This is a genomic window from Pseudomonas sp. Colony2, assembly GCF_019382755.1.
Taxonomy (GTDB): domain Bacteria; phylum Pseudomonadota; class Gammaproteobacteria; order Pseudomonadales; family Pseudomonadaceae; genus Aquipseudomonas.
Map to the genome: position 1 here is coordinate 2735616 of NZ_CP080030.1, position 57671 is coordinate 2793286.

General features: G+C 62.6%; 46 protein-coding genes. 23 read left to right on the forward strand and 23 right to left on the reverse strand.

Going from position 1 to position 57671, the window contains the following annotated elements:
- Positions 1-456: 456 nt before the first annotated feature.
- The gene (locus JV201_RS10960) at positions 457-1809 is read right to left on the reverse strand and encodes a tetratricopeptide repeat protein (RefSeq protein ID WP_219406889.1); all 1353 of its coding nucleotides are present in this window, start codon (positions 1807-1809) and stop codon (positions 457-459) included.
- A gap of 339 nt (positions 1810-2148) precedes the next feature.
- Between JV201_RS10960 and JV201_RS10965 the strand changes: the two genes are divergently transcribed.
- From JV201_RS10965 to JV201_RS10985, 5 genes are all read left to right on the forward strand, one after another.
- Positions 2149-3732 (forward strand): ABC transporter substrate-binding protein, encoded by a 1584-nt coding sequence (locus tag JV201_RS10965; protein ID WP_008431399.1) that lies wholly within the window; start codon positions 2149-2151, stop codon positions 3730-3732.
- Positions 3729-4706, forward strand: coding sequence for an ABC transporter permease (locus JV201_RS10970; RefSeq protein WP_087693384.1), 978 nt, complete (start codon positions 3729-3731; stop codon positions 4704-4706). Before JV201_RS10965 ends, JV201_RS10970 begins: the two co-directional genes overlap by 4 nt.
- Complete coding sequence (locus JV201_RS10975) at positions 4706-5533, forward strand: ABC transporter permease (protein WP_003210288.1); 828 nt, start codon at positions 4706-4708, stop codon at positions 5531-5533. Before JV201_RS10970 ends, JV201_RS10975 begins: the two co-directional genes overlap by 1 nt.
- On the forward strand, positions 5530-7110 hold the full coding sequence (locus tag JV201_RS10980) for an ABC transporter ATP-binding protein (protein ID WP_219406890.1): 1581 nt from the start codon (positions 5530-5532) through the stop codon (positions 7108-7110). Before JV201_RS10975 ends, JV201_RS10980 begins: the two co-directional genes overlap by 4 nt.
- A 305-nt stretch (positions 7111-7415) precedes the next feature.
- Complete coding sequence (locus JV201_RS10985; RefSeq protein WP_003210284.1) at positions 7416-8276, forward strand: alpha/beta fold hydrolase; 861 nt, start codon at positions 7416-7418, stop codon at positions 8274-8276.
- Here JV201_RS10985 and JV201_RS10990 read toward each other — a convergent pair.
- From JV201_RS10990 to JV201_RS11010, 5 genes are all read right to left on the reverse strand, one after another.
- Positions 8243-8965, reverse strand: coding sequence for a L,D-transpeptidase (locus JV201_RS10990; protein ID WP_003210282.1), 723 nt, complete (start codon positions 8963-8965; stop codon positions 8243-8245). The genes JV201_RS10985 and JV201_RS10990 overlap by 34 nt on opposite strands.
- A gap of 83 nt (positions 8966-9048) precedes the next feature.
- A complete protein-coding gene (locus tag JV201_RS10995; protein ID WP_219406891.1) occupies positions 9049-9810 on the reverse strand; it encodes a M15 family metallopeptidase in 762 nt (253 codons plus the stop codon).
- A gap of 67 nt (positions 9811-9877) precedes the next feature.
- The gene (locus JV201_RS11000) at positions 9878-11398 is read right to left on the reverse strand and encodes a glycosyltransferase family 39 protein (RefSeq protein WP_219406892.1); all 1521 of its coding nucleotides are present in this window, start codon (positions 11396-11398) and stop codon (positions 9878-9880) included.
- Between the two features lie 60 nt (positions 11399-11458).
- A complete protein-coding gene (gene arnT, locus JV201_RS11005; protein WP_219406893.1) occupies positions 11459-13114 on the reverse strand; it encodes a lipid IV(A) 4-amino-4-deoxy-L-arabinosyltransferase in 1656 nt (551 codons plus the stop codon).
- A 349-nt stretch (positions 13115-13463) separates the two neighbouring features.
- Positions 13464-14147, reverse strand: a complete 684-nt coding sequence (locus tag JV201_RS11010) for a histidine phosphatase family protein (protein WP_003210274.1) — start codon at positions 14145-14147, stop codon at positions 13464-13466.
- A 346-nt stretch (positions 14148-14493) separates the two neighbouring features.
- Between JV201_RS11010 and JV201_RS11015 the strand changes: the two genes are divergently transcribed.
- The 5 genes from JV201_RS11015 to JV201_RS11035 all read left to right on the forward strand — a co-directional run bounded on the left by JV201_RS11015 (position 14494) and on the right by JV201_RS11035 (position 20184).
- A complete protein-coding gene (locus JV201_RS11015) occupies positions 14494-15162 on the forward strand; it encodes an ABC transporter ATP-binding protein (protein ID WP_219406894.1) in 669 nt (222 codons plus the stop codon).
- 1 nt (position 15163) lies between these two features.
- Entirely contained in the window at positions 15164-17638 is a 2475-nt protein-coding gene (locus JV201_RS11020; protein WP_219406895.1) for an FtsX-like permease family protein, read from the forward strand.
- Entirely contained in the window at positions 17628-18692 is a 1065-nt protein-coding gene (locus JV201_RS11025) for a lipocalin-like domain-containing protein (RefSeq protein ID WP_102606242.1), read from the forward strand. Before JV201_RS11020 ends, JV201_RS11025 begins: the two co-directional genes overlap by 11 nt.
- 143 nt (positions 18693-18835) lie before the next feature.
- Entirely contained in the window at positions 18836-19819 is a 984-nt protein-coding gene (locus JV201_RS11030) for a hypothetical protein (protein WP_219406896.1), read from the forward strand.
- Positions 19820-19821: 2 nt separating this feature from the next.
- Positions 19822-20184, forward strand: a complete 363-nt coding sequence (locus JV201_RS11035) for a hypothetical protein (protein WP_134326226.1) — start codon at positions 19822-19824, stop codon at positions 20182-20184.
- Between the two features lie 18 nt (positions 20185-20202).
- Here JV201_RS11035 and JV201_RS11040 read toward each other — a convergent pair whose 3' ends face one another.
- Together JV201_RS11040 and JV201_RS11045 are read right to left on the reverse strand one after the other, a co-directional pair.
- Positions 20203-21300, reverse strand: a complete 1098-nt coding sequence (locus tag JV201_RS11040; protein ID WP_219406897.1) for an SMP-30/gluconolactonase/LRE family protein — start codon at positions 21298-21300, stop codon at positions 20203-20205.
- The gene (locus JV201_RS11045; RefSeq protein WP_219406898.1) at positions 21297-21974 is read right to left on the reverse strand and encodes a sterol desaturase family protein; all 678 of its coding nucleotides are present in this window, start codon (positions 21972-21974) and stop codon (positions 21297-21299) included. The genes JV201_RS11040 and JV201_RS11045 overlap by 4 nt, the downstream gene beginning before the upstream one ends.
- A 173-nt stretch (positions 21975-22147) precedes the next feature.
- Between JV201_RS11045 and JV201_RS11050 the strand changes: the two genes are divergently transcribed.
- On the forward strand, positions 22148-23614 hold the full coding sequence (locus tag JV201_RS11050; RefSeq protein ID WP_003210259.1) for a hypothetical protein: 1467 nt from the start codon (positions 22148-22150) through the stop codon (positions 23612-23614).
- Here JV201_RS11050 and JV201_RS11055 read toward each other — a convergent pair whose 3' ends face one another.
- Positions 23615-25057: a PLP-dependent aminotransferase family protein gene (locus JV201_RS11055; RefSeq protein WP_008431368.1), complete on the reverse strand. Its 1443-nt coding sequence runs from the start codon at positions 25055-25057 to the stop codon at positions 23615-23617.
- 130 nt (positions 25058-25187) lie between these two features.
- On the opposite strand from JV201_RS11055, the gene JV201_RS11060 reads away from it, so the two are divergent.
- From JV201_RS11060 to JV201_RS11070, 3 genes are all read left to right on the forward strand, one after another.
- A complete protein-coding gene (locus tag JV201_RS11060) occupies positions 25188-25823 on the forward strand; it encodes a LysE family translocator (RefSeq protein ID WP_003210255.1) in 636 nt (211 codons plus the stop codon).
- A 78-nt stretch (positions 25824-25901) separates the two neighbouring features.
- A complete protein-coding gene (locus tag JV201_RS11065; protein WP_219406899.1) occupies positions 25902-26960 on the forward strand; it encodes a diguanylate cyclase in 1059 nt (352 codons plus the stop codon).
- A gap of 68 nt (positions 26961-27028) precedes the next feature.
- Positions 27029-28258, forward strand: coding sequence for a M20/M25/M40 family metallo-hydrolase (locus JV201_RS11070; RefSeq protein WP_177021181.1), 1230 nt, complete (start codon positions 27029-27031; stop codon positions 28256-28258).
- A gap of 150 nt (positions 28259-28408) precedes the next feature.
- Here JV201_RS11070 and JV201_RS11075 read toward each other — a convergent pair whose 3' ends face one another.
- Both JV201_RS11075 and JV201_RS11080 read right to left on the reverse strand, forming a co-directional pair.
- Positions 28409-31480 carry an efflux RND transporter permease subunit gene (locus JV201_RS11075; RefSeq protein WP_219406900.1) on the reverse strand — a complete coding sequence of 1024 codons (3072 nt, stop codon included), beginning with the start codon at positions 31478-31480 and terminating at the stop codon, positions 28409-28411.
- Between the two features lie 2 nt (positions 31481-31482).
- Positions 31483-32589 carry an efflux RND transporter periplasmic adaptor subunit gene (locus JV201_RS11080; RefSeq protein ID WP_219406901.1) on the reverse strand — a complete coding sequence of 369 codons (1107 nt, stop codon included), beginning with the start codon at positions 32587-32589 and terminating at the stop codon, positions 31483-31485.
- 186 nt (positions 32590-32775) lie between these two features.
- On the opposite strand from JV201_RS11080, the gene JV201_RS11085 reads away from it, so the two are divergent.
- From JV201_RS11085 to JV201_RS11120, 8 genes are all read left to right on the forward strand, one after another.
- Positions 32776-33642: a pirin family protein gene (locus JV201_RS11085; protein ID WP_177067173.1), complete on the forward strand. Its 867-nt coding sequence runs from the start codon at positions 32776-32778 to the stop codon at positions 33640-33642.
- Between the two features lie 63 nt (positions 33643-33705).
- Positions 33706-35148, forward strand: a complete 1443-nt coding sequence (locus JV201_RS11090; protein WP_219406902.1) for a mechanosensitive ion channel domain-containing protein — start codon at positions 33706-33708, stop codon at positions 35146-35148.
- 789 nt (positions 35149-35937) lie between these two features.
- Positions 35938-36864 carry a substrate-binding domain-containing protein gene (locus JV201_RS11095; protein WP_219406903.1) on the forward strand — a complete coding sequence of 309 codons (927 nt, stop codon included), beginning with the start codon at positions 35938-35940 and terminating at the stop codon, positions 36862-36864.
- A gap of 63 nt (positions 36865-36927) precedes the next feature.
- Positions 36928-38436 (forward strand): sugar ABC transporter ATP-binding protein, encoded by a 1509-nt coding sequence (locus JV201_RS11100; protein ID WP_008430598.1) that lies wholly within the window; start codon positions 36928-36930, stop codon positions 38434-38436.
- Positions 38402-39394: an ABC transporter permease gene (locus tag JV201_RS11105; protein WP_003215773.1), complete on the forward strand. Its 993-nt coding sequence runs from the start codon at positions 38402-38404 to the stop codon at positions 39392-39394. The genes JV201_RS11100 and JV201_RS11105 overlap by 35 nt, the downstream gene beginning before the upstream one ends.
- A 69-nt stretch (positions 39395-39463) precedes the next feature.
- A complete protein-coding gene (locus tag JV201_RS11110) occupies positions 39464-40543 on the forward strand; it encodes an alcohol dehydrogenase catalytic domain-containing protein (protein WP_032898587.1) in 1080 nt (359 codons plus the stop codon).
- Position 40544: 1 nt separating this feature from the next.
- On the forward strand, positions 40545-42077 hold the full coding sequence (locus JV201_RS11115) for an FGGY-family carbohydrate kinase (protein WP_219406904.1): 1533 nt from the start codon (positions 40545-40547) through the stop codon (positions 42075-42077).
- A gap of 138 nt (positions 42078-42215) precedes the next feature.
- Positions 42216-42941, forward strand: coding sequence for an SDR family oxidoreductase (locus JV201_RS11120; protein WP_003215767.1), 726 nt, complete (start codon positions 42216-42218; stop codon positions 42939-42941).
- Here JV201_RS11120 and JV201_RS11125 read toward each other — a convergent pair.
- The 10 genes from JV201_RS11125 to JV201_RS11170 all read right to left on the reverse strand — a co-directional run bounded on the left by JV201_RS11125 (position 42938) and on the right by JV201_RS11170 (position 53157).
- The gene (locus JV201_RS11125; RefSeq protein ID WP_003215765.1) at positions 42938-43942 is read right to left on the reverse strand and encodes a LacI family DNA-binding transcriptional regulator; all 1005 of its coding nucleotides are present in this window, start codon (positions 43940-43942) and stop codon (positions 42938-42940) included. The genes JV201_RS11120 and JV201_RS11125 overlap by 4 nt on opposite strands.
- A 51-nt stretch (positions 43943-43993) precedes the next feature.
- Positions 43994-44857: a LysR family transcriptional regulator gene (locus JV201_RS11130; RefSeq protein WP_008430591.1), complete on the reverse strand. Its 864-nt coding sequence runs from the start codon at positions 44855-44857 to the stop codon at positions 43994-43996.
- A 164-nt stretch (positions 44858-45021) separates the two neighbouring features.
- Positions 45022-46425, reverse strand: coding sequence for an amidase (locus JV201_RS11135; RefSeq protein WP_177055882.1), 1404 nt, complete (start codon positions 46423-46425; stop codon positions 45022-45024).
- Positions 46422-47693 carry a Zn-dependent hydrolase gene (locus JV201_RS11140; protein WP_219406905.1) on the reverse strand — a complete coding sequence of 424 codons (1272 nt, stop codon included), beginning with the start codon at positions 47691-47693 and terminating at the stop codon, positions 46422-46424. Before JV201_RS11140 ends, JV201_RS11135 begins: the two co-directional genes overlap by 4 nt.
- A 13-nt stretch (positions 47694-47706) precedes the next feature.
- Positions 47707-48402, reverse strand: coding sequence for an ABC transporter ATP-binding protein (locus JV201_RS11145; RefSeq protein ID WP_008430585.1), 696 nt, complete (start codon positions 48400-48402; stop codon positions 47707-47709).
- Positions 48402-49151 (reverse strand): ABC transporter ATP-binding protein, encoded by a 750-nt coding sequence (locus JV201_RS11150; protein ID WP_003215756.1) that lies wholly within the window; start codon positions 49149-49151, stop codon positions 48402-48404. The genes JV201_RS11145 and JV201_RS11150 overlap by 1 nt, the downstream gene beginning before the upstream one ends.
- Complete coding sequence (locus JV201_RS11155) at positions 49148-50158, reverse strand: branched-chain amino acid ABC transporter permease (protein WP_087694650.1); 1011 nt, start codon at positions 50156-50158, stop codon at positions 49148-49150. Before JV201_RS11155 ends, JV201_RS11150 begins: the two co-directional genes overlap by 4 nt.
- A 1-nt stretch (position 50159) precedes the next feature.
- On the reverse strand, positions 50160-51020 hold the full coding sequence (locus tag JV201_RS11160; protein ID WP_003215751.1) for a branched-chain amino acid ABC transporter permease: 861 nt from the start codon (positions 51018-51020) through the stop codon (positions 50160-50162).
- A 67-nt stretch (positions 51021-51087) separates the two neighbouring features.
- Positions 51088-52290, reverse strand: coding sequence for an ABC transporter substrate-binding protein (locus JV201_RS11165; protein ID WP_219406906.1), 1203 nt, complete (start codon positions 52288-52290; stop codon positions 51088-51090).
- A 96-nt stretch (positions 52291-52386) separates the two neighbouring features.
- A complete protein-coding gene (locus tag JV201_RS11170; protein ID WP_008430577.1) occupies positions 52387-53157 on the reverse strand; it encodes a FadR/GntR family transcriptional regulator in 771 nt (256 codons plus the stop codon).
- Positions 53158-53873: 716 nt separating this feature from the next.
- Here JV201_RS11170 and JV201_RS11175 point away from each other — a divergent pair.
- Entirely contained in the window at positions 53874-54776 is a 903-nt protein-coding gene (locus JV201_RS11175) for a LysR family transcriptional regulator (RefSeq protein WP_003208975.1), read from the forward strand.
- Between the two features lie 9 nt (positions 54777-54785).
- Here the strand turns inward: JV201_RS11175 and JV201_RS11180 are convergent, their stop codons facing one another.
- Together JV201_RS11180 and JV201_RS11185 are read right to left on the reverse strand one after the other, a co-directional pair.
- Entirely contained in the window at positions 54786-56132 is a 1347-nt protein-coding gene (locus JV201_RS11180; protein ID WP_219406907.1) for an OprD family outer membrane porin, read from the reverse strand.
- A 101-nt stretch (positions 56133-56233) separates the two neighbouring features.
- A complete protein-coding gene (locus JV201_RS11185; protein ID WP_257903311.1) occupies positions 56234-57586 on the reverse strand; it encodes a citrate-proton symporter in 1353 nt (450 codons plus the stop codon).
- Positions 57587-57671 lie beyond the last annotated feature (85 nt).

Genomic DNA, 57671 nt, shown 5'->3' on the forward strand with positions numbered 1-57671 from the left:
CGACGGGCCATCCATGGCCCGGCGCGGCTAAACCGGCGTCCTGCCGGTTTACCCGCTGCGCAATACCTGCGTTCGGCCTCGGGCTTATTGGGGCAGTCAGAGCAAGATCAAAAGCAAGAGCACAGCGGCCTCCCGGCCGGCTTGAGTGTTAAAAGCAAAGAACAGAGCGAAAGCAGAGCTGCTTTTCTGTGGGAGCGGGCTTGCTCGCGAAAAACCTGAGAGCGCCGCGTTCATCCAGAATGCCCGCGTCATCGTTAACGACCTTCGCGAGCAAGCCCGCTCCCACATTTGGACCGTGCCCGCTTTAGCTTTTGATTTACAACACTCAAGCCGGCCGGGAGGCCGCTGTGCTGTTGATCTGCTTTTGATCTTGATCTTAGGCGCCCCGTTAAACCACGCTGGCCGAAGCGAGGTGCCGAGTGGTGGGGCAAAAGCGGAACCAATACAAGCCATCACCTAAATAACGGATATCCCCCCAATCCGCGCCCGCGCCCGCAGCGCCTCCCCAGGCAACCCCAAAGCCTCATACACCACCACCAAAGCTCGGTTCGTCGGCACATCCAGCCCGTCATATCGCCGGCGCAATTCCAGCGTCTGCTGCGCCCCAAGCCAATCCCCAATCCGCAACCGTGCGTCCAGCTCCACCTGCGCAAACAAATCCCGCTGCGCATGACTCCCGCCAATCTCATTCAGCCGCGGCAACGCTATCCCCAGCTGTTCCAACGCCCGCCGGGCATCCCCCCGGGCRTGCGCCAACAACCCCTCAGCCAACGGCAACGTCACTTCCCGCCAAACCGGCCGCGCTTCCACACTGTGCCTGCGCAAAGCCGCCAACAACTGATCCGCCTCAGGCTTGCCCGCCCGGGCCAACCCATACAAATACTGCACACTCAAAAACGGCTGCACCGCATCCCCAACCCGACGCTGCAGGTAGGGCGCCAACGCCTGCCACCGCTCACCCACATCAATCCCGGCCAGCTCCAGCCGCGCCAGCAATGACACCGCGCCCACCTGATCCTGGGAGTACTCCGGCAAGATCCCCCACACATGCCGGTCATAAATCTCCAGCACCCGCTGATCCTCCCCGCGCCCCAGATAAAACAACGCGAGATGCCACCAGTTATGGGTGTACATGAACGAGTTAAGCCCGTCCCAGTGCTGCTTCACGCCCTCCAGAAACCCGATGCCTTCCTCGATACGCCCCTGGGTCAGCATCACATGGGCCAATGCGTGATGGGCCCATGGCTCGGACGCCTGCAACCGCAACGCCTCAAGCGCACTGGCCTCGGCTTCCTCCAGCAAATGACACTGCTCATACGCAAACGCCAGTAGCCCGTGACTGTGGGCGATATCCGGCGCGCCGGCGGTGGCTTTCAAACCGATCCGCAGCAGCGCCGGCCAGTTGCCCCGGTTGAATTCCAGGTACTGGTTGAGCTTGGCCGCAAGCAGGTCCCGCGGATAAAGATCCAGCAGATGCTCGCTGAGGCGCAGCACTTCATCCAGCTCGTCGTTGATCCAGGCTTGCAGCACTTGCAGATACACGAGCGCCCGGGGATGCCGGGAATTCACCGCCGCCGCCCGCTGACGGTACTTCTCGGCCAGCACAGGGCCCTCGGGCGACTCGATAAACATCAGCAGCAGGCCGGCAAATCCGTTGGCCAATGCTGAGTCGGGGTCGGCATCGGCGACCGCGAGGATGCCCTCGGCACGGGGCTGATAGCCGAGAAAACCGCCGACGAAATCATCCAGGCCCTGACGGGTGGCGGGGTTGCGGGTGTCGATGGGGTTGCCCAGGTAATCCAGTGACATGCGCTTCAAACTCATGGGTTCAGATAGCGGTTAGAAGGGCAAACCTTGTGCCAGTGATGGGGCCCTCAAACTTCAAACCTTACCGTAGCAGCTGCCGAGCCTTGGCGAGGCTGCGTTGGCGGCATACCTGACACACCGCAGCCGCAGCCTCGCCAAGGCCCGGCAGCTGCTACGCACAACCATTCCTCAAGAGGGCGGGCTGTTGCTTTTTCCACACTCGTCCCGGCCACTGTGGTTTTTTCATCACTGCCAAGGCCTGTGATGCCCGCAAACGCGGCCCGTCGCCCCATGGCACAGCCCTTGCTAAATCCCTGACAAAACCTTAGTCAAGGAGTCTCCATGCGCCCTTTATCTTTTCGCCGTGTCCTTTCATACCTGGGACTTGGCGCCGTGCTGCTGGCCGGCACCGCTCAGGCGCAACCCCATGACGGCGGGGTGCTGAACCTGGTGGCCCAACCCGAACCGCCGTCGCTGATGCACGGCGTGGTCAGCCACGTGTCCACCCAGTACGTCAGCGGCAAGATCCTCCAGGGCCTGCTGACCTTCGACACCGACCTGAAACCCAAACCGGTATTGGCCAAGGCCTGGACCGTTTCCCCCGATGGCCTGACCTACACCTTCGATTTGCAGGACAACGTGCGCTGGCATGACGGCCACGCGTTCACCGCCGATGACGTGGTGTTCAGCTTCCAGACCTTCTACCCCGAAGTGGACAAGCGCCTGGGCGGGGTCTTCACCGAGTACGTCGACAGCATCACCGCGAAGGGCCCGCTGCAGGTGGTGTTCCAGCTCAAGAAACCCTTCGCGCCGTTGCTCTCGGCCCTGGGCAGCGGGCTGCGGCCTGTGGTGCCCAAGCACCTCTACGAGAACACTGACTTTCGCAACAACCCGTATAACCTCAAGCCTGTCGGCACCGGCCCGTTTGTGTTTGTGGAGTGGAAACGCGGCGCCTATATCAAGCTGGCAAAGAACCCCGACTACTGGAAAAAGGGCCTGCCACACCTGGATGCGATCATCTTCCACGTGATCCCGGACGGCTCGTCCCGCGCTGCGGCGTTCGAGCGCAACGACGTGCAGGTGCTGCGCAGCGGTGATGCCGACTATTCCGACCTCAAGCGCCTGACCGCCTTGCCGGACGTGCAGTCGTCGGAAAAAGGCTGGGAGCTGTATTCCGGCCTGGCCTTCCTGCAGATCAATACGCGCAAGCCGCCGCTGAACAACCCCAAGGTGCGCCAGGCGATCCTGTATGCGCTGAACCGCCAGTTCATCGTCGACAACATCTTCTTCGGTTCGGGCAAAGTTGCCCCCGGCCAGTTCGTGTCCACCTCGCCGTACCACGACCCGCAATTGCCGCAGTACACCTATGACGTGAAAAAAGCCAAGGCGCTGATTGCCGAGTCCGGCGTGGACGTGGGCGCCGTGCGGATTCGCCTGCTCAACGGCGAGAAGGGCGGTGCCTGGGAGCGCCTGGCCGAATACACCAAGCAAGCCCTGCAGCCGCTGGGCTTCAAGGTACAAGTGGTGACGTCCGACGCCGCCACCTGGTTCCAGCGCGTCAGCGACTGGGACTTCGACCTGACCTACAACTTCATCTTCCAGATCGGCGACCCGTACCTGACCAACGCCTACCTGTACCGCTCCGACTACATCCTCAAGACTTCGCCATTTGCCAACGTCAGCGGCTACAACAGCCCCGAGGCCGATGCCCTGTGGACCCAGGTCGCCAACACCCCGGAAGGCCCGGAACGCACCAGGCTCTATAGCCAGTTGGAAAACGTGCTGAACACCGACCTGCCGATCGCGCCGATCTTCGAAATGCGCTACCCGACACTGTTCCACAAAGAGGTGAAGAACCTGCTGCAAACCGCCACCAGCCTTAACGAAGACTACGAAAGCGTCTACCTCGACGCGCCTGCACCATGAACGGGTTGCTGTATTTCAGCGGTCGCCTGCTCAAGGCACTGTTGATGATTGTGGCGGTGCTGGTGCTGGGCTTTTTACTGATCCGCCTGGCGCCGGGTGACCCGGCGCTGCTGTTGGCCGGCGAGGCGGGGGTGGATGATGTGCAGTTCATCGAACACCTGCGCCAGACCATGGGCCTGGACAAGCCGTTGCTCACGCAGTTGCTGATCTACCTGGGCAATATCGCCCATCTGGACCTGGGTTATTCCTACCGCAACCAGACCTCGGTGTGGTCGCTGATTGCCGAGCGCTTGCCGGCAACACTGGCCCTGATGGGCTCGGCATTTTTGCTCTCGTCGGTGCTTGGCGTCACCCTGGGGACGTTGGCCGCCCGGGCCCGACAGAAGCGCCACTGGCTGGATGGCGTGATCTCCCACGGCGCTTTGCTGCTGTATGCGATGCCGCCATTCTGGCTGGCAATGCTGCTGATCCTGTTGTTCTCCGTCAGCCTCGATTGGTTGCCGGCGTTTGGCATGGAAACGGTGGCACAGGACTTTTCCCTGCTCGACCGGCTCAAGCACCTGCTGCTGCCGTGCGTGTCGTTGAGCGTGCTGTTCCTCGCCTTGTATATCCACCTGACCCGCGCCGCCGTGCTCGACGCCCTTGGCCAGGAATACGTGCGCACCGCCCACGCCAAGGGCCTGCACCCGCGGCGGATTTTGTACGTGCATGTGTTGCGCAATGCGCTGTTGCCGGTGGTGACCTTTGCCGGTTTGCAACTGGGCCAGTTGGCCAGCGGCGCGTTGCTGGTGGAGGTGGTGTATTCCTGGCCGGGGATTGGTCGCTTGATGTACGACTCGCTGGCCCAGCGTGACTACGGCGTGTTGATGGGCGGTTTCCTGGTGATCTCGATTCTGGTGGTGGGCTTTAACGTGTTGACCGATGTGATCTGTCGTTTTCTCGACCCGCGTATCGGTGCAGGAGTGCAAGGCTGATGCTGGTTTTCCGACGTTTTGTGCGCCAGCCTGCGGCGTTGATCGGTGCGCTGTTTTTGCTGCTGCTGACGCTGTTGGCGATCGCCGCCCCCTGGCTGACCAGCAGCTCGCCATGGGAGATGAACAGCCAGCCGATGCTCGCGCCATTCCACGACCCGGCCCATTGGCTGGGCAGTGACCTGCTCGGTCGCGACCTCGCCAGTGGCCTGCTGTACGGCGCGCGGGTGTCCCTGGCCGTGGGGGCGCTGGCCAGCCTGGCGACCCTGGTGGTGGGCCTGCTGGTCGGCGCGGTCGCCGGCTATTTCGGTGGCTGGCTCGATGGTGTGCTGATGCGCATTGCCGAGTTCTTCCAGATCATTCCGCAACTGGTACTGGCGGTGATCCTGGTGGCGATCCTTGAGCCGTCCCTGTTCTCCATCGTGCTGGCCATCGCACTCGTAGCGTGGCCGGCGGTGGCGCGGTTGGTGCGCAGTGAGTTCCTGACCCTGCGCCAGCGCGAATTCGTGCAGGCCGCGCGGGTGCTGGGGCAGTCGCCGCTGGGGATCATCGCCCAGCAGATCCTGCCCAACGCCCTGGCGCCGCTGCTGGTGACCATGACCTTTGTCATGGCCACGGCGATCCTCACCGAAGCGGCCTTGGCGTTTCTCGGCTTGAGCGACCCGGAAGCCATGAGCTGGGGCTACATGATCAATGCCTCCCGTGGCTTGCTGCGGGACGCCTGGTGGATGAGCTTTCTGCCGGGGTTGGCGATTGTGCTGTGCGTGCTGGCGGTCAATCGAGTCGGCGAAGGTTTGCGTGTGGCCTTTGAGCCCGGGAGGTCGCTATGACGTTGTTGAGTGTTGAACATTTGCGTATCGCCTTGCCGGCCGGTGCGGATCGCAGCCATGCGCTGTATGACCTGTCGCTGCAACTGAGCAGTGGCGAATGCTTGTGTGTGGTGGGTGAATCCGGTTCCGGCAAGTCAATGCTGGCCAAGGCTTTGCTGCGCCAGTTGCCGGACCCGCTGAAGGTGGAAAGCGGGCGCCTGGTGTTTCGCGACGAAGACCTGGCCGACCGCAGCGAAGAGGCCATGCGCCAACTGCGCGGGCGGGATATCAGCATGGTATTCCAGGAGCCCATGAGCGCCCTCAACCCACTGTTGCGGGTGGGCCAACAGATCGATGAAACCCTGCGCGCCCATGGCGTGGCGGCGGCACGGGTGCGGCGTCAGCGGGTGGTGGATTTGCTCGGTTATGTCGGCTTGCCTGACCCTGAGCGCTTGCGTCTGGCGTATCCGTTTGAACTGTCTGGCGGGCAGCGTCAGCGGGTGGTGATCGCCATGGCCCTGGCGTTTGATCCGGCGCTGTTGATTGCCGATGAGCCGACCTCGGCGCTGGACGTGACCACCCAGGCGCAGATTCTCGACCTGCTGCGCAAGATCCAGCAGGACAAGGGCATGGCACTGTTGTTTATCACCCACGACTTTGCCGTGGTCGAGGCGATTGCCGACCGGGTGCTGGTGCTTGAGAAGGGCCGGGTGGTGGAGCAGGGCACGGCCCCGGCGGTGTTGCGTGTGCCCCGGGAAGATTACACCCGGCAGTTGTTGGCGGCGGTGTCGGCGCAACCGCTGGTGCCACGTACGCAGGTGGCTGGCCCTGTGGTGCTGAAGGCCGAAGCGCTGGGCAAGGTGTTCAGCAGCCGCAGCGGTTGGTGGGGGCGGCGTACGACTCAGGCGTTGGATGCGGTTCAGCTGCAATTGCGTGAAGGCGAGACGTTGGGGATTGTGGGGGAGTCGGGGTCGGGCAAGTCGACCCTGGGTCGGTGCCTTGTGCGTTTGCTGCGTGCTGACAGCGGGCGGATCGAGTGGTTAGGGCGGGAGGTCGCGGGGTTGTCTGAAGGGCGGCTGCGAGCGTTGCGCAGTGATGTGCAGATGATTTTCCAGGATCCGTTTGCGTCGCTCAATCCGCGGCAGACGGTGGGGCAGATTGTTATGACTGGGCCTTTGGTGCAGGGGGGTTCCAAGGCGGATGCCGAGCGGCGGGCCCGTGAGTTGCTGGGGTTGGTGGGGTTGCCGGCAGCGGCGTTTGAGCGGTTTCCTCATGAGTTTTCCGGGGGGCAACGGCAGCGCATAGGGATCGCCCGGGCGTTGGCGGTGGAGCCTAAGGTGCTGATCGCTGATGAGTGTGTGTCGGCGCTTGATGCGCTGATCCAGGTGCAGATTCTGGAGTTGCTGGAGTCGCTGCAGCGGCGGTTCAGGTTGAGCATTGTGTTTATTACTCATGACTTGCGGGTGGCTGCGCGGTTGTGTGACCGGATTGCGGTGATGCGTCAGGGGAGGGTGGTGGAGCAGGGGGAGACGGCGGCGCTGTTTGCTGATGCGCGGCATCCGTATACGCGGGAGTTGTTGATGGCTGAGGCCATCTGACTTGGGTTGTTGGGGTTGGGGGCATATCCGTTATTCAGGTAACGGCCACCTATGGTTTCGCTCTTACAGCGAGTCACGATGCAAAAGCGGCAAAGGCGACCTGAGTGTTAGAGCAAAAGCAGAGCCGCTTTATGTGGGAGCGGGCTTGCTCGCGAAGAACCTGAGAGCGCCGCGTTGAATCAGGATGTTCGCGTTATCGTTAACGACCTTCGCGAGCAAGCCCGCTCCCACATTTGGATCGTGTCCGCCTTTGATTTTGCTGTTGCTTCACCACACTCAACCCTTTCACTTATTGAGAAACCTCCATGCCGACCTCTTTCACCGAACTGCCAGTGATCCAGGGCCAACCACTGGAAATCCGCCCCAACCGTCACCTGAGCATCACCCATCACGCGGGCACCACCCAACCCGACACGGTAGTGTTCTTCTGCCACGGCGCCGGCGGCAACAAGGACCAGTGGCGCCACCAATGGCAATCCCTGAAAACCCAAGGCTACAGTCTGGTCGCCTGGGACCTGCTCGGCCACGGCGCCAGCGCAAAACCCCGCAACCCCGAGGCCTACGCCTGGCCCGAACTGGTCGCCGACTACCTGGAAATCCTCAGGCGCTACGGCGGCTCCCGCAACCTCATCGTCGCCCACTCCTTCGGCACTGGCCTGACCCTGAGCGCCTTGCTGGCCAAACCCGCGATCCCCATCGAAGCCGTATTGCTGCTGGGCACCCGACTCCACAGCATCAGCCGGAGCGGCGGCCTGATGCGTCTACCCGCATGGCTCCTGGAATGGCTGCGCCCACTGCTGGCCAAAGGTTTCCGCCAGGCCGCATGGAACGCCAAGGCCGACCCCGCACTGGTCGCCTACGAAGAAAAACTCACCGAGCGCAACCCGCTGTACATGTTCAAGGCCCTGATGAAAAACGTCCAATGGCCAGACGCCAATGCACTGCTCACCCTGACCCTGCCTGTGAGTGTGCTGGCCGGCGACACCGACGGCCTGACCCCGGCCAGCGGCGGCGAAGCACTCGCCCGGCATTTGCCCAATGCCGAGTATCAGTTGCTGCCCGAATGCGGCCACCAACTCATGCTTGAAAAACCCGGCGAGGTATTGGCCGCATTTCAACGCCTGTTGTCAGCTCAGCGGGACGGCAGTTTCCAGCGCTCACGGTAGAGGTCGTACTGCGCGGCGGGCAGTTGCACCAGCAGCGGGTTTTCTCGCGGGTCCAGCCAGGCAAACAACGCCTGGATATTCACCGGGTCCATCGCCGTGCAGCCCAATGTTCCCGAACTGACGCTGCGCCAGATATGCAGGAAAATACACGAGCCGCCGTTGGCCAAAGCCGGTGTGTTGTGCTCGACAAAAATCCCCTGGCGGTACAGCTGGTCCTTGCGCAGCATCCGCTCGGAACTGGTCCAGTCCTTGTTCACCGCCGAGCTGTCCACCAGGGTGTTGTAATGGCTGGACTGGCTGTCATCCACGCATTCGCGGGTGGCGGTACTGGCCGCGTAAGGCAAGCGGGTGTCAGCGGTGGGGGCGTAGCCGAAGGCACCGCCGAGTTTGAAGATGCCGGCCGGGGCCTTGCCATCGCCTTCATGCTTGAGGGGCTGCTGGTCGGGGGTGGGCGTCGTAAGGCCGGTGCCCCACGCCATGCCGTTTTTACCGACCACGATGGCAAAGGGTTCGCCGACTTTCTGAAAGCCTTGCCCGTGCCGCTCATAGCGTTGTGCGGTGCCCTGGAGGGCGTTCCAGCCCGGGGTGGTGACCACGATCAGTTGCCGGCTGGTCTCGGGGATTTGCGCGAGTGCCACGTTTGAAAGCAGCGTCAGCAGCGCCGCGCAGGTTTTGATGAGCGTGTTCAACGTCGTTCAGTCCTTGAAAAGAGGGAAACCTCAAACGCTAGTTTTTGCCCCGGGCTTTATCAAGCTGAAGCTGTGTTGTGATGTTACCGCAGCGGTTCGATAGGGAAGTCCATCGGCTCGGCCCGCACCGGGTTTCGGCTATAGGTGAAGTGCCACCATTCGCCGGCATAACCGGTAAAGCCTTCCTTGGCCATCGCAGCGCTCAACCGTTGGCGATTCTGGCGTGCCACCTGGCTGATGTGGGAGCTGTTGGTGTGGGCCATTTCGTCGAAGCAATCAAAACCGGTGCCCATGTCCAGGCCGCCATCGGGCAGGCGTCGACCGTAACCGGCGGCGCAATCCACCGCCGCGGTGTCGGCGTTCCAGGCCTGGGCTGGCAGTGCATCGGGGCCGGTCAGGGTCACGTCCACTGCCGCCCCCCGGGAGTGGTTGGAAACCTTGGCCACGTAGCCCAGGCGCCAGAAGTCCTGCTTGTTCACCCGGGGGTAGAACTCGGCCTTGGCCGGATCCCCCGGCAGGCTGGCGAAGCGGCCCATGTTCGCCACGGCACGGCTGGGACGATAGCAGTCGAAGACCTTCAGGCCGTAACCCTGCCTGGCCAACTCGGCCTGGACCCGTACCAGTGCCTTTGCCGCGTCGGCAGACAGCACGCATTCGGCTGCGTTGTAGCCGTCCAGCGGCGCTCCGGTGAAGTTGTGGGGGCTGGCGTAGCGAATGTCCTGGGCGATGCTCGGGTCGAGGCTGCGCAGGTAAACCATGTTGGCCGGCATCGGCGTGTCTGCCGCTACCTGCGTGGCGAGCACGATCAGGCTCAGGGCGGCAAGGGAAAGGGAAGAGTAGGGCATGGCGGGCCGGGCTCGGACGGTGGCTTAAGCGCGCCACACTAGCAATGCCCGCCCCATGCCGCCAGTGCTACGGCGCGGCGTTGGGCACAAATGCCACGCTGCCACCGTCACGCTTGTGGAACAACCGTTCACCATTGTCCGGCTGGGTAGTGATGACCTGATGATCGTTGCCCAGGTAGGCCAGCGGCGTCGAGTCATCCTTGGTGGACTGCGCGACAATAATTGTGCGCTTGGGATCAAAGGTGCGGCCGCTGGTTTTTTCCAGCCAGGCCATGAACGCCGCACTGTCGCCCTGGCGCGGGAAGTCCTGGGTTTCGGCGACGTAGTAGAACGGCGTCCCGTGATTTTGCAGGTACATCGGTACCTTGTTGTCGACTTCCACCATCACGATCTGCCACGCGTTCCATGGCGCGCTTTTCACTGCTTGCGCTTGAACGTCCTCGGCGAAACGGGTCACGCCGCCATTGCCATTGGTCCACGGATACACCACCCCGAGTACCAGCAGCATCACCCCGGCAGCGATGCCGAACCCACGGTACCAACCCCGGCCGACCGTGCCTTTGCGGGCGATACGCTCACTGACCCACCACGCCGCCAGCAACTGCGCGAACGGCACCAGCGGCAGCACGTAGTAACTGCGCCGGCTGCCACTGGCGGTGAAGAACACAAACAGCAGGCCCAGCCCCCACACCAGCCAGCGGGTGTTGGGCGGGGTGTCGCGCCAATGCCGCACGGCGAGCCACAGGCCCAGCACCCAGCACGGCGCCCAGGGCAAGGTGTAGGCCGGCAGGTAGATCAGGTAGGTGTAGATCGGCCCCATATGGTCGAACGGGTCGAAGAAGCGCACCACGTTTTCCCGGAACACCAGTTCCAGGCCGCTTTCACCGTAGGTCGGTGCGCCGTAGAGGTGGGACAGCACAAACGGAATCGCATAGAACGCCCCGGCAATGATCACGGCCAGCACCAGCCGCAGGTTGAGGTGGCGTTTGTAGCGCTGTTCGCTGAGCAAGTGCGGCAACAGCACCAGGCCCGGCAGTACAAAGCCGATCAAACCCTTGAACAGTGATGTCGCCGCCAGTAACAGGAAGAACACCGTGTAGCGCCCCAGCCGCGTATCGTCCGGCCCGCGCCAATACCACCAGACGGCGGCGAGCACGCCGCATACGGTCAGCACGTCCGCCGTGGCCACCCGGGCCCAGAAGAGGAAGTAGAAGGTGGTCGCGAGCATCCAGCCGGCAATCAGGCCGGTGCCTTTGCGGAACAGTTGCTCGCCGATCAGGTACACCAGCCAGATGCTCAGCCACGCCGAGATCACCGATGACAAGCGCAACGACCACGGCCCCAGGCCGCCCATCAGGTTGGCAAACCCGGTGATCAGCCAATACGACGGCAAGGGTTTGTCGTAGTACGGGGTGCCCTTGAGGTACGGGTCGAAGTAGTCGCCGCTTTGCAGCATCTGCAGGGTGATGTTCGCCCAGCGGGTTTCCGGGCCCCACAGGTCGCGGGCGCCCAGGCCCAGCAGCAGGATCAGGGCCGACACGCCCAGGAGCAGCAGCAGGGCGCCGCGTTCGGTTTTCCAGAAGTTCATGGAGCGGTTCCGATGTGGGATGAGTGTTGAATGGGGTCACCCCACATTAGGGCGCCTGTGTTACGGCAATTGCGGGTAGATGATGATCTCCAGGTCACCCTTGTAATAACGCTTGCCCCCCAACGGCAGCTGGCCGGCTTCGCGCATTTCGCTGGTGCTCCTGACCCGCATCAGCACGCCCACCGGGCCTTGCTGGCGCGCCTGCTTGAGCCAGGCCTGAACGCTGTCGAGCTCCACCTTGCGGTGCATCGAGTCGGCGTATTGCAGGCCGTAGCGCAGTTCGCCTTCAGTGTTGTAAAGCGTCACTTCCGGCCGGCGCAGGCGCCATGCCAGGGCCGACGCCGATTCCAGTTCGTTGCTCAGCAGCGCTTGGGTCTGTTGGAGCTCGTCCAGGTGCTGGAGCACGAACTGGTCAGGCATCTGGTTATCTTCGACCACCGCCGGCATGCCGGCGGGCAACAGCGCCACCAGCAGGCCAATGCCCAAGGCCGGCATCGCCCACAGCGCCAGCGGGCGGGAGGCTTGCAGCAAGTTGGCGAGCATCCAGCCCATCAGCACGATGAACGTCAGGGACAGGTTGAACATCTCGCTGTGGCTGTTGCCGTACAACGGCCGGTCGATTTGCAGGTAGATCAGCGTCACCATCGCCGCGAGGCCGATGCCCAGGTTGAGCAGGCCATTGACGCGCAGCGTGCGGGTGCGGGCGTTGGCCAGTAGGTCAATCAACGCATGGCCCATCAGAAGTGCCAGCGGCAGCAGGCACGGCATGATGTAGGTCGGCAGCTTGCCGTTGCTCAGGCTGAAAAAGCCCAGGGGCAGCAGCAACCACAGCGCCAGGAAGACGATGGCCGGTTGGCGCTTTTCCTTCCAGGCCTTGCACAGTGTCGCCGGCAGCAGCGCCGCCCATGGCAGGCACGACACCACCATCAGCGGCAGGTAGAACCACCAGGGACGTGCATGCTGGGCATTGTCGGAGGCGAACCGGCGGATGTGCTCGTGCCAGAAGAAGAAACGCCAGTAGTCCGGTTCCTGCAGGTGGATCGTCAGCGCCCAGGGCAGGCACACCACGGCCGCCACCAGAATCGCCAGCGGCCCGTAGCGCAGCAGTTCCCCCAGGCGACGTTGCCAGAGCATGTAAGGCAGGGCGATCAACACCGGCAGCAACCACGCGAGGAAACCCTTGGTCATGAAACCCATGCCGCAGGCCACACCCAACAACGTCCAGCTGGCGAGGCGGGCACGGGGGGTGGAGCTGTCGAGGGCAAACCACAGCGCCGCCAGGCTCAGGTTGACCCAAAAGGTGAATTGCGGATCCAGGTTGGAATAACCGGCTTGCCCGGCCACCAGGCCGAAACTCATGTAGAGCAGCGCGCAGGCGAAGCTCTTGCGCGGGTCGTTCCATAGCCGGCGGGCGATCAGGTAGGCGAGCACGACGCTCAGGCCGGTGGTCAGGGCGGAAGCGATGCGCACGCCGAACAGGTTTTCACCGAACAACGCCTGGCCCAGTGCGATGAGCCAGTAGCCGGCGGCGGGTTTTTCGAAATAGCGCACGCCCATGAAGTGCGGTGCCACCCAGTTGCCGCTGATGAGCATTTCCTGGCTGATCTGGGCGTAGCGGGTTTCGTCAGGGATCCATAGGCCATGCAGGCCCAGTGGCAACAGATAGAACATCACGAATGCCAGTAGCAATACGGGCAATGGTTTAAGGCGGGTCATGGCTATTGCACTCTCAAGCGGTATTGACGGTGAATCAGCGCGAGCGCTGGATCAGCCATGCGCGAGGGGTGGAAGGTGGTCGTGGTCGGGTAGAAATGCGGCACAGAACGTTATTCCTTAAACAGTCTGTTAGTGGGGGGGCGAAACTGAATATCCCTGTGCCCCAGTCAAGCTCGTTAAACGTGTGGCGTCCAATAAGTCATCGAAGGTCATCGTCATGTTGTTAACTTGTGAAAAGTTAGTGAGCTAATAAATTTTTGACAAAAATTCAATTAAAACCATAGACGATGCCACGGTCTGGCTGTCTTTTTGCTGAACGAACTTGAATGATTAAATGTTAAGAAGTGTTCTAAAGTTGTTTAAGCACGGCGGCCCAGTCCTTACTGTTCAAAATACCCAGCGCCTTGAACTTGCCATCGGGCAGCAGCTTTACAAACAATGCACTGCCGTATTCAGCATGGGCAGCGTGTGAGTAGCCCAATGCCTCCTCGAAGTCGCTGATGCAGGCGCTGTGGGTGACCACCAGCAGGTTGCGGTCCGCGTGTTTATGCGGGCGCAGTTCCTCGCCGATGGCAGGGCCGCAGATGGCCAGGGGCCCGGGTGACAATTCGGCCTTGCCGAACATGAAAAGCGAGGTCTGCGCGGTGCGGGTGGTGGGGCTGCTCAGTACGTCGGTGTTTTCCATGCCCAGGGTCTGGAAGGCCTTGCCCACGGCACTGGCAGACAACGAGCCGAGCGTGGTCAGGCCGTCTGCCGGGCCCAGGCAAGGGTTGTTGGAGCGGTCACAGCGTTCCTCATGGCGGACCAGCACCACTAGGTCTCCGTTACGCCAGGCTTCCAGGGTTCCGGAGGTGAGCAGGCGGTGGCCCACGCCCAGGTCCAGCGGCGATCTTGGCCACCAGATGAACGCCGTTACTGCCAGGCTGATCATCACGATACCTGCCACGCCCAGCCACAGTTTGTTCAGCTGTTTTACAAATGCCCAGCGCGAGCGAGACTTGCTCAGGGTCAGGTCAACCACACTATTCACCATTGGTAACTTCCAGGCGTTAATCCGGTAACTGGCAGCGGCAAGTTAGGCAGGCGCCAAGTGAGTAGCGCTGATGCAGGAATATGCAAAAGCGTGTCACAGGGGCGCTGTCTTTTTGCTGAACATACCGATATAAAAAATTGTTCACTTGCACTAACGGGCGTTTGAAATAACCAGCCTGTTATCTGCCCATGGACGGCAATTTAAAGTGCAGCAGGTGGCGGCCGGGTGAAATCGATGTGAAAAATTTGCAGGGGGTCATGGGGCGCTCCTTTTGCCCAAGGTTGTGACATAAAAATGTGACAACCGTTATTCTCGGCCTCAGTCCAGAGGCAGGTGGGGAATGGTGATGCTGCAGGTACAAGGGGTGTTTAAAAGCTATGGCACGCCGCAGGGGCCACTGGCCGTGCTGGCGGGTGTCGACCTGTACCTGGGAGAGCGTAGCAGTCTTGCGCTGATGGGCGAGTCCGGGAGTGGAAAAAGTACCTTGCTCCACCTGGTGGCCGGGCTCGACCAGATCGACCGTGGCCGCATCCAGGTCGGCGATCAGCGCCTGGACCAGATGAGCGAAGCGCAGTTGGCCCACTGGCGGCGCACCGAGATCGGCCTGGTGTTCCAGCAGTTCAACCTGATCGGCAGCCTGCGGGTCGAAGACAACCTGGCTTTCCAGGCGCGCCTGGCCGGGCGCCTCGATCCGGCGTGGCAAGCGCAGCTTGTGGAGCGACTCGGCCTGGGTGACTTGCTCAGGCGTTACCCCGAACAACTGTCCGGCGGCCAGCAGCAACGAGTAGCGGTAGGGCGAGCCCTGGCATCGCGCCCCGGCTTGCTGCTGGCGGACGAACCAACCGGTAACCTCGACGAAGGCACCAGTGACGAAGTGCTGCAACTGCTGCTGGACCTGCTGCGGGACAGCCCGACCAGTTTGCTGATGGTCACCCACAGCCCGCGCATCGCGGCGCGCCTTGACCAGCAGGTGGTGTTGCATCGCGGCCAGGTACTCGCTGCGGACGCCCGCTGACATGCGGGTCTTCTATTGGACACTGCGCGCGCTGCTCAGCCATTGGCGTCGCCACCCTGTGCAATTCTTCAGTGTGCTCACTGGCCTGTGGCTGGCCACCGCGCTGTTGACCGGCGTGCAAGCCCTCAACAGCCAGGCGCGGGACAGCTACGCGCGGGCCAGCCAGCTGATCGGCGGCGAACCCCAGGCCAGCCTCAGTGCGCCGGACGGTGCCAGCTTCCCCCAGGCGCTGTTTGCCGACCTGCGCCGCGCCGGGTGGCCGGTGTCGCCGGTGGTGCAGGGCCGCGTGCAGCTCAAGGGCCATGAAGACCAGCGCCTGCAAGTGATGGGCATCGACCCGGTGTCGTTGCCCGGCGGTGGCGCGCTGGCCGGGCAGACCCTGGACCGGGCGCAGATGGTCGCGTTCTTCAACCCGCCGGGACGCACCTGGATCGCGCCGCAGACCTTGCAGTCTCTGGGCCTGAAAGAGGGCGACCAGCCGCTGACAGCTGCCGGGCTGGCGCTGCCGCCGCTGCATCTTCAAGCGGACATGGCCCCTGGCGTATTGCTGACCGATATCGGCTTCGCCCAACCGCTGCTGGACATGCCCCAACGCCTGTCGCGGTTGCTGCTGGACAAGGCCTTTGCCGCCGCGCATCCCGCCCTGCCGCCGGAACTGGGCGCGCAACTGCAGCTCAAGCAGGCCGAGGAAAACAACCTCGCGCGCCTCACTGAAAGCTTCCATCTGAACCTCGATGCGCTGGGCTTTCTGTCCTTTGTGGTGGGCCTGTTTATCGTGCATGCCGCCATCGGCCTGGCGCTGGAGCAGCGGCGCGGCCTGCTGCGAACCTTGCGGGCGTGCGGGGTCAGTGCGCGGATGCTGATCCTCAGCCTGGCGGTGGAACTCGGTGGCCTGGCCGTGCTGGGTGGCCTGGCGGGCGTGGCCAGCGGGTACTTGCTGGCCAGCCTGTTGCTGCCGGATGTAGCCGCCAGCTTGCGCGGCCTGTATGGCGCCGAGTTGCCCGGCCAACTGAGCCTCAGCCCGCTGTGGTGGCTCAGTGGCCTGGGCCTGGGTTTGCTCGGCGCGTTGCTCGCCGGGGCCAGCAGCCTGTGGCGGGCGGCGCGTTTGCCGCTGCTGGCGCTGGCCAATGCCCAGGCCTGGCACCAGGCCCATGGGCGCTGGCTGCGACGCCAGGGCTGGGTGGCGGGTTCGGCCTTACTGGTTGCGCTGTTGGCGCTGGTATTTGGCGACAGCCTGGCCAGTGGTTTTGTATTGATGGCGGCCTTGTTGCTGGGCGCTGCGCTGGGCTTGCCGGTGGTGCTCAATGGCGTGCTCAAGGCGGTATTGGGGCGCAGCCGTTCGGTGCTGGGGCAATGGTTTCTCGCCGATTGCCGCCAGCAGTTGCCGGCCCTGAGCCTGGCGCTGATGGCCTTGCTGCTGGCGTTGGCCGCCAATATCGGCGCGGGCTCGATGACCTCGGGCTTTCGCCAGACCTTCAACAACTGGCTGGAACAACGCCTGACGGCCGAGTTGTACCTCAACCCGCAAAACCCGGCCCAGGCCGAGGCGCTGCAAACCTGGCTGGTGCAGCAGCCCCTGGTGCAGACAGTGCTGCCGACCTGGCAGGTTGCGGTGCAGTTGCAGGGGTGGCCGGCTGACCTGTTCGGCGTGGTCGACGACCCTACTTATCGCCAGCATTGGCCGTTGCTGGAAGCGGCGACGGACCCATGGGGCCAGTTGCTGCAGGACGACAGCCTGATGCTCAGTGAGCAAATGGCACGCCGGCTCAAGGTGCGGCTGGGCGATGTGGTCAGCATCCCCACGCCCCAAGGTCCATGGTCGCCGAAGGTCGTGGGGATTTATGCCGACTACGGTAACCCCAAGGGCCACTTGCTGGTGAATTCGCGGCACCTGTTGCAGCACTGGCCGGGATTGTCGCCGGCGCGTTTCAACCTGCGGGTTTTGCCGGGCAACGTGCCGCCGCTGGTGCGTGCAGTACAGGAACGGTTTGCCCTCGAAGACAGCCGCATCGTCGACCAGCAGCAGCTCAAGGGCTGGTCGAGCCAGGTATTCGAACGAACTTTTGCCGCCACCGCCGCCCTTAACAGCCTGACCCTGGGCGTCGCCGGCGTGGCGTTGTTTATCAGCCTGCTGACCCAGAGCCAAAGCCGCCTCGGCCAGTTGGCGCCGTTGTGGGCGCTGGGCGTGACGCGCCGCCAATTGATGCTGCTCAACCTCGGCCAGACCTGGTTGCTGGCGGTGCTGACCCTGGTGCTGGCGTTGCCGCTGGGCTTGCTGCTGGCGTGGTGCCTGGACGTGGTGATCAACGTCCAGGCCTTCGGCTGGCGCCTGCCGTTGCAGGTGTTCCCGGGGCAACTGGCGCAACTGCTGGGCCTGGCGATGCTGGCCACCTTGCTGGCTTCGGCCTGGCCGTTGTGGCAGCTGTACCGCAGTCGCCCGGCGGATTTGCTGAGGACCTTTGCCAATGAAGATTAAGTGCCTGCTATGGGCGACGTTCCTGCTGCTGGGCGCCTGCGACAAACCACCTGCACCTGAAGAAAGCTTCGCCGGACTGGGCAGCCAGGCCGCGGACTTTGCCCAGGTGGTGCCCGGCAAGGTCTTCAGCTTTCCCCAGGATCATGGCCCCCATGACGGCTATCGCATCGAATGGTGGTACCTCACCGCCAACCTCAAGGATGCCGAGGGCAATGCCTACGGCGTGCAATGGACGCTGTTTCGCAACGCACTCAAGGCCGGCCCGACACAACCGGGCTGGCACGACTCGACGATCTGGCTCGGCCACGCCGCCGTCACCTCGGCCACCCGCCATTACGCCAGCGAACGCTACGCCCGCGGCGGCGTGGGGCAGGCAGGGGCCCAGGCGGTGCCGTTCAATGCCTGGATCGATGACTGGAATTTCGCCACCCGCCCCGGTGCAGCCAGCCCCCTGGCGGACATGCAACTCAAGGCTGCAGGCGAGCATTTCAACTACGACCTGCACCTGACCTCCAGCCGCCCATTGGTGCTCCAGGGCGACAACGGCTACAGCCGCAAGTCCGACCAGGGCCAGGCGTCGTACTACTACAGCCAGCCGTTTTTCCAGGCAGATGGCCGCGTGACCATCGATGGAAAATCTTATCAAGTCACCGGCAACGCCTGGCTCGATCGCGAATGGAGCAGCCAGCCCCTGACCGCCAGCCAGACTGGCTGGGACTGGTTCTCCCTGCACCTGGACAGCGGCGAGCAGTTGATGCTGTTTCGGGTGCGGCAGAAAGACGGGCCGTCGTACCTGACGGGTACCTGGATCGACAAAGAAGGCCACACACAGACCCTGCACAACCAGGATATTCAACTGACGCCGCTGGGCACGACCGCGATCGATGGGCGCAGCATTCCCACCCAGTGGTCATTGAAGATCCCGGGCAAACATCTGGATATCACCACGGAAGCGGTCAACCCAAAAGCCTGGATGAACCTGAGCATTCCTTACTGGGAAGGGCCGGTGAAATTTCAGGGTGGGGTGGGGTATCTGGAGATGACGGGGTATTGAGTCCGACGATTTTTTGTAGGCCTTGATTACCTGCCAGGTAGGTGATTTCCCAAATGTAATTTCAGCTGTTCCAACCTTGTGTCCGGGCCGTGTTCGCCTGCCTATATTCCTGCGCCATATCCATTACATCAGGGATGTAAGTGATGGCGCAGGGATACATCAATGACCGCACCACGGACTACCTCAGTTTGAAATCCCGGTTACTGACCGGGGCCAGTGGGCAACTTTCCGATCAATTCGACGCGTTGAACCTGCATTTGCGCCAGACAAGCCTGGTGACGCCGGGGCAGATGGTGATTATTCCTGATTACCATGGGGTGGCATGCACTGCCGATGATGCGTGGTTGATGCGCCATGCCCAGGAGATTCAGCGCAACTTGGAGTTGGACGCATCAGCGGGGACAGCGGTGATCAATAATTATGACTTGCTGCAAAGCTTTCTCGGGTACAGCTCTGTGGGCGTCGGCAGTGCGACGTCGGCGTGGGGACGACATTTGGACGAGGTCCAACACACGTTGGAGGAGATTGAACGGCTGCATCAGCAATTGAAGAACGGTGGGGTGAACAAGGCGCTTTTTATCCTGCAGCGGCAGATGTTGTTCCGGCGTTTGGATACACAGTTGCGAGGCGCGGCGCGATTTGGCACGAGCCTGAAAACCAATAAATCGCTGAAAAAAGTGCTGGGTATTTCCACCAAGAGTTATCTGCACAAGAGTGAAATCGTGGGCTATACGCAGCGGATTCGCAGCATTGTCGAGACGTCGAGGTTTTTGGGCAAGGGGACGTATGTGGGGTTGGCGTTGGATGTGGGGGTTGCGGGGTTGGAGGTCAAGGAAGCGTGCATGAAGGGGCGGGAGGCACAGTGCAGTCGGGCGAAGTATGTGCAGGGTGGGAAGTTGGTGGGTGGGGTAGGCGGGGCCGCTATTGGAGGGACTCTGGGGGCTGCGCTCGGGAGACGTTTATGCGGGATAGTCATGGGGGTTGCGGTGAAAGGGCAGGGTGCGCTGGTCTGCGGGATCATCGGCGGTGCTGCCGGAGGTTATGCCGCCGGGAGTACGTTTGGGCGTGCCGGTGAATGGGGTGGAGAAATGATGGGTGACCTGATGTATCAGCCTGATGGGGCTTGATCATGTCTTATTATGATTTTTTCACTGTCACGTTGCTTTTATGGATGCTTATCAACTTGGGACTGTTGCTCTTCGTCGCGTACAGAAAACTCGATGAGTTGGAAAGCTATTTCACCGAAAACGAGGCCGTTCAACGCACCAAGCGTTTTTGGCGCAGGAATCTGCCGATCGACAAAACCATGCGAATGGTTGTGATCGTCGAGCTGCTGTCCATGCCAAAACGCCATGTAAAAAAGGGCGAGGCGACTGAGGCAGAGTTGACGTCCGTCCCCGTGGCTCTGAGGCGATGGGCAGTATGGCCCTATTACGGCGGATTGGTTTTGATGGTCCTGGCAATTATTTGGGAGGTCTGGTCCAAGCCATAGCCGAGGGGCTTTTTTTCGTTATTGCGCCAATGCCACCTTGAGTGGCAAGCGCGCTATACCGGTGTTTTTAAGCGAACCCAGATACAACCAGTCACCGTACTCACGTGCCGTGGTGACGGGCGAGTAGTTACCGCTGCTGCCATCCTGCAGGTTTGCGATGACCTTGCCGTTCACGTCCAGGCCGAGCACAAAGGCCTTACGCTCGATGGGCTTGGGCACCACCATCAGTGCCCGTACCATGATCTTGCGCATCAGCGGGTAGCCGGCAAAACCGTCGAGCAGCGGGTTGCGCGGTGAATACAAGGCAACCCAGAACCGGTCCTTGCCGTTGAAGCTGAGGTTGTCCGGCAGGCCCGGCAGGTTGTCGATAAACAGGTCGTGGACGCCGGCCTTGTCGCCCTTGAGCCAGTAGCGGCTGATGCGATAGGCGCCGGTTTCGTTGACCAGCACATAGTCTTCGTTCGGCCCCAGGGCCACGCCATTGGCGAATTGCAACTGGCCCAGCAATACCTCGGTGTGGCCGGTGCTGAAGTCATACCGCAGCAAACGGCCGTCACCGCCGTGCTCGATCACCGCCTCGCCGTCTTCCCCATAACCCCAGCGGCTTGATGCATCGCTGAAGTACGCATAACGCCCGGCGGCGTCGACGGTGACGTCATCGACAAAGCCAAACGGCAGGCCGGCGGCGCTGGTGGCCAGGGTGGTGAGATTGTGCTGGGTGTCGAGGGCGAGCAGGCCCTTGATCCCATCGGCAATGATCAACCGCCCGTCCGGATGCAGGGCCAGGCCCAGGGGGCGACCCTGGGTGTTGGTCAGCTCTTCGAGAACGTGGCTTTCGGGGGCCGTGCGGATGATGCGCCCGTCATGCAGGCCGGTGATGAGGAACCCTTTGCCATCCAGCAACAAGGCTTCGGGCCCGGCGATGTCCTGGGCGCCGGTTCTTTTCACGTCCTTGAGGCGCTGGTTTTCGGCGTAGGGCCCGTCCTTCAGGGATGGCGCCTTGGGCGGCGACCAGTTGACCGGTTGCACTTTGGTGGGCATCAGCAGCAGGAAGGCGACGATGGCGGTCAGGATCAGCAGGACCAGACGACCAACGTTGCTTGGACGGGTACTCATGACGATTCCTGGTGATCAGTGGTGGGCGGTTCCCAATGCAGGGTGCCGAACAGGTAGTCCATCAGCGGCAGGACGATGTTGAAGTTGCGTCCCTGCATCAGTTCGCGCCGGTGATGCAGGGCGTGCAGGTGGTGCATCTGGCGGATCCACGGCAGGCGGGCCACGGGGTGGTCGGGGGGCAGGTGTTCGCAGGCGTGGAAAAACTCGTAGAGCAGGTAACCGAGGATCATGCAGCCGGCGAACAGGCCGGCGATGTTGGGGTTGAGGTGTTTGAGCAGCCACCAGGCGGGGAGGGTGATGACCAGGCTGTGGACCAGGATGAGCCAGGCGGGGAACAGGATGACACGCCAGTCTCGAGGGCTGTCGTAGGTCATGTGGGCGGGGGTGAAGAAGCTGTGGTGGTCGCCGGTGTGGCGGGCGTAGAACAGGCGGGCGAAGGTGTGTTTGTGATGGCCCAGGTGACGGTGGACGAGATAGATACACAGATTGAAGAAAATCAGGGTGAGGGGGATGGCCAGCCATTCCAATAGCTGGATTTGCCGGGTGGTGGACCAGAACAGGCTGATGCAGAGCAGGCCGTAGCCGAAAACGAAACCAGCGTGGAGCCACGGGTTGTAGCAGGGGTGGATGCTGGCGCGGTAGGTGGAGCGGAAAGCCTCGGTGGGGTGAGTCATTGGGAGCGCTCGGTGTCGTTTTTGTTGGGGATGAGCGTAGTCGGGATTGGCGCATCTATCTTGCCGCCATAAAATACTGTACATGCATACAGTTATGTCCTACATTCCGTCCCAGGTGACCGGATGTCGCCGATCACCTGAGCTTCAATTTTTTAACTATGGATGGATAAAAAATGAAATCGAAAAAAGCGTTCATGCTCGGAGCCGCCATCGCGGCGTCCTGCTTCGTTTCGGCCTGCGCCCTGGCCGAACAATCTCCTGCACACTTGACGCCGCAACCGTTGCAGCAAGCCGTGCAACAAGCCCTCAAGAGTGGCGGCAACGTCACGGCGCAGAAGGCGTCGGCTGCCTTCCTGGACAAAATCAAAACCTCGCAGCAGCTGAAAAAGCCGGTTCAGGCTGCCAAGGCCTTGAGCGGGGTTGTGGTCGCCGAGCCTGTACAGGCAGATAGCGCCAAGGTGGATGCCCAGGCCGTGGCGGCCCAGGCGTTCACGCCGCTGTGCCAGACCCTCGGTATCAACCAGATGTATAACCTGGACGGTGTGCAAACCGGCAACGACGTCTGCTACCACTTCAACGTGCCCCAAAAGGCACGGGCGACAGTGATGCTGGTAGGGCAGAGTGCTGCCACCAACATGTCCCTGACCCTGTTCCAGGACGACGGCCAGAACAACATCACTTCTCTCGGCACGTCGGATAACCCGGGCAATGCCAACGAGGTGTTGGCTGGCGTACTGCCACCTGGCGACTACTACTGGTTCATGCATGCCAATTCGGCTGACGGTTCGCCGTTCAGTTTCGGCGTGGATATCAACATGACGATTGACGATTTCGAGCCTAACGACAGTTTCGAAACGGCTTATCAACTGCCGGATACCCTGAACTACGTCACGGGTAACTCCGACACGGCGACCGATGAAGACTACTTCTCCTTCAAGGCCCTGCGCGGGCAGAAGGTCAGTGCCTATTTCGACGGTGTGAACGAGAGCGATCGGGGCCAGTGGATTTCCGAGTATTTTGACGGCGTCAAATGGATCCCGATCAGCCCCAAGGCGAAAATCACCTGGCCAACGCCATCGGTTAATGGCGTGGTGAACGTACGGGTGCGGCCTAACCCGGCCGCAACCTGGAAGGCTACGGCGCGCTACAAGCTGTCGCTGGGCTCCACACCCGAGGTGTTGAGCCACAGTGTGCAAGGTGACAACGTGGTGCGGATCCCGGCTTCGGCCAATGACTACGACCCGTTCATGACCACCCAGGCGGCACGTGACTTGAGCTGGGCCGTGACCTGGGCCGACAGCACCGGTAAACGCCTGCAGGGACTGACGCCGTATCTGCAACTCGACAAGCACGTCAACCGTAATACCTACCTGCCGGTGTACATCCCTTACTACGGTTCGGTAACCGGCGTGTCGGGCGCGGCATCCGGTACGGTCAACCTGGGCAACTGCGCGGGTGAGGCGACTGTCAGGTATGTGTCCTACGACTCGGGTTACAAAAATACCTGGGAGACCAACTACAACTTCGCCGTCTGGCGCCTGCGCATCGAGGAGTACCCGGATGTCGGCGTGGGTGGCGACGCTACCCCGGTCAGCATGGCTCATATCTGCAGCCAGCGCGTGATCTCCAGTGAACGGTGATCAACCCTCCGCTTGATCCGTAACCCCGGCGCCAACTCTTCGGGTTGGCGCCCTCAGCAACCCTTCAAACTGCGCCTGAACCCGCCCTTCGTCGCAATGCGCCACATTAAACCGCATGAAATCCCGCAACCCCGGCTCATACCCGAACAACGCCCCCGGCGCCAACACCATCCCACGCTTCAACCCTGCTTCAGCCAGCCGCTCACCATTCACCCCGGCCGGCAACCGCGCCCAGATAAACATCCCCCCCTCAAACCCCATCGGCAATTCACACCCACAACGCCGCAGCCACTGCTCAACCCGCCCCCCAGCCTCCAGCAGCCGCTGAACCATGCGCTTGCGATGCCGGGCATACCCACCCTCACTCAGCAGCCGATACACAATCTGTTCGAACAGCTCGGACGTTATGCCGCCGCTCATCAACTTCATATTGGTCAGATTCGCGGCCAATTGCGGCGCCGCCACCACATAACTGACCCGCGCATTCGCCGTCAGCACCTTCGAAAACCCCGACAGGTACGTCACCTGCTCCAATCCCGCCAAAGTCGCCAGGCGCGGCGGCGGGTTAGGGTGCAAATCCCCGTAAAGATCATCCTCAACGATATGGCAGCGATACTCCCGGGCCAGTTGCAACAACCGAAACGCTTGGCTCGGACTGAATGAATGCCCGGTGGGGTTATGCAACACGCTGGTGGTCAGGTACAGGCTCGGACGATGCTCCGCCAACAACTGCTCCAGCGCGACAAAATCAAACCCGTCAGGCCGCCGCGCAATCGTCACCACCTTGACCCCATGCAACGCCAGGTTCGCGTGGAAGTTGAAATAACACGGTGCATCCAGCAGCACCGTGTCCCCGGGCCGCGCCAGCAGGCGCATGAGCATGTCCAGGCCTTGCACCGTGTTGGGCGTAGTGATGATTTGTTCCACCGGCACCGACAACCCTTCACCGTGCAGTTTCTGTTGCAGCGCCTGGCGCAACGGCAGCAGGCCCGCCGGGGTGCCCAGCCCGGCGATGCGCAGGGTAGGGGCGCGGACTGCGCTGCGCATGGCCTGGCGCAGGGCTTCGGAATCCAGCCAGTCTTCCGGCAGATGGCCGCCGCCGGGGCGCAGGTCGCCCTGGGCCATGGCCAGGGGGCGGCGCAGTACGCTGAGCAAGTCCTGGGGCAGCAAGTCGACCCAGGTGCTGGACGACGGCTGTGCCAGGCTGCTGGCGACAAAGTGCCCGCGGCCCTGGCTGGAGGTCAGGAGGTGACGCCCGCGCAGGCGATCCAGCGCTTCATTCATGGTGAATTTTCCGACGCCCAGCAAGGCTCCCAACTCACGCACCGAAGGCAGTTTGCTGCCAGCGGCCAATTCGCCTTGCTCGATCGCATGGGCCAGGGCATCGACGATCTGCTGCACCTTCGGTGCTCGGTCATGAAAGTGAATCGCAGGAATGGGCATCACACTGTCCTTAAGTTTGCCGCCAACTTCACCGGTAAAGTCTGCGCGTATATCCGTAGAGTTTACCTGCCTGTGGCGGCACGTGCGCCCTAGACTGCAAGCCCTCTTTCCTGCTGTGAAATTCCACGCCATGGCCACCGCGCTGACGCTGTCTTCGTTTTTGTATTTCCTGCTGCTGTGCACCACCCTGGCCTTCAGCCCCGGGCCCATGACCTTGTTGTTGCTCAGCCTCGGCCTGAAGGACGGCCTGCGCCGCTCCCTGCCGGCGCAGTTCGGGGCGAGTGTTTCCTACCTGGTGTCGATCCTGATCTTTGCCGTGGGTTTCTCCGAGCTGATCAAGGATTACCCGCTGATCACCCGGATCATCCAGGTGGTAGGCGTGGCCTACATCCTTTACCTGGCCTACAAGCAATGGACCAGCAGCGGAGTGACCATCAAGACCAACGATGCAACCCCGGAAAATGCCCGCAGCCTGTTCGGAAAAGGTCTGCTGACCGGGTTGTCGAATCCCAAGGCGATCATTCTGTTCAGCGCGGTATTCCCGCAGTTCGCCGCCATCGGCCAGGGCAGTGCCGCCGCCGACATCGCGATCCTCGGCCTGACCTTCCTGCTGCTGCAATTTGCCAGCGGCTGCCTGTATTGCTACTTCGGCCAGCGCATCAAGCACGTGCTGGAAAACCCCAAGCGCCGGGTGTTGCTGCAACGGGCCACGGCGGTGTTGCTGCTGGGGGTGGCGCTGATGTTGGCCCGGGGCTTTTCCAGCTGAAGGTCAGCTTATGAGCGGTAGTGGCGATCTGCCGGTGCCCTGATAGACTTCGGGCATTCATCCAGGATCAAGCCAGACATGCCAGCCGCAGGAGGAAACGGACTTTCGCTCGCTTCACGCTTGTACAAGTCGCGCACCCTGGGGTTGACCCTCGGGTTTGTCTGTGTGGCCGCCGCCATCTACCCGCTGGATAAATCCGCTTGGGTCTGGGGAGTGATGATCGCCAATGCCTTCATCTGGCCGCATGTGGCCTACCAATGGTCGCGGCACTCGAAAAACGCCCTGCGCTCGGAACACCGCAACCTGCTGTTCGACTCGTTTTGCGGCGGGTTCTGGGTTGGCGCCATGCAGTTCAACCCGCTGCCCAGCGTGACCACCTTGTCGATGATGACCATGAACAACGTCGCCATCGGCGGCCCGCGCTTCATGCTCGCCGGTTGGGTGGCCCAGGCGCTGGGCATCGGCGCCTCGATGCTGGTGTTCACTCCGGCGGTGACCGCCCTCACCAGTGAAGTGCAGCTCTACGCCTGCCTGCCGATCCTGATGCTGTATCCCCTGGCGCTGGGCTGGATCTGTTACCGGCAAGCGATCACCCTGGCCCGGCACAAGCGCGAGTTGCTGGCCCTGAGCCGCACCGACAGCCTGTCGGGCCTGCTCAACCACGGCGCCTGGAAAGACCACCTGGAAATCGAGTTCCAGCGCTGCCGCCGCGACCAGCAGGGCGCCGCCATCGCGCTGATCGACATCGACCACTTCAAGACCATCAACGACACCTACGGCCATGTCACCGGCGATATCGTGCTGCGTCAATTGAGCAAAGTGCTGCGCCAGAACCTGCGGGCCACTGACCTGGCCGGGCGCTACGGTGGCGACGAATTCTGCGTGATCCTGCCGGACATGCCCCTGAACCGCGCCACCGAGGTGATGGACGCCCTGCGTGATCGCTTCAACTCCCTGGCCTACGCACAGGACCCGACCTTGCGCGCCAGCCTGAGCATCGGCCTGGCGCCATACCGGCCGGCACACGCCGACGCCACCAGTTGGCTGAACGATGCCGACCAGGCCTTGTACGAGGCCAAGAGTAGCGGGCGCAACCGGGTCAGTTCGGTGCAGGGAAGTTGGCTGAGGTCGATCTGAGGATCAACAAATCGGTGTTTGTCAGGTAGGGTGGAGCGCTACCTTCCAACAAAAACAAGGATCGGTTCATGCTCTTCAACTTCCCGCGTACCTTGCTGGCGGCCACCCTGGCGCTGTCTTTCGCCATGCCGGCCTTCAGCGCCGAACCCCACAAACAGATCCAGGCCGATTCCGAGCAGTACAAGGCCGAGGCCTTGAAACTGTTGGAGCGCCTGGTGAATATCGATTCGGGCTCCGGCTACGAGCCGGGCCTGACCCAAGTGCGTGACATCGCCGTCGATGAGCTCAAGCAACTGGGTTTCAGCATCCAGTTGGTGCCGGATGCCGCCGCTCATAACAGCCATGTCATCGCCACCCTCAAGGGCACCGGCAAGGCCAGGATCCTGCTGATGGCCCACATGGACACGGTGTTCAAGGAAGGCTCGGCGGCTGCCCGGCCGTTCCACATCAAGGACGGCCGCGCCTATGGCCCGGGCGTAATGGATGACAAGGGCGGCATCGTCGCCGGCATCTACGCTTTGAAAGTCCTGAAAAACCAGGGCTTCAAGGACTACGCACAAATCACTTTCCTGCTGGACGCCAGCGAAGAAACCGGCACCGACGGCGCGTCCGAGCTGATCCGCAACACCGCCAAGGGCCACGACGTGACGCTCAACCTGGAACCGGGTCGCCCGGCCGATGGCCTGGTGGTATGGCGCAAAGGCAGCGCCACCGCCGTGGTCGAGGTCAAGGGCAAGGCCGCCCACGCCGGCGTCGCCCCGGAATTGGGGCGCAACGCGGCGATGGAAGCGGCGCACCAGATTCTGCAACTGGGCAAGCTGGGGGATGCCGAGAAGAAAACCACCATCAACTTCACCGTGATCAACTCCGGCGACCGGGTCAACGTGATCCCCGACCAGGCCACCGCCAAGGCGGATGTACGGGCGGCGTTGCCGGAAGAGTTTGACCGGATCGAGAAAGACCTGGCACGGGTCTCGGCCAACAAGCTGATCCCCGAGACTGAAGTGACCACCAGTTTGCACCGTGGCCTGCCGCCGATGCCGCAGACGCCGGAGTCGGACAAGCTGGTGGCGATTGCCCAGGGGATTTATGGCGAGTTGGGGCGCAAGCTGACCATTGAGGGCAGCGGCGGGGCGGCGGATGCGAGCTTGTCGGCTGGCGTGGGTACGCCGACCCTGGACGGGTTCGGGATTGTCGGGGGCAATATCCATACGCCGGAGGAATATGCCGAGGTGGAGAGCGTGGCGCCGCGGATTTATCTGCTGAGCCGGATGATCATGGAGCTCTCCAAGCGCTGACTTAAAAACGCCACACCTCTAAATGTGGGAGCGGGCTTGTGTGGGAGCGGGCTTGCTCGCGAATGCGGTCTATCAGTCGACATCTGCTTATCTGGTACACCGCTTTCGCGAGCAAGCCCGCTCCCACATTGGTTTGTGGTGTTGGTTGGATCAGGTTGCAGGCACCACTTCCCGGGTCTTCTCCCGCCCCAGCACCAAACTGCACAACGCCGGCAAGAACAGCAACGTCAACACTGTCCCCACCAGCACCCCGCCAATCAACACATACGCCAGCGACGACCAGAACACCGACAGTGTCAGCGGAATAAACGCCAGCGCCGCCGCCAGCGCGGTCAGGATCACCGGGCGTGCCCGGCGCACCGTGGCCTCGATGATCGCCTCGCGAATCACCATGCCCTGGTCCTGGTTCTGCCGAATCTGGTCGGTAAAGATCAGCGTATTGCGCATCAGAATCCCGCCAATCCCGATCAACCCCAATATCGCGTTGAACCCGAACGGCTGGTTGAACAGCAACAACGTCGGCACCGCTCCGATCAGCCCCAGCGGCGCGGTGGCGAACACCATGAACATCACCCCGAACGAACGCACCTGGAACATGATCACGGTCAACGTCAGCAGAATCATGATCGGGAACAGTGCCGCCAGCGCCACGTTGGCCTTGGCGCTTTCCTCCACCGGGCCGCCGATGACGATCTGATACCCGGACGGCAGCTTGGCGATCAGGGGTTGCAGGTCCTTGTACACCGCCATTTCCACGTCTGGCGGCTGGGTGCCGTCGACAATATCGGCGCGCACTTCCACGGTCAGCGCACGGTTGCGGCGCTTGAGGGTCGGTTCTTCCATCACCGCCTGGAAATGCCCGACCTGGGCCAATGGCACCGAGACGCCGGCACTGTTGGTCAGGGTCATATTGTCCAGGTTGCCGAGGTCTTCGCGCTGGCTGCCCTGGGAGCGGGCAACCACTGAAACGGTGCGATTGCCTTCGCGCACTTCGGTGATCGGGTTGCCGCTGAGCAACGCGTTGAGCTGGGATTTCACCCCGTCGGGGGTAAAGCCCAGCAGGCGCAGGCGGTCCTGGTCGAGTACCAGGCGGTAACTGCTGGCGCGCTCGCCCCAGTCGAGGAAGCTGTCCCGCGTGAGTGTGTTGGCCGCGACCACTTGGCGCACGTCTTCAGCCAGGCTGCGCAGCACATTCAGGTCGGGACCGGACACGCGAAACACCACCGGGAAGGGCACCGGCGGGCCGAACACCAACTGGGTGACGCGCACCCGCGCCGATGGAAATTCGCCGGCCGCGATGCGTTCAGCCATGCGTTTTTTCAGGCTGTCCCGGGCATGGGCGTCGGCGGTCTGCACGATCAACTTGGCGAAGGCGGGATCTGGCAGCTCAGGGTTCAGCGACAGGAAAAACCGTGGTGCACCACCGCCGACATAGGTATCGACCATCACGGTTTGCGGCTCCTCCATCAGCGCCTTTTCCACCTGCGCCGCTACCGCCTCGGTGCTTTTGAAGGCGCTGCCCGGTGGCATGTACACCTCAAGAATCAGCTCGGAACGGTCGGAGTTGGGAAAGAACTGCTTCTTCACCACGCCCATGCCCAGGCCACACAGCACAAAGGCCGCCACCACCAGCCCGGTGACCAGCCAGCGTCTGCGCACGCAAGCATCCACCAGGCGCCGCAGTTTCTGGTAATAGCGCCCGGCGTAAATTGCGTCGTGGCCGCCGACAACCGGCTGGATGTGCGGCAGCAGCTTGACCCCCAGGTACGGGGTGAACACCACCGCCACCAGCCACGAGGCGATCAGCGCAAAACCGACGATCCAGAAAATATTCCCGGCATATTCACCGGCCCCCGAGCGGGCAAAACCCACCGGCAGGAAGCCGATAATCGTCACCAGCGTGCCCGTGAGCATCGGCGCGGCGGTGGAACTCCAGGCGAAGGTGGCCGCGTGGATCCGGTCAAAACCTTCCTCGAGTTTGACCACCATCATCTCGATCGCAATGATCGCGTCGTCCACCAGCAGGCCCAGGGAAATGATCAACGCGCCCAGGGTCACCCGGTCGAATTCGCGGCCGGTCATCAGCATGATCACAAACACGATCGACAAGGTCAGCGGCACCGCAGCGGCCACCACCAGGCCGACGCGGAACCCCAGGGCCAGCAGGCTGATGACCATTACCACCGCGAGGGCGACGAAGAACTTCAGCATGAACTCGTTGACCGCCAGGCTGATGTTTTTCGCCTGGTCGGAGACCTTGGCGAAGTTGACCCCCAGCGACAGGTCGGCCTGGATTTTCGCTTCCTGGGCCTTGAGGGCCTTGTCCAGTTCCAGGCCGTTCCAGTGCTTCTCCATGATCACCCCGAGCATCAGCGACGGGTCGCCCTGATGACGGATACGGTAGCTGGGCGGGTCTTCATAACCCCGGCTGACGGTGGCCACATCGGCGATGCGCAGCAGCTTGCCGTTGGCTTCCAGCGGGACGTTTTCGATCAGCGCCAGGCTGTCGAAGGCCCCGTCGATGCGGATATAGGCGCGTGCCCCGGCGGTCTCGACAAAGCCTGAAGGCGCCACGGCATTCTGGGCGGCGAGGGCGGCGAAGATCTGCTCGGGCTTGATGCCCAAGGTGGCCAGGCGCTCATAGGAAAACTCGACGAAGATCCGCTGCGCCTGTTCGCCGAGGATATTGACCTTCTTCACTCCCGGCAGATTGAGCAGGCCCTGGCGCATGTCCTCGGCCATTTGCACCAGTTGCCGGTGGGGTAGATGTTCGGCCTCCAGCGCGTACAGGGAAAAGTATACGTCGGAGTATTCATCGTTGAAGAACGGCCCGATCACCCCCTTGGGCAACTTCGCGGCTTCGTCGCTGAGCTTTTTGCGGGTCTGGTAGAACAGGTCCTGGATCTCGCTGGGACGGGTGGACTCCAGGTACGTCATGCGCATCGAGACGAAGCCCGGTTGGGCGATGGTTTCGACGCGGTCGTAATAGTCCAGCTCCTGCAGGCGTTTTTCCAGACGGTCGGCCACTTGCTCCTGCATCTCTTGCGCGGTGGCGCCGGGCCAGGCGGCGGTGATGGTCATGACCTTGACGGTGAACGAAGGGTCTTCGGCGCGCCCCAGTTTGCCAAAGGCAAAGACCCCGGCGGCGAGGATCGCGATGATCAGGAACAGCGTGACCGCGCGATGCTTGACCGCCAGTTCGGAGAGGTTGATCCCGCGCATTATCAGTGTTCCTGCTGACGGTTGAGGTCCAATACCTGGGCCGGCAACAGGCGTACCGCGTCACCGCTGTGCAGCAGGTGCGCGCCGAGGGCGACGACTACTTGGCCTGGGTCCACGCCACTGTCCAGCAACGCGTCCTCCTGGCCGAGGCTGGCGACGTTGACCGGGGCGAAGCTGACTTTGTCATCGGCGCCAATCACCCACACACCGGTGCCTTTGCCGGCATCCTGCAGCGCCCCGATGGGCACGCGGGTCTGTTGCGCCTGGCCGTTACCTTGCAGGCGCACGGTGATGGTCGAGCCGAGAGCGAAGCGGTCGACGGGGCCATGCAAGACATAGCGGGCCCGGTAGGTGCGGGTGGTCGGGTCGGCGCTGGCAGACAGCTCGCGCAACGTGGCGGTCACTGCTTGCTCAGGGGCGCCGAAGGGGAACGCCAGGGCTTTTTGCGAAGCCTGGTCGCGCTGGTTTTCCGGGAGGTTGACGATGGCTTCCCGGGCGCCGTCGTGGGCCAGGCGCGCCACTACTTGCCCCTCGGCGACCACTTGGCCGCGGTCCACCCGTACGTCGGTGATGATGCCGTCGCTGTCGGCCCTGAGCACCGAGTAGGTGCGGCGGTTTTCGATCTGGCTGGCGTCGGATTGCGCGGAGGCCAGTTCGGCTTCGGCCACCCGCAGATTGGTGGCGGACTGGTCGAAAATCTGCCGCGACACGGCGCCGGTATTGGCCAGGCGCTGGTAGCGGGATTCATCGTCCCGGCGTTGGCGCAGTTGCGCCTGGGCCGCATTGACGCGGTTTTTTGCCGAACGCAGGGCCAGTTCGAAGTCGCCGATATCCAGCACCAGCAAAGTGTCGCCACGGTTGACGTGCTGGCCGGGATCAACCTTGCGCTCGATCACCTTGCCGCTGACGCGGAACCCCAGGTCACTTTCCGTGCGTGCGGCCACTACGCCGGTGTAGGCGCTTTGCTGGCTGCCCGCGGCTTCGACCTTGGCGGCCAGCACCGGGCGGGGCAGGGGCGCTTCGGCGACGGGGTCGGCCTTGTTGTTGCAGCCACTGAGTACCGCCAGCAGGGCCAGGGGGGGGAGAAGACGCAGGGGGAGAGGGTTCATGTCGGGCTCCGTGGGGCGGGGTGAGCTAAAAATTACGCTTGTAATATTTGTCGCCATATTATGGTCGAAATATAAAATAATCCAGCCCCGAGTATTTGTTCCACTGGTGGGACGATCAGGGCCGGTTTTGCCGTCTAGCGCGGAATTGGTATCGGATTTAAGGTGTATCCATTACTGGAGACACATATGAAAAAGATCATCGGCATCTACACCAGCCCACGCGGCCATTGGGTCGGCGACGGCTTTCCGGTTCGCACGCTGTTTTCCTACGACACCATGGGCAAGCAGATCAGCCCGTTCCTGTTGCTGGATCACGCCGGTCCTGCGGCGTTCACCCCGACCGAGCAACGTCGTGGCGTGGGCCAGCATCCTCATCGCGGTTTTGAAACCGTGACCATCGTCTACAAGGGCGAAGTCGAGCACCGCGATTCCACCGGCGCCGGCGGCACCATCGGCCCGGGCGATGTGCAATGGATGACAGCCGCCAGGGGCATCATTCACGAGGAGTTTCACTCCGAGGCGTTCGCCCGCAGCGGCGGGGCCCTGGAAATGGTCCAGTTGTGGGTCAACCTGCCGGCCAGGGACAAAATGACCGATGCCGGTTACCAGACCATCCTCGATGGCGATATTCCGACGCTGCCCCTGGCCGACAACGCCGGCAGCCTGCGCTTGATCGCGGGCGAGTTCGACGGGGTCAAAGGCCCGGCTCGCACCTTCACACCGATCGACGTGTGGGACATGCGCCTCAAAGCCGGCCGCTCTGTGACGCTGGACCTGCACGCCGGGCGCAACACCGCGCTGGTGGTGTTGCGCGGCACGGTGCGGATCAACGGCACTGAAGTGGCGCGGGAAGGGCAGTTGGCACTGTTCGAGCGCGATGGCACGCAACTGCGCCTCGAGTCCAGCGACGACGCCATGGTGCTGTTGCTCAGCGGCGAGCCGATCGACGAACCCATCGTCGGCCACGGCCCGTTCGTGATGAACACCGAGCAGGAAATCCACCAGGCGTTTGCTGACTATCAGTCCGGGCAATTCGGGCAGATGCAGCGCTAGGGCGCTATACCCTCCAAAGGCATTTCATGCGATCTTCATGGCATTCGCCCTGGAGTCGCCTGAATGCCCTCATTTATCTCCGATCACCCGATGTTCTGTGCCTTGGCGCTGGTGCTGATCGATATTGCCGTATGGCGTTTGATCTCTGCCGATTTCGCCAACTGGAAGCTGGCGGCGCGGCTGGTGATTTTTGCGGTGTTCAGCGCCGTGCTGTTCAACGAAGGCATGAACCCGATGCAGGTCGCGCCGTTCGGCGACAACGTGGCGCTGCATTTGGCGGCAACGGCGTTCCAGATCGGCTGGTGGCTGTTTGCGGCGCGCACCCTCACGGTATTGCTCGGCGCGGTGATGATGCAGCGGGTCGGCCACACCGGGCGGCTGTTGCAGGATCTGGTGGGCGCGGTGATCTTCCTGATCGCGATCATCGCCGCCATGGCCTACGTGCTCGACCTGCCGGTCAAGGGCGTGCTGGCCACTTCCGGCGCGGTGGCAATCATCGTCGGCCTGGCGTTGCAAAGCACCTTGAGCGACGTGTTTTCCGGCATCGTGCTCAATACCACCAAACCCTACCAACTGGATGACTGGGTCTCCATCGACGGCACCGAAGGCCGGGTGATCGACATCGACTGGCGCGCCACCCAACTGCAAACCTCCCAGGGCAGCCTGGCGGTGGTGCCCAACTCGTTGGCGGCCAAGGCCAAGATCATCAACTTCTCACGTCCCGCAGATATGTTTGGCTTGGCGGTCAGCCTGCAAGTCAGCCCCCATGCGCGGCCCCAAACCGTGCTGGATGCGCTGGAGCGGGCGATGCAGGGGTGTCGGCCGTTGTTGGCCAAGCCGGCGCCGAGCGTGGCGTTCAAGACGTCGGCCAGTGGTGGCGTGGAGTATGAGATCAGCGGGTTTGTGCCGGCCATGGCGCTCAAGCGTGAGGTGCGCAATCAGCTTTATGATTTGGCGTTTCGGCATTTGCAGGCGGCGGGGGTGAGCTTGTTGTCGGCGGCCGAGAGTAATGCGCCGGTGGCGGTTTCCCGGGCTCGGGCGTTGTTGGAGAGTTCGTCGATTTTCTCGACGTTGAGGCAGGAGGAGAAGGAGACATTCAGCCAGAACATGACGCTGCAGACCTTTCGCGCCGGGGAGATGATTTTGCCGGCGGGGGAGGTGAGTGATCACCTGTTTATCATCGAGTCCGGGGTGATTTCGGTGATGTTGACCAAGGCCGGGCACAAGTTTGAAGCGGGGCGGATGGGGCCTGGGGAGGTGATTGGTGAGGCCGGGATTTTGTCGGAGCAGGGTGTGCCTGCGGACTTTTCGGCGAAGACGTTTTGTACGTTGTATAGGATTGAGAAGGAGTATCTGAAGCCTTGTCTGGATGCTCGGCATGACATCAGTGAGGCTATGAAAAGCCTGCTGGATTTCAGGTTGCATGCGGCTCAGAGTTTGACGCAGGAGGCGCCTGTGGTGCCGGTTAAGAAGGGGTTTATGCAGTGGCTGCGGAGTCGGGCCTGAAGGTGTACATATCCGTTGCTGCGGTAACGGCCACTTATGGTTCCGCTCTTACAGCGGGTCACTTTTGGCAAACGCCCCAAAAGTAACCAAAAGGTCTTTGCCCCACCACTCGGTGCCTCGCCTAGGCTCGGCATGCCCGCACTCCGGCCCGGTTCCGCGGGCCGCCGCGACGGGCCATCCATGGCCCGGCGCGGCTAAATCGGCATCCCTGCCGATTTACCCGCTCCACCGTGCCTACTTGCGGCTATCGTGGTTGACGGGGCCCGCAGATCAAAATCAAAAGCAGATCAAAAGCAGAGCACAGCGGCCTACCGGCCGGCTTGAGTGTTTAACAGCCAGATCAAAAACCAGAGCGAAAGCAGAGCTGCTTTTCTGTAGGAGCTGGCTTGCCGGCGATGCAGACACCTCGGTCTTCCAGACACACCGAGGTGATGCCATCGCAGGCAAGCCAGCTCCCACATTTGAACCGTGCCCGCTTTAGCTTTTGATTTAGCTTTTAACACTCAAGCCGGCTTTCAGGCCGCTGTGCTCTTGCTTTTGATCTTGATTTTGATCTTAGGCGCCCCGTTAAACCACGCTGGCCGGAGTGAGGGCACTCCGAGCCTAAGCGAGGAGCCGCTGTAAGAGCGGAACCATAAGCGGCCGTTACCGCAGCAACGGATATGTCCACCACACCCGCCACCACCGATCAAACACCCCTTGCGACCCCCCAATTTCTTTGCTAGCTTCTTACAAAATGTTAACGATAACATTTGCTCTAAAAATAAAAACAAAACAGAGATCCCCACCATGAAAATGCTTCCGAAAACCCTGTGTTTGTTGGCTCTGAGCATCAATCTTGGCACCGCTGGCCTGGCACTGGCCGACACCAAACCCGCCCCCATCCGCATCGGCGCGTCCTTCCAGGAAATCAACAACCCTTACTTCGTCACCATGAAAGACGCCCTGCAGGAAGCCGGGGCGACCATCGGTGCGCAGTTGATCATCACCGACGCCCGCCACGACGTGTCCAAACAGGTCAGCGACGTCGAAGACATGCTGCAAAAAGGCATCGACATCCTGCTGATCAACCCCACCGATTCCGTCGGCGTGCAATCAGCCGTCAAATCCGCCCACGCCGCCGGCGTAGTCGTGGTCGCCGTCGACGCCCAGGCCGAAGGCCCACTGGACTCCTTCGTCGGCTCGAAGAACTTCGACGCCGGCTTCCAGGCCTGCGAATACCTGGCCAAGAACATCGGCGACAAGGGCAATATCGCCATCCTCGACGGCATCGCCGTGGTACCGATCCTGGAGCGCGTACGCGGTTGCAAGGAGGCCGTGGCCAAGCACCCGGACATCAAGATCGTGAGCATCCAGAACGGCAAGCAGGAACGTGACCAGGCGCTGACCGTCACCGAAAACATGCTGCAGGCCCAGCCCACCCTCAAGGGCATTTTCAGCGTCAATGACAACGGCTCCCTCGGCGCACTCTCGGCCATCGAAGCCAGCGGCCTGGACGTCAAGCTGGTGAGCGTCGACGGCGCGCCGGAAGCGATCAAGGCCATCCAGAAACCCGGCAGCAAATTCATCGCCACCTCCGCGCAATACCCCCGGGACCAGATCCGCCTCGCCCTGGGCATCGCCCTGGCCAAGAAGTGGGGCTCGCAAGTGCCGCCCACGATCCCGGTGGACATCACCCTGATCGACCAGGCCAAGGCCAAGGATTTCAGTTGGTAAAACACCCAGGCCCCACGCCAGGCGTGGGGCACAGGTCATCCATCTGAATATGAGGTCGGCGGTATGAGCAGTCTTCTGAAGCTGGAAAATATCTGTAAGCGCTACCCGGGGGTGCAAGCCCTCAAGGCGATCAACCTGGAAGTGCAGCGCGGCGAGATTCATGCCTTGCTCGGGGAAAACGGTGCAGGCAAATCGACCTTGATGAAGATCCTTGGCGGGGTCGAGCACCAGGACGAAGGGCAGATCCTGATCGACGGTGAGGCTCGGCAGTTCGCGACGTATCGTGATGCGATTGCCGCCGGTATCGGCATTGTGTTCCAGGAATTCAGCCTGATTCCCTACCTCACGGCGGTGGAAAATATTTTCCTCGGCCACGAGCTGAGCAACCGTTTTGGCCTGTTGCGCAAGCGCGAAATGGTCGAGGCGAGCGAGGCGTTGTTCAAGCGCCTCGGTGTCAGTATTGACCTGCAATGCGCGGTCAGGCACCTGAGCGTGGCCGAGCAGCAATTCGTCGAGATCGCCAAGGCGCTGGCCCTGGACGCGCGGCTGCTGGTGCTCGACGAACCCACCGCCACCCTCACGCCGAGCGAAGCCGAGCTGCTGTTCGAAATCATGCGTGAACTCAAGCGCCAGGGGGTGGCGGTGATTTTTATTTCCCACCACCTGGAGGAGATTTTCCAGGTCTGCGACCGCATCAGCGTGCTGCGCGACGGCGGCAATGTGGGCGTCACCGATGTGGCCGACAGCGATATCGACCGCTTGGTGGAAATGATGGTCGGGCGGCGCCTGGAGTGCAGTTTTCCGCCCAAGCCCACCGCCGCACGCGGGCCGCTGCTGCTGGAGGTCAAGGACATCCAGTTGGTGCGCAACGGCCCCCATAACCACTTTGAATTGCACAAGGGCGAGATTCTCGGCTTTGCCGGCCTGGTGGGTTCCGGGCGTACCGAATTGGCGCTGGGCATGATGGGCGCGCTGCCGTCGGTGAGCAAAGACGTGTGGCTGCGGGGTGAACAAATCACCCTCGACGACCCGGCCCAGGCCTTGGCCCATGGCATCGGCCTGCTGCCGGAAAGCCGCAAGACCGAAGGGCTGATCACCGATTTCAGCATTCGCGAAAACATCTCCCTCAACAACCTGCCCAAATACCAGAACGCCAGCGGCCTGATCGACAAGGACAAGGAATGCGCCAGCGTTGAAGCGCTGATGCGCCAGCTGTCGATCAAGGCCCCCAGCGGCGAGAGCCGGGTGTTCAACCTCAGCGGCGGCAACCAGCAGAAAGTCGTGATTGCCCGCTGGATCAACCATCACTGCGACGTGCTGGTGTTCGACGAACCCACCCGTGGCATCGACGTCGGTGCCAAGGCACAGATCTACGCACTGATGCGCAGCCTCACCGAACAGGGCTACGCAATCATCATGATTTCCTCGGAACTGCCGGAAGTCATCGGCATGTGCGACCGCGTCGCGGTGTTCCACAAGGGCGCCATCGTCAAGGTACTGGAAGCGTCTGCCGTCAATCCTCAAGAGGTCATGCGCCATGCAACAGGGGGCTCAAGTGAATACGTCCATTAATGCCGTGGGGCCTGGCCGGCTGCGCCTGAACCTGGCGCGGCTGATTCGCTCACCGGCGTTCTATCCCTTTGTCGGGCTGCTGGTGGTGACGTTGGTGATGATCTTCGCCAGCGATAACTTCCTGACGGCCAACAACCTGTCGAACATCGCGCGCCAGGTGTCGATCAACGCGATTATCGCGGTGGGCATGACCTGCGTGATTCTCACCGGCGGCATCGATTTGTCGGTGGGGCCGGTGATGGCGTTGTCCGGCACCTTGACCGCCGGCTTGATGGTCGCAGGCTTGCCGCCGGGCCTGGCGATTGGCGCCGGGATGCTGGTCGGCGTGGCGTTCGGCATCGGCAATGGCCTGTTCGTCGCCTACCTGCACATGCCGCCGATCATCGTCACCCTGGCGACCATGGGCATCGCCCGCGGGTTCGGCCTGATGTACACCGACGGCTATCCGATTTCCGGTTTGCCGGAGTGGTTCGGCTTCTTTGGCCGCGAAAGCCTGTTCGGCATTTCGGTGCCGATCCTGATCATGCTGGTGACGTACCTGGCGGCCTATGTGCTGCTGCAACACACCCGCATCGGCCGCTATATCTACGCGATTGGCGGCAACGAGGAAGCGGTGCGCCTGTCCGGCGTACGGGCGGCGCGCTTCAAGTTGCTGGTGTATGGCATCAGCGGTTTGACCGCCGCGATTGCCGGGCTGGTGCTGACCTCACGCTTGATGAGCGGCCAGCCGAATGCCGGGGTGTCGTTTGAACTCGACGCGATTGCCGCTGTGGTCCTGGGCGGCGCCTCGATTGCCGGCGGGCGCGGGGTGATTGTCGGCACCTTGCTCGGCGCCATGCTGCTGGGGGTGTTGAACAACGGCTTGAACATGCTCGGGGTCTCGCCCTACGTCCAGAGTGTGATCAAGGGCGGGATCATTTTGCTGGCGATCTTCATCAGCCGTCAGCGCCACAAGTAAACCGGTTATCTCCACGCGGCCATGGTGGCCGCGATGGGTTCTCTCATGCTCAAGAAAGGTCCGCACATCATGGAAAAGCACAACCAAATGCAAGCCGTCGTCTGCCACGGCCCGAAAGACTACCGCCTGGAACGCATCAGCAAACCCCAGGCGCGGGTCAATGAACTGGTGATTCGCATCGCCGCCTGCGGCATCTGCGCCAGTGACTGCAAATGCCACTCCGGCGCCGCGATGTTCTGGGGCGGCGATAACCCGTGGGTCAAGGCCCCAGTGGTGCCGGGGCACGAGTTCTTTGGCTACGTGGTGGAAGCGGGCGAGGGCGCCGAGGAGCACTTTGAGGTGAAGGTCGGCGACAAGGTGATCGCCGAGCAGATTGTGCCATGTGGCAAGTGCCGCTTCTGCAAGTCCGGCAAGTACTGGATGTGCGAGGTGCACAACATCTTCGGCTTCCAGCGTGAAGTCGCCGAGGGTGGCATGGCCCAGTACATGCGCATTCCGAAGACTGCCATCGTGCACAAGATTCCGGAGTCGGTGTCCCTGGAAGATTCGGCGCTGATCGAGCCGATGTCCTGCGCGATTCACACCGTCAACCGCGGTGAGATCCAGCTGGATGACGTGCTGGTTATTGCTGGTGCCGGCACCCTGGGCCTGTGCATGGTGCAGGTGGCAGCGCTAAAAACGCCGAAGAAACTGGTGGTGATCGACATGGTCGACGAGCGCCTGGAACTGGCGAAGCAGTACGGTGCCGACGTGGTGATCAACCCGTCCCGGGATAACGCCCGGGAGATCATCAATAGCCTGACCGACAACTACGGCTGCGACGTGTACATCGAAACCACCGGCGTACCGGCGGGCGTTACCCAGGGCCTGGACTTGATCCGCAAGCTCGGCCGGTTTGTCGAGTTCAGCGTGTTTGGCGCCGAGACCAGCGCCGACTGGTCGATCATCGGCGACCGCAAGGAGCTGGACGTACGCGGTGCGCACCTGGGGCCGTATTGCTACCCGGTGGCCATCGACCTGTTCGAGCGTGGCCTGGTGACGTCCAAGGGCATCGTGACCCATGACTTCGGGCTGGACAGCTGGGCCGAAGCGTTTGAGCTGGCCAACTCGACCAAGTCGATCAAGGTGCTGCTGAAGCCGGTGCTCTGACATGAACTACGTAATGGGTGTGGACATCGGCACGCAAAGCACCAAGGCGCTGCTGGTGGATGCGGACGGCCTGATCATCGCCCAGCACAGCCAGGGGTATCGCGTGGATACCCCGAAAGTGCGCTGGGCCGAGCAGTGGCCGCAGGTCTGGCTGGATGCGGTGGAGGCCTGCGTCGCCCAGTGCATGGCCAAGGCCGGCGTAGGGAAAGAGCAGGTCAAGGCGCTGTGCATCAGCAGCCTGTATGGCGGCTCCGGAATTGCTGTGGACGAGCAGATCACGCCGCTGCACCCGTGCCTGATCTGGATGGACCGGCGCGCGGGCGAGCAAGTGGAGTGGGTGCGCGAGCATGTGGACCTGGAGCGGCTGTTTGCGGTCACCGGCAACTCGGTAGACAGCTACTACGGCTTCACCAAGATGCTCTGGCTCAAGCAACACCAGCCGCAGGTGTGGGCCAACACCCGCTACCTGCTGCCTCCCAACAGCTACATCAACTGGTGCCTGACCGGCGAGTTGGCAGTGGATCACAGCAGCGCCGGCAATATCGGTGGCGTCTACGATGTGGCGCAACGCGGCTGGTCGGCCGAGATGCTGGCGGCGCTTGGGATTCCGTTGGCGATGATGCCGGAGCGCTTGCTGTATTCCGGTGAAGTGGTCGGCGGGTTGCTCGAGGAATGGGCACAGCGATTGGGCTTGCAGGCGGGCACGCCGATTTTGGCCGGGGGGGTGGACGCGGCCATGGCCACATTGGCGGCCGGAGTGACGCGACCGGGCAATCACGTGGCGATGATTGGCACCAGCATGTGTTGGGGTTATCTCAATCAGCAGGTGGACGCGCGTCATGGCCTGGTGAGCATGCCCCACGTCTATAACGGCCATCAGGACCTGTACATCTTCGGCGGTGCGATTACCGCCGGGGCGTCGGTGAGCTGGTTTCGCGAGCAGTTCTGCCAGGCCGAAGAGCAGCAGGCCAGGGAGACCGGCCAGGACAGTTTGTGGCTGCTGGAGCAGAGCGCCGAGAAGATCCCGGCGGGCAGCGAAGGGCTGTTGTTCCTGCCGTATCTCATGGGCGAACGCAGCCCGGTGTGGGATGACCGGGCCAGCGGCAGCTTTGTCGGGCTGAACCTGTATCACAGCCGGATCCACCTGTACCGCGCGGTGCTCGAAGGGGTGAGTTTTGCCCTGCGGCACAATATCGAAGCGGGCACCCGTGGGGCGCATTCCCTTGATCCACGGCTGATTGTGGTGGGTGGGGCGAGCCATTCGGATTTGTGGATGCAGATTATTGCGGACATCACCCACTTCCCGGTCTACACCATTGTGCAAGAGGTGGAGGCGGCCTTGGGCGCGGCGTTGTTGGCGGCCCATGCGGTGGGGGTGGTGGATGACCGGCAGATGGAGAAAGGTTGGGTGCAGTTGGAGCTGCGGGCGGAGCCGGAGGCGGGGAATGTCGGGGTGTATGACCGGGCGTTTGCCAGCTATCTGGAGCTGTATCCGGCCTTGAAACCGGTGATGCACAGCTTGCAATTGAATTAAGCGAACACTGATCCAAATGTGGGAGCGGGCTTGCTCGCGAATACGGTGTATCAGTGCCGGATTTATTGCCTGACCCACCGCATTCGCGAGCAAGCCCGCTCCCACATGGGATCTCCATCGTTTTAGAGATCGTGAACCATGAACGCTATTTTTGACTTCACCAAGCAGCGCATCCTCGTCACCGGCGCCAGCAGCGGCATCGGCCGGGAAATTGCCCTCCAACTGATCGCCAGCGGCGCCCAGGTGTTTGCCCTGGGCCGCGACGCTCAGGCCCTGGCCCAGCTCGGTTGCGAAACCCTGTGCCTGGACATCGCCAACAGCGCCGCCCTGGACCTGGCCCTGCAAGGCCTGCCGCCGATGCATGGACTGGTCAACTGCGCCGGCATTTCCCGCCTGGAACCCGCCGCGGCCATCAGCGCCGAAGCCTTCGACCAGGTGATGAATGTCAACGCCCGCGCCGCGGCCCAGGTCGCCAGCCGTATCGCTGCGGCGATGATTGAAGCGAAGATTCCCGGCAGCATCGTCAACGTCTCAAGCCAGGCCTCACTGGTAGCCCTGGACGATCACCTCGGCTACTGCGCCTCCAAGGCCGCACTGGACGCCATCACCCGCGTGCAATGCGCCGAATGGGGCCGCTTCGGAATTCGCGTCAACAGCGTCAACCCCACCGTCACCCTCACGCCCATGGCACAGATGGCCTGGTCGGCGCCCGCCAAGCGCGACCCGGCATTGGCGGCGATTCCCCTGGGGCGATTTGCCGAAACGGCGGAAGTGGCCCTGCCGGTGTTGTTCCTGCTGAGCGATGCCGCCAGCATGATCAGCGGCGTCAGCCTGCCGATCGACGGCGGCTACACCAGCCGCTAGCCGTTCTCCAGCTTGCCGGCGATCACCACCTTGTCCCGCGGTTTGTGCGGGTCTTCGAGACGATCCAGCAGCAGCCGCACCGCGCTGCTGCCGGCCAGTGACGCGTCGTGGGCCACGCAGGCAATCGGCACGCCGAAGATATCGGCAAAGGGCAGGCGGTCGATGCCGCAGATGGTCAGGCTGTCGTGGGGGATGTTGTGCATGCGCAGCGCACGCAGCGCGCCGAGGGTGATCAACTGGTTGAAGCCCATGATCGCGTCCGGCGCCGAGTGCTCGGCCAGGTAGTCGAGGGTGTGCAGGTAGGAGGGCATCAGCGTGTAGTCACCGGCACACACTTCAACGTGCACCTGAGGGTGCTCGGCCAGGACTTCTTTCAGGCCCTTGAGGCGTTCCATGGTGATGCGCGAATGCTCGGGCCCGGTCAGCACCAGCAGGCGCTTGAGGTTCGGGGTTTGCCGCACCAGGTACTGCGCCGCCTCGATGCCGCTGTGATAGTTGTCCAGCACCACGCGGCTGAACGGGCTGTCGTGGATCGTGCGATCGAGCAGCACCACCGGCGTCTTGCCGTTACCCAGGCGCTCCAGATAGTCCGGCTGGTAGCTGGGCTCGTCGGAGACCGGCGACAGGATGATCCCCGCCACGCGGTAGCCCAGCAGCGTGTCGACTGCCTTGCTTTCCAGTTCTTCCAGTTCGTCGGTATCCACCAGCATGATGGTGTAGCCGTGCTTTTTCGCCTCGCGGGAAATCGCCTTGATCATCTCGCTGTAGAAGGGGTTGTCGACCGAAGCGGTGATCACGCCGATGATCAGGCTCTCGCTGCGCTTGAGCCCGCGGGCAAAGGCGTTGGGCACATAGTCCAGCTCCCGCGCCACTTCGAGAATCCGCGCCAGGGTGGCGGGCTTGACCAGGTCGGGTTTGCTCAGCGCCCGGGACACCGTGATGGTGGTCATGTTGACCCGTTTGGCGATGTCGCTGATGGTGACGGACTTTTTCTTGTTCATCGGCAGGGGGAAACCAGGAGAAAACAACCTGAGGCTACCATGGGCACGGCTTCAAATCACCGGATCCCAGCGCTGCGACCAATCCTTTTCGGCCTCCACCACCGCCCGCAGCAACCCCAGCGCCTGCTGCAAAACCGCCGAATCGCGCTCGCGGGAATACACCAGGTACGTCGGGAAGCTGAACTCCGGCGCCTTGGGCACCCGTTCCATCACACCGCTGTCGAGGTAGCTCTGTACCACCCGCGTGCGGAAATACCCGGCACCGCCGTTTTCCAGGATGTACTGCAACGCCAGTGGCCCCAGATTGAAACTCAGGGCTGCGCGGGCCTTGTCCGGCAGTGCGGCGTCGTGCTGCTGGCGAAAGCCCTGGCCCCAGTCGATATACACGTAGGGCTCGGGCCGGGCGGCCAGTTGCACCAGGATCAGTTTTTCTTCCAGCACCTGCTCCACCTGCAACCCCGGCCAGTATTGCGGCTGGAACACCAGCGCGGCGTCCAGCACCCCCAGTTCCAGCTGGCGCAACAAGTACTCGCCTTCGCGAATCTCGGTGCGCAAGGCATGACCGGGGATGTGTTCACGCAAGGCCTGGGCCCAGCCGAGCATCAGCGGGTTGCACAGGCTGACTTCGCCACCGATGTGCAGCACGTTGCGGTAGCCGTCGGGTAATGGCAGGTCGCGGCGTGCCGCTTCCCAGGTCTGGACAAGCTGGTTGGCGTAGACCACGAACGCCTCGCCGTCCGGGGTCAGGCGGGCACCGGCGCGGTTGCGCACGAACAGGGTGCTGTTGAGCTGGCTTTCGAGGTTTTTGACCCGGGCGGTGATTGCCGTCTGGGTGACGTGCAGTTTCTCGGCCGCCGCGGCGAGGCTGCCGCAGCGGGTGATTTCGAGGAAGGTGCGTGCCAGTTCGATGTCCATGAAACCCCCTTGGATGATAGGAGGCATTGTAGGGGCTGATGATTGGAATACGGACAAAAAATGTGGGAGCGGGCTTGCTCGCKAARGCGGTGTRTCAGTCAAGATATCCGGTGACTGACACACCGCCTTCGCGAGCAAGCCCGCTCCCACAGTTTGATTGCATTTCAAGTTGGGGTTTTGGGGGCTTGCAGGTGCTCGGTTGGAAAAGCCTTGGCATACGCCTGGCAAACTCTCAGCACCTGCTCATCCGCAAACCGCGCCCCCACCACATGCAGCCCCACCGGCAACCCATTGGCCGCCAACCCGCACGGCACCGACGCCGCCGGTTGCTGGGTCAGGTTGAAGGGATAGGTAAACGGCGTCCACTCCATCCATTCCCCTAGTCCCGAACCCGGCGGCACATTGTGCCCGGCCTCGAACGCGGTGATCGGCATCATCGGCGAAACCAGCACATCGTAATGCTCATGGAATGCCGCCATGCGCGCCACGAGCGCTGCCCGTGCTTCCAGCGCAGCGCTGTAATCGCTGAGGCTGATCTGTTCGCCCAGTCGGGCAATGCGCAGCAACCCCGGGTCCATCAATTGCCGCTGGGCATCGCTCAGCGGCCCGGCCAGGCGTGCTGCACCGGCAAACCATAAAGTATTGAACACCTCCAGCGGATCACTGAACCCCGGATCAATCTGTTCAACCTGCGCGCCCAGCTGCACCAGGCCTTCTATCGCCTGGGCGACCACCCTGGCCACTTGCGGGTCCACGTCGACATAACCGAAGTTCGGGCTATAGGCGATACGCAGCCCCTTCAAATCAGCCCCGGCGTGCAACCATGGCGTGGTCCGGGGCGCGCCGATCAAACCATCCCGCGCATCCGGCTGGGCGATGGTTTGCAGCATCAGCACCGAGTCTTCCACGGTGCGGGTCATCGGCCCCAGGTGCGACAGAATCGTCATCGAACTGGCCGGCCATTGCGGCACATAACCGAAGGTCGGCTTGATGCCGAAGGTGCCGGTGAAGGCACAGGGGATCCGGATCGAGCCGCCGGCATCGCTGCCCTGGTGCAGCACGCCGAGGTTCAAGGCCGCCGCCGCACCGGCACCACCGGACGAACCGCCCGCCGTCATGCGCGTGTCCCACGGGTTGCGGGTAATGCCATACAGCGGGTTATCGGTGACGCCTTTCCAGCCGAATTCCGGCGTGGTGGTCTTGCCCAGCAATACCGCGCCGGCCTTGCGCATGAAGGCCGAGAAGGGCGCATCCACATCCCATCGACCCTCGGCGGATGTGGTACGCGAACCCTTGCGCGTCGGCATGCCGATGGTCTGCGTCAGGTCCTTGATGGAGGAGGGCACACCGTCCAGGGCCCCGCACGGCTGGCCCTTGAGCCAGCGCTGTTCCGAATCCCGCGCCGCCTTCAAGGCGCCTTCCGGGTCGACGTGGCAGTAGGCGTTGACCGCCGGGTTGTAGCGTTCGATTCGCAGCAGGGCGTCTTCGGTGACCTCCACCGGCGACAGGCTTTTATCCCGATAGCGGGCCAGCAGCTCAACTGCGGTCAGGTTGGCGATATCCGTCATGCCGCTTTACCTCCTTGCGCCGCGTTGACCATGGCCCGCAGCAACACCGCGCAGCCCGCCGCCAGGTCATCCGGCGCGGCGTTCTCGATTTCGTTATGGCTGATGCCGCCTTCGCACGGCACAAAGATCATTCCGGCCGGGCCCAGTTCGGCGACGAAGATCGCGTCATGCCCGGCGCCGCTGACGATGTCCATATGGCTCAGGCCCAGGCTGCTCGCGCCATCACGCACGGCGTTGACACAGGCAGGGTTGAAATCCAGCGGCGGGAAGTCGGCAGTGGGTGTCAGCTCAAAGCTCAAGCCGTGTTGCTCGGCGGTGGCTTCGATCACCTGGCGCACTTCGTCGACCATCGCTTGCAGCTTGTCGGCGTGCAGGTGGCGCAGGTCGATGGTCATGTGCACCTCGCCGGGAATCACGTTGCGCGAGCCGGGATGCAGGCTCAGGCAACCGACGGTGCCGCAGGCATGGGGTTGTTGTTCGTGGGCGATGCGATTCACCGCGCTGACCACTTGCGCCGCGCCTACCAGTGCGTCCTTGCGCAGGTGCATTGGCGTCGGGCCCGCGTGGGCTTCGACGCCAGTGAGCGTCAGGTCGAACCACTTCTGGCCCAGGCAGCCCATGACCACGCCGATGGTGGTGGCCTGGTCTTCCAGCACTGGGCCCTGCTCGATATGCGCCTCGAAATAGGCGCCCACCGGATGGCCCAGCACGGCGCGGGAGCCGGCGTAGCCGATGCGCTGCAATTCAGCGCTCACCGACAGCCCTTGCTCGTCCTGTTTGTCGAGGGTTTCCTGCAGGTCGAACTTACCGGCGAACACCCCGGAACCCATCATGCACGGCGGGAAACGCGAGCCTTCTTCGTTGGTCCACACCACCACTTCGATCGGTGCTTCGGTCTCGATGTGCAAATCATTGAGGGTGCGGATCACCTCCAGTCCAGCCATCACGCCGTAGCAGCCGTCGAACTTGCCGCCGGTAGGCTGGGTGTCGATATGGCTGCCGGTCATCACTGGCGCCAGTGCCGGATTACGCCCGGCACGGCGGGCAAAGATATTGCCGATGGCGTCGACGCTGACGCTGCATCCGGCGGCTTCGCACCATTGCACGAACAGGTCGCGGGCCTGGCGGTCGAGGTCGGTAAGGGCCAGGCGGCACACGCCGCCCTTGGGTGTGGCGCCGAGGCGGGCGAGGTCCATCAGCGATTGCCACAGGCGCTCGCGGTTGATCAGCGGGGCGTTGCTCTGGAGCGGTTGCGCAAAACTATTCATCAGCAGTCTCCGGTCAGGCACTCAGGGCCAGGTAACGGTTCTTGATCGTCGGGTCGGCGCGGAAGGCTTCGGCACTGCCTTCGTACACCACGCGGCCTTGTTCGAGGACGTAATGGCGGTCGGCGAGCTTGTCGCAGACCATCAGGTTCTGTTCCACCAGCAGCACCGGCAGGCCGTCTTCCTTGACCTTGCGCAGGATCTTCACCAACTCGTCGACGATCACCGGCGCGAGGCCTTCGGTGGGCTCATCGAGGATCAGCAGCTTGGGATCGTTGAGCAGGGCGCGGGCGATGGCGAGCATCTGTTGCTCACCGCCGGACAGCGCGTGGCCGGCGTTTTTGCGGCGCTCCTTGAGGCGCGGGAACATGCCGTACACGTCTTCCATCTGCCAGCGGCTGGTCTTGCGCACCGCGATGCGCAGGTTTTCCTCCACCGTGAGCAGGCGGAAAATCCCACGGTTCTCCGGCACCAGTGCCAGGCCCTGGCGGGCGATTTCGAAGATTTTCTGCCCCACCAGTGGCTGGCCGTTGAAGTGAATCTGGCCTTGGCGCGGGCAGATGATCCCGAGGATGCTGCGCAGGGTGGTGGTCTTGCCGGCGCCGTTGCGCCCCAACAGGGTCACCAGTTCGCCAGGGTTGACGGTCAGGGACACGCCTTCAAGGACGTGGCTCTTGTCGTAGTAGGAGTGGATATTGTCGACGGTCAGCATCAGGCGGCTTCTCCCAGGTAGGCGGTGCGCACGCGCTCGTCGGCGCGCACGAATTCCGGTGTGCCTTCCACCAGGATCTGGCCGTGGCTCATCACGGTAATGCGTTGGCTGATGGACATGACGATGCTCATGTTGTGCTCGATCAACAGCACCGTATGGTCGCGGCCGAGGTCGCTGATCAGTTGGGTCATGATCGGGATGTCGTCGATGCCCATGCCCGAGGTGGGTTCATCGAGCATCAGCAGCTTGGGTCTGGAGCAGATCGACATGCCGACTTCCAGCACCCGCTGCTGGCCGTGGGACAACTCGCCGGCCAGGGTGTCGGCGCGGGCGGTGAGTTGCAGGCGTTCCAGCACCTGGTCGGCCATTTCCAGGTGTTCGCGCTTGCTGTCGACCCGGCGCCAGAAGTTCAGGGCGCGGGCTCCGTCGCGGCCCTGGGCGGCCAGGCGCAGGTTTTCGCGCACGCTGAGGTTCTGGAACAGGCTGGTGAGCTGGAACGAGCGCGCCATGCCCAGGCCGACGCGGCCGTGGGCCGGTTTGCGCATCAGGTTCTTGCCGTCGAAATGAATTGCTCCGGCGGTGGCCTGGCGTTCGCCGGTCAGGCAGTGGAACAGGCTGGTCTTGCCCGCGCCGTTGGGGCCGATGATGGTGTGGATGGTGCCGGCTTCGACCTTGAGGTTGACGCCGTTCACCGCGTGGAACGCACCGTAGGCCAATTCCAGGTTCTTGGTTTCCAGCAGGATGCTCATGACAGCTTCTCCTTGGTCACAACGTCGGCCTTGCGGCTGCCGCGCACACGGTCGAACAGGGTCGACAGACCGCCCCACAAACCGCCGCGCATGAAGATCACCACCAGGATCAGGATCACCCCCAGCAGCATCAGCCAGCGCGGCCACAGATCGGAAAGGAAGTCCCCCAGCAGCACGATGGAACCGGCGCCCAGCAACGAGCCGAACAGCGAGCCGGTGCCGCCGACGATGGTCATGATCAGGATGTTTTCGGACATCGCCAGGTCGATGTTCGACAGCGGCACAAAGTGCAGCAGCATCGCGTACAGCGCCCCGGCAATCCCGGTGACGGCGCCGGACAACACGAACACCAGGATCTTGAAGTGGCGGGTGTCATAGCCGATGGCCGAAGCGCGGGTTTCGTTTTCGCGAATCGCCATCAGCGTGCTGCCGAATGGAGAGGCGATCACCCGGCGGGCGCCGATGAAGATCAACAGGAACAGCACCGCGACAAACCCGTAGAACGCACGGGCATCGGTGAGGGACAACAGCACCGTGTCACCGATGCGGATTTCCGGGCGCGGCACGCTGAGCAGGCCGTTGTCGCCGCCGGTCCAGTCGCTCAGGGTGTAGGCGACGAAGTAGGCCATCTGGCTGAAGGCCAGGGTCAGCATCACGAAGTAAATGCCGGTGCGGCGGATCGCCAGGGCGCCCACCAGGAAAGCCAGGAAACCACCGGCGACGGCGGCACCCAGCAGTGCGCTGAACAGCCCCAGTTGCAGGTGAATCATCAACAGCGCCGCGCAGTAGGCGCCGGCCCCGAAGAAGATGCCTTGGCCGAACGACAGCAGCCCGGTGTAACCCAGCAGCAGGTTGCAGGCGAGGGCGGCCATGGCAAATATCAGGATCTCGGTGGCCAGGGTCGCCGAGGGCAGAATCAAAGGCAGGCCGATCAATACCACGAGCACCAACAGCAGCATGTAGCGCGACTGGGTCTTGGCGAACGGCAGGGGATTTTTCTCGCTCATGTCAGGCTCTCCCGAACAGGCCGTAAGGACGCACCAGGATCACCACGGCCATCGCACCGTAGATCATCAGGCTCGCGCCCTGGGGCCAGAGTGTGGTCATCAGGCTTTGCACCACGCCGACCAGCAGGCCGCCCACCAGTGCACCGCTGAAGGAACCCATGCCGCCAATCACCACCACCACGAACGCCACGCCGAGGATTTCCGGGCCGACAAAGGGCTGGGCGCCGCGCAACGGGGCGAACAGCACACCGGCCACACCGGCGAGGGCCACGCCGAGGGCGAAGGTCATGGAGAACAGGCGGAAAATGTTGGTGCCCAGCAGGGACACGGTTTCCGTGCTTTCACTGCCGGCCCGCACCAGGGCGCCGAAGCGCGTGCGTTCCAGCAGCAGCCACAGGCCAAGGCCAACGAGGCCGGAGAACACGATCAGGAACAGGCGGTAGTAGGGGTAGACAAAATCGCCCACCACTAGCACCCCGCGCAGCAATTCCGGTACGGCGACACTCTTGCCCACCGGGCCCCAGATCATCACGCTGGCTTCCTGGATGATCAGGGCAATCCCCAGGGTCACCAGAATCTGGAACATGTGCGGCAAGTGATAAATCCGCTGGATCAATAATCGCTCGATCACCCAGGCCAGCGCGGCCACCACCAGCGGCGCGATCAGCAGTGCCAGCCAGAAGCTGCCGGTGAGGCTGACGGCGGTGTAGCAGATGTAGGCGCCCAGCAAAAAGAACGCACCGTGGGCGAAGTTGACGAAGTTCAGCAGGCCGAAAATGATCGTCAAGCCGACCGCGATCAGGAAGTAGATCATCCCAAGGCCCAGGCCGTTGAGAATCTGGAACAGGTAAAGATTAAGCATGCAGGAACCCTCGGCAGGTGGCCGCATGAGCGGCCCTGCGCTGTGTCACCAGTAGATTTTCAGCGGATCAGCCGAGCACGCAGCCCGTGGCTTCCACCGGCGGGAACGACTGGCCGGAGCTGAGCACCTTGGCCAGATCGTCCTTGTCGGCCATGTCGCCTGCGGCCTTGCCCACCAGCAGGTAGTAGTCCTTGATCACCTGATGGTCGCCGGAGCGGATCGACTCCTTGCCGGTGGGGCCTTCGTAGCTCAGGCCCTGCATGGCCTTGGCCACGGTCGGCCCGTCGAAACTGCCGGTGGAGATGATGGTTTCGAGCATGACCTTGGTGCTGATGTAGTCGGCGGCCAGCGGGTAAGTGGGGTTGATGCCGTATTTGGCCTTGGTGAGTTTCACCAGGTCACGGTTGAGCGGGGTGTCGACCTGATGCCAGTACTGAGCGCCGAGGTACACACCTTCCAGTACGTCACTGCCCAGCTCCTGGAACTGGTCGAGGCCGGCGGACCACACCAGCAACACTTTCATGCGCTCCTTGATACCGAAGTTCACCGCCTGACGCAGGGTGTTGGACGACTGGCTGCCGAAGTTCAGCAGCACCAGCACGTCGGGTTTGGCGGCGATGGCATTGGTCAGGTAGCCGGAGAACTCCTGCTCCTGCAGCGAGTGGTAGCTGTTGCCGGCGTGTTCCAGGCCATGCTCGGCCAGCACCGATTTGGCGCCTTCGAGCAGGGCTTCGCCGAACACGTATTGCGGGGTGATGGTGTACCAGCGCTTGGCGTCGGGCAGCAGCTTGATCAGCGGCACGAGGGTCTCGCGGATCGCGCCGTAGGTCGGCACCGACCAGCGGAACGTGGCGCTGTTGCAGTCCTTGCCGGTGACTTCATCGGCGCCCACCGGGGTCATGAACACGCCACCGGCCTTGCTCACTTCCTTGGCCACCGCGAGTGCCGAAGACGACAGGGTACAGCCCTGGAAAAAGCGTGCGCCGTCCTGCTGGATCGCTTCCTGGACCTTGCGCACAGCCTTGCCGGCGTTGCCTTCGGTGTCGATCACCTTGTAGTTCAGGGGGCGGCCGAGCAGCTCGGGGTGTTGTTCCACCGCGAGGCGTGAACCCATGTCGGCAAATTTGCCATAGCTGGCAAAGGCGCCAGACATGGACTTGAGGCCGTAAAAGGTAAAAGGCTCGGCGGCGAATGCAGAACGCACGCTCAGCGGGAGGCTGAGGGCGGCGGCTGCGGTGAGACTGGCTTTCAACAACGTACGACGCTGCATGGGGTGACTCCCTGGATTAGTTATTGGCAGGAGTGGCAATGGCGATACGGTGGAGCACGGCCTGTGGGCAGGCCTTTTATTGGTGGAGGGTGCGGCTTAGTGGTTGTGGTCGAACTCCAGTAGAAAGTGCGGGCTGACTTCACCTTCAAGGGCGGTCATGTGGTGTTCGGCGTCGCACATGTGTTCGTGCATCAGGCTGCGTACGGTGGCTTCGTCTTCGGCCCGGAAGGCGATCAGCAGTTGTTTGTGGTAGTCGAGGTTGGCGGCGTCGAATTGCTTGCGCTTGGGTTTGTAGGCTTTTTTCAGCACGACCAGGTCACGCAGCAGGTCGTTGAGGAATTGCGCCATGAAGCTCAGCAGCGGGTTGGGGCAGGCCTTGGCCAGCAGGTTGTGGAATTCCAGTTCGGCGATGCGTTGTTCGCGTTGGCCGGCTTCGCTGTCTTCGGGGGCGCTGCAGAAATCGACGTTGTCCTGGAGGGCGCGGTAGTCGTCTTCGCTCAGGCGGCCCAGGACCGAGACGGCGAGTTCGACTTCGATGACTTTGCGCAGCTGGTAGACCTGTTGGCCGTCCAGGTGCTGGAAGTGCAGGTAGTTGCGCAGGGCGCGGCTGGCGGGTTCGGTGCCGGCCTGGTTGAGATAGGCGCCGCCGCTCGGGCCGGTGCGGGTGTTGACCAGGCCTTCGACTTCCAGCGCCTTGAGGGCTTCGCGGGCGGAGCCTTTGGAGCACTGGAAGCTTTCCATCAGTTCGCGTTCGGTGGGCAAGCGGTCGCCGGGCTTCAGGGCATCGGTGACGATGGAGCGTTTGACCGACTCGACGATCACGTCGGAGAGCTTCTGGCGTTTGCGGCGCAGCGGGCGGCTTAGCATGATGTTTGATTGATCCTATTAATGCGGATTAATAGTACTTAATAGGGGTTTGGGGTGGGGCGTCAACGGAGGGGGTCGCTTTTGGTTTGGATGGGTCGTAAATGGTGGGGGTGTGCATATCCGTTTCTTCGGTTATGGCTGATATTGGTTCCGCTCTTACAGCGGCTCACTTTTGAAAAGCGCAAAAGTAAGCAAAACGCTCTTGCCCCACCACTCGGCTCCTCGCTTAGGCTCGGAGTGCCCTCACTCCGGCTTTGGACCGTGGGCCGCCGTCATGGGCCATCCTTGGCCCAGGACGGCTAACCCGGCGTCCTGCCGGGTTACCCACGCTCCAAAGCCTGCGTTCGGCCAGCGTGGTTTAACGGGGCGCCTAAGATCAAAATCAAGATCAACAGCAAGAGCACAGCGGCCTCCCGGCCGGCTTGAGTGTTGAAGAGCAAAATCAAAAGCTAAAGCGGGCACCTTCGAATGTGGGAGCTGGCTTGCCTGCGATGGCATCAACTGGGTGTACCTGATGYACCGAGTTGTCTGCATCGCAGGCAAGCCAGCTCCCACAGAAAAGCAGATCTGCTTTTGATCTTGATCTGAGCGAACGCGGGTAGTGCAGAGCGGGTAAACCAGCAGGACGCCGTGACCGAAGAAACGGATATGTACACCCGCATGGCGCAGTAATTGCGTCCTCCCCAATCCACCCCCCCAAAAAAGGAGCACCCCCCATGCAACTACGCGCCTTGCGATATTTCCACGAGGTCGCCCGCTGCGCCTCCCTGCGTAAGGCCGCCGAACGTCTTTACGTCACCCCCACCGCCGTCAGCCGCCAGATCGAACACCTGGAACACTTCTTCGGCGCCGCCCTGATTGAGCGCGGCCCCCGCGGCATCCGCCTCACCGCCGAGGGCGAGTGCCTGGCCGAACAAGTCACCTCAACCCTGCGCGGCCTCGACCAGGTACGCGAAGTCATCGCCAGCCGCCAAAGCCAGGTGGCCGGTAACATCAGCATCCATGTGTCAGAAAGTATCGTTTCCACCGTGCTCGCCCCGGTGCTCGCCACCTTCTACCGCGCCCACCCCAAGGTCACCTTCAACATCGTGATCGCCAGCGCCTCGGCCACCCTCGACGCCCTGTGCAGCGGCGAGGCGGACCTGGGCCTGGCGTTCTACCTGCAAGAGCGCGCCGACGTCGAAGTCACCGCCCACTGCCAGTTATGGCACCGGGTGCTGGTCAGCGCCGAACACCCCTTTGCCCAGCGCGACAGCATCGAATTGAGCGAACTGCAAGGCCAGCCCCTGGCGATTCCCGACTCGGCCTACGGCGTGCGCCAGGCCCTGGAAGTGGCGGCAAAAAAACGCGGCGTCACCCTCGAACCGGTGTTCACCACCAGCTCCCTGGAAGTGCAGAAGAGCCTGGCCCGGCAACGGGCAGCGGTGCTGATTTTGCCCCAGGTCGAGGCAGACGTGCGGGACCTGGGCGACGGCCTGGTCGCCGTGCCGATCGCCGATGAAGACCTCGGCCGCATCCGCATCGACCTCTGCGTGTACCGCAACCGCCCCCGCTCGGTGGCGGTGCTCAAGTGCCAGGAAATGCTGGCGGGGGCGATGCAGCGTTGTTCGCTGAACTGAGCCTGAGCCTCAGAAGATGTTGATCGGCACATTGGCGACGAGGCGGAACTCATCGTAGCTGCCGTCAATCTGCCCGCCGCTGGCGCGATGGTTGTAAACGATGGTGCGCAGTACGGTGTTCTTGAGTGTTCCGGACTGAATCACATAGGCCAGCATCAAGCCGTTTTCGTTGTGCTTGGCGCCATCCAGGCTGCGCACGTTGTAGCCGGTGTTGTGGCCGTTGCGGTCGCCATCGTAATGGGTGCCGTCGATGTCCCAACCCTTGGCGTGCCACAGGCTGGCGGTGAGGCCGGGCACACCGTAGGCGGCGAAGTCCAGGTCGTAGCGCAACTGCCAGGACTTTTCGTTGGGGCCGTTGTAGTCCGAGTACAGCGAGTTGGCCATGTAGTTGCCGGTGGACTCCCACACGTAGTCGAAGTATTCGTTGCCGAATACCTGCTGCCAGGCCAGGGTCAGGCTGTGGGCCAGGTGCGTGGCGGTGAAGGCCAGGCTGGCGGCGTTATTGTCGATGTTGCCGAGGTTTTTGTCGCCCGAGTCGCTGGTGTGGTAGTAGTTGAAGGCGGTCTTCAAGGCGATGTCGCTTTTGTCACCGATGCGGTGGGTCAGGCCGACGTAGGTCTGGTCCCACATGTCTTCGAAACGCGACGCGTAGACGCTGGCTTCCAGCCCGTAACCCGGTTTTACCGTGGCTCCCAGGTAGCTGATGCGTGCGCCGCTGTAGGCGCGGTTGCCGAAGGTGGTGGTGAGCTTTTCGGCGCCGGTGCCGGTGCGTGGAATCGCCCGCTCGAAGCTGCCGCCCTGCACCGACAGCCAGTCGAATTCGTTGCTGAACAAGCCCACGCCCTGGAAGCTGGAGGGCAGGGCGCGGTTGTCCTTGTAACGCAGGATCGGATTGTCGGTCATCAGCCGACCCGCCTTGATCTCGGTGCTCGACAGGCGAAAACGCACGTCGCCCACCCCCAGGCGGCTCCAGGTGGGAATCGCATCGCCGTCGCCGTCCACCAGCACCCGGTCGCCGCCAGTGGCCACCTTGCCGTGCCCGCGCTCCAGGTTGACCGCGCTGAAGATCCCCGCATCCACGCCCACGCCAATCAGGCCCTGGGTGTAGCCGGAGCTGTACTTGAGCATGCTGGTCTGCACCCAGGTTTCCCGTACACGCGTGGGCTCGACGCCGCCGGCTTTCTTGATGCTCAAGTGGGTGGTGCGTTTGGTGTGCTGGTTGGAATAGTAGTGGCGCAGGTTCAGGTCCAGGGTGCTGCCTTCGAGAAAGCCCGGTGCGCTGGCCTGGGCGTTTTCCTGGGCGAAAGCCTGGGTGCTGGACGCCAGGGTGACGGCCAGCAAAAGACGTGGATACATGGTAAATCCCCATACAAATCAGACGTAAGGCGACCGTCCCGGCAGGCCCTCAGGTGCTGCCGGTCGGTGGCGAAAAGACGCGGGACAGTGGGAAAAGGTATTCAGCGAACCGAAGCTTCTGCGAGCCGGGTTTCGCGGGCCGGGCTGCCGGGCAGCGGCGGACGGGTTTCCTTGGCGAACCAGGCGGCGGTGAGGCACACCAGGTTGGCGATCAGCAGGTACCAGACCGGCGACATCGGGTCGCCGGTGGTGCCGATCAACCAGGTGATGATGATCTGCGCGGTGCCGCCGAACGCCGCCACACCGAAGGCGTAGACGATGGAGAAACCGGTGGAGCGCACGGATTTCGGGAAGCTTTCCACCAGCAACACGATCAGCGCCGCGCCACTCATGCCGTGCAGGCCCGAGAGTACCGCCAGGGTCAACAGGAAGGTCGCCGGGCTTGGGTGCTCGGTCATCATTTGCAGGGCCGGGAACAAAATCAACAGCAACACCACCCGCGGTGTCATCAGGATCGTACGGCGCCCGAAGCGGTCGCAGAGCATGCCGCCAGCCACCGCGCACACGGCCATCGCGGCGCCGGCCACCAGGGTCGAGAGCATCGAAATGCTGGTGGGAAGCTTCAGTTCGGTGAGGGCGAAGGTGGTCATGTAGTTGAGGAAGTACTGGGTGATGGTGCTGCCGGAAAGGATCAGCAACCCCAGCACCAGTGCGCGCCGGTGCTTGCCGCAGACTTCCCGCACCAGGTCGCCGGTGCTGGTTTGCTCGCCGTGGCCGTGGAAGGTTTCGGCGAGGTTGCGGCGGATGTAGATGCCGATCGGCAACACCAGCAGGCCGAACACGAACGGCACGCGCCAGCCCCAGCTGTTGAGGTCTTCCGGGGACATGACCTTGGTCAGGGTGAACCCTACCAGCCCGGCCACCATGGCTGCGACGCCCTGGGCGACTACTTGCCAGCAGGCGTAGGTCCCGCGTTTGTGGGGTGGCGCCGCTTCGAGGATGTAGGTGGTGGCGGGGCCGGCTTCACCGCCCCAGGCCAGGCCCTGGATCATGCGGGTGAGTACCAGCAGGATCGGCGCCGCGATACCGATGGTCTCGTAACCGGGCAATATCGCGATGCTGCCGGTGCCCACGGCCATCATTACCAGGGTCAACAGCATCGCCGGTTTGCGCCCGACGCGGTCGGCGTAGGCGCCGATCAGTACTGCGCCCAGGGGCCGGACGATAAAGCCGATACCGAACGCCGTGACCGACAGCATCAGGCTGACGAAGGCGCTGTCGGACGGGAAGAACGTGTGGCCGATCATCACCGCAAAGGTTGCGTACACACCAAAGTCGAAAAACTCCACGGCGTTGCCCAGGACCACGGCGAAGATGCTCTTTTTGCCGGCGTCCGGGGACGGTGTTTCGGGTGCGTGATCAGGATCGGATCGTGTCAATTGCTCAGTGTGCATACCAGCCCCTCGATTTTAGTTATAGGTCGTCCGAGCTCCAGGCCAAGAGGGCCCGGAGCTGGCGTGTGGGTGGGCAGTTCTTACA

What these genes read in the sequence shown, in the direction of transcription:
- JV201_RS11035 (WP_134326226.1), top strand. Translation starts at nt 19,822, where the DNA reads ATGTCTTATTATGATTTTTTCACTGTCACGTTGCTTTTATGGATGCTT.
- JV201_RS11000 (WP_219406892.1), bottom strand. Translation starts at nt 11,398, where the DNA reads ATGAACTTCTGGAAAACCGAACGCGGCGCCCTGCTGCTGCTCCTGGGC.
- JV201_RS11080 (WP_219406901.1), bottom strand. Translation starts at nt 32,589, where the DNA reads ATGAACCCTCTCCCCCTGCGTCTTCTCCCCCCCCTGGCCCTGCTGGCG.
- JV201_RS11070 (WP_177021181.1), top strand. Translation starts at nt 27,029, where the DNA reads ATGCTCTTCAACTTCCCGCGTACCTTGCTGGCGGCCACCCTGGCGCTG.
- JV201_RS11145 (WP_008430585.1), bottom strand. Translation starts at nt 48,402, where the DNA reads ATGCTGACCGTCGACAATATCCACTCCTACTACGACAAGAGCCACGTC.
- JV201_RS11170 (WP_008430577.1), bottom strand. Translation starts at nt 53,157, where the DNA reads ATGCTAAGCCGCCCGCTGCGCCGCAAACGCCAGAAGCTCTCCGACGTG.
- JV201_RS11180 (WP_219406907.1), bottom strand. Translation starts at nt 56,132, where the DNA reads ATGTATCCACGTCTTTTGCTGGCCGTCACCCTGGCGTCCAGCACCCAG.
- JV201_RS11030 (WP_219406896.1), top strand. Translation starts at nt 18,836, where the DNA reads ATGGCGCAGGGATACATCAATGACCGCACCACGGACTACCTCAGTTTG.
- JV201_RS10980 (WP_219406890.1), top strand. Translation starts at nt 5,530, where the DNA reads ATGACGTTGTTGAGTGTTGAACATTTGCGTATCGCCTTGCCGGCCGGT.
- JV201_RS11140 (WP_219406905.1), bottom strand. Translation starts at nt 47,693, where the DNA reads ATGAATAGTTTTGCGCAACCGCTCCAGAGCAACGCCCCGCTGATCAAC.
- JV201_RS11050 (WP_003210259.1), top strand. Translation starts at nt 22,148, where the DNA reads ATGAAATCGAAAAAAGCGTTCATGCTCGGAGCCGCCATCGCGGCGTCC.
- JV201_RS11110 (WP_032898587.1), top strand. Translation starts at nt 39,464, where the DNA reads ATGGAAAAGCACAACCAAATGCAAGCCGTCGTCTGCCACGGCCCGAAA.
- JV201_RS11085 (WP_177067173.1), top strand. Translation starts at nt 32,776, where the DNA reads ATGAAAAAGATCATCGGCATCTACACCAGCCCACGCGGCCATTGGGTC.
- JV201_RS11010 (WP_003210274.1), bottom strand. Translation starts at nt 14,147, where the DNA reads ATGGTGAATAGTGTGGTTGACCTGACCCTGAGCAAGTCTCGCTCGCGC.
- JV201_RS11090 (WP_219406902.1), top strand. Translation starts at nt 33,706, where the DNA reads ATGCCCTCATTTATCTCCGATCACCCGATGTTCTGTGCCTTGGCGCTG.
- JV201_RS11045 (WP_219406898.1), bottom strand. Translation starts at nt 21,974, where the DNA reads ATGACTCACCCCACCGAGGCTTTCCGCTCCACCTACCGCGCCAGCATC.
- JV201_RS11155 (WP_087694650.1), bottom strand. Translation starts at nt 50,158, where the DNA reads ATGAGCGAGAAAAATCCCCTGCCGTTCGCCAAGACCCAGTCGCGCTAC.
- JV201_RS11135 (WP_177055882.1), bottom strand. Translation starts at nt 46,425, where the DNA reads ATGACGGATATCGCCAACCTGACCGCAGTTGAGCTGCTGGCCCGCTAT.
- JV201_RS10970 (WP_087693384.1), top strand. Translation starts at nt 3,729, where the DNA reads ATGAACGGGTTGCTGTATTTCAGCGGTCGCCTGCTCAAGGCACTGTTG.
- JV201_RS11020 (WP_219406895.1), top strand. Translation starts at nt 15,164, where the DNA reads ATGCGGGTCTTCTATTGGACACTGCGCGCGCTGCTCAGCCATTGGCGT.
- JV201_RS11175 (WP_003208975.1), top strand. Translation starts at nt 53,874, where the DNA reads ATGCAACTACGCGCCTTGCGATATTTCCACGAGGTCGCCCGCTGCGCC.
- JV201_RS11015 (WP_219406894.1), top strand. Translation starts at nt 14,494, where the DNA reads ATGCTGCAGGTACAAGGGGTGTTTAAAAGCTATGGCACGCCGCAGGGG.
- JV201_RS11185 (WP_257903311.1), bottom strand. Translation starts at nt 57,586, where the DNA reads ATGCACACTGAGCAATTGACACGATCCGATCCTGATCACGCACCCGAA.
- JV201_RS11025 (WP_102606242.1), top strand. Translation starts at nt 17,628, where the DNA reads ATGAAGATTAAGTGCCTGCTATGGGCGACGTTCCTGCTGCTGGGCGCC.
- JV201_RS10965 (WP_008431399.1), top strand. Translation starts at nt 2,149, where the DNA reads ATGCGCCCTTTATCTTTTCGCCGTGTCCTTTCATACCTGGGACTTGGC.
- JV201_RS11160 (WP_003215751.1), bottom strand. Translation starts at nt 51,020, where the DNA reads ATGCTTAATCTTTACCTGTTCCAGATTCTCAACGGCCTGGGCCTTGGG.
- JV201_RS11115 (WP_219406904.1), top strand. Translation starts at nt 40,545, where the DNA reads ATGAACTACGTAATGGGTGTGGACATCGGCACGCAAAGCACCAAGGCG.
- JV201_RS10985 (WP_003210284.1), top strand. Translation starts at nt 7,416, where the DNA reads ATGCCGACCTCTTTCACCGAACTGCCAGTGATCCAGGGCCAACCACTG.
- JV201_RS11095 (WP_219406903.1), top strand. Translation starts at nt 35,938, where the DNA reads ATGAAAATGCTTCCGAAAACCCTGTGTTTGTTGGCTCTGAGCATCAAT.
- JV201_RS11105 (WP_003215773.1), top strand. Translation starts at nt 38,402, where the DNA reads ATGCAACAGGGGGCTCAAGTGAATACGTCCATTAATGCCGTGGGGCCT.
- JV201_RS11150 (WP_003215756.1), bottom strand. Translation starts at nt 49,151, where the DNA reads ATGAGCATCCTGCTGGAAACCAAGAACCTGGAATTGGCCTACGGTGCG.
- JV201_RS11065 (WP_219406899.1), top strand. Translation starts at nt 25,902, where the DNA reads ATGCCAGCCGCAGGAGGAAACGGACTTTCGCTCGCTTCACGCTTGTAC.
- JV201_RS11100 (WP_008430598.1), top strand. Translation starts at nt 36,928, where the DNA reads ATGAGCAGTCTTCTGAAGCTGGAAAATATCTGTAAGCGCTACCCGGGG.
- JV201_RS10975 (WP_003210288.1), top strand. Translation starts at nt 4,706, where the DNA reads ATGCTGGTTTTCCGACGTTTTGTGCGCCAGCCTGCGGCGTTGATCGGT.
- JV201_RS11075 (WP_219406900.1), bottom strand. Translation starts at nt 31,480, where the DNA reads ATGCGCGGGATCAACCTCTCCGAACTGGCGGTCAAGCATCGCGCGGTC.
- JV201_RS11130 (WP_008430591.1), bottom strand. Translation starts at nt 44,857, where the DNA reads ATGGACATCGAACTGGCACGCACCTTCCTCGAAATCACCCGCTGCGGC.
- JV201_RS11165 (WP_219406906.1), bottom strand. Translation starts at nt 52,290, where the DNA reads ATGCAGCGTCGTACGTTGTTGAAAGCCAGTCTCACCGCAGCCGCCGCC.
- arnT (WP_219406893.1), bottom strand. Translation starts at nt 13,114, where the DNA reads ATGACCCGCCTTAAACCATTGCCCGTATTGCTACTGGCATTCGTGATG.
- JV201_RS11040 (WP_219406897.1), bottom strand. Translation starts at nt 21,300, where the DNA reads ATGAGTACCCGTCCAAGCAACGTTGGTCGTCTGGTCCTGCTGATCCTG.
- JV201_RS11125 (WP_003215765.1), bottom strand. Translation starts at nt 43,942, where the DNA reads ATGAACAAGAAAAAGTCCGTCACCATCAGCGACATCGCCAAACGGGTC.
- JV201_RS11060 (WP_003210255.1), top strand. Translation starts at nt 25,188, where the DNA reads ATGGCCACCGCGCTGACGCTGTCTTCGTTTTTGTATTTCCTGCTGCTG.
- JV201_RS11055 (WP_008431368.1), bottom strand. Translation starts at nt 25,057, where the DNA reads ATGCCCATTCCTGCGATTCACTTTCATGACCGAGCACCGAAGGTGCAG.
- JV201_RS10995 (WP_219406891.1), bottom strand. Translation starts at nt 9,810, where the DNA reads ATGCCCTACTCTTCCCTTTCCCTTGCCGCCCTGAGCCTGATCGTGCTC.
- JV201_RS11120 (WP_003215767.1), top strand. Translation starts at nt 42,216, where the DNA reads ATGAACGCTATTTTTGACTTCACCAAGCAGCGCATCCTCGTCACCGGC.